This window comes from Bradyrhizobium pachyrhizi (genome assembly GCF_001189245.1).
GTDB lineage: Bacteria > Pseudomonadota > Alphaproteobacteria > Rhizobiales > Xanthobacteraceae > Bradyrhizobium > Bradyrhizobium pachyrhizi.
Genome location: NZ_LFIQ01000083.1, coordinates 51,596 through 107,167 on the forward strand (window position 1 = coordinate 51,596; position 55,572 = coordinate 107,167).

Here is a 55,572-nt window from a genome sequence, read left to right on the forward strand (position 1 = left end):
AAGCTGCTTGCCGGCAAAGACGTAGCCCTGCACTTCCGCCAGCGCGATATTGCCCTCGGCGAGCGTTCCGTCGGCGTGGAAGATGGCGTCGAACGAATCCTTCCAGCCTTGATTGCGAAGCCCCTCCTCGGTGGCGCGCTGATATTCGACGAAGCCGTCACGGTCGGGATCGCCCGGGCCGTCGATCCATTGCAAGCCGGCCTCGACCGCGGGCCACAGCTCGCGCAGCGTGTCCAGATCGCCGGTGCGCTCCAGATAGAGCCCGGCGAGCAGCACGAACAGCGGAGTCGAATCGACGCTGCCGTAATAATGCGCGAACGGCACCTCGCGAAGCGCAGCCATCTCGCCGCCGCGCATCTCGTGCAGAATCTTGCCTGGCGCGGCATCGGCCAGCGGATCGACCGTCTTGGCCTGGAACAGCGCGAGCCGCTTCAGCACGCCTTTGGCGATCCGCGGATCGACCCACAGCATCTGCAGCGCAGTGATCAGCCCGTCGCGGCCGAACGTCGTCGAATACCAGGGGATGCCGGCATAGGGGTAGCGGCCCTGCGGCGTCTCGGTCATCAGCATGTTGAGGTCGGCCATCGCCTGGCACAGCACCTCGTTGAAGATGTTGTTCGAGGTCTCGATGCTGGCTGCGCCGGCCGACGAGGTCCGCATCTCGCGGCGATGCGCCAGCAGGCCGCGGAAGAACGGCACCGGCTTCTGCATGATCGGCTTGTTGCAGGAGACCGCTACGAACAGCGACGTCACCCGTCCGGGCTCGAGATCGAAATGATAGGTCGCCGCGTTGACCGACAACCGTGTCGGCCGCGGATCGAAATGCAGCGCGGTGATCCGCGATTGCTCGTCGAGCCCGACATATTCCAGCACGACGTCGGTCGGGCCGAGCAGCTTGCTCGAGCCGATGCCACGCCGCGGCCGGCGCTCGCCGCGCACCTCGAACAGATCGGCAAAGTCGTTGTCGAACAGCAGCGTGAGATCGAAGCTCGCGGCATGATCGCCGTGGTTCTGCAGGCCGATGCGCTGATAGGCCGTGCCGCGCCACAGGAAGATCGAACGCACGATGTGCAGCGTGTCCTTCGGCAGGGTCAGACGGTCGTCGCGATAGACGTCGGAATTGGTGAGGTCGACCGTCAGCGCCGAATTGTCGTCGCGCATGTTGGAGCCGAGCAGGAGCGGCTGCACGTCCTCCAGCACCATTTCCAGCCGCGCCAGGTAGCGGGTGTCGGCGTTGAACAGGCCGTCCGGCCCGCCGGCCGAGGCGCCGATGTCGCCATGGCTGTCGAGCACGATGAAAGTGTCGTCATGCTTGAGCGAGCGCCGCGGCCGCGCCGCGGGCCCGGTCATCGGAATGTAGAACGGCGATTCGGCGACGTGCTCCGTGATGCGAGCGGTGATGATCTGCGTAACGACGTCAGCTGCCATCTGAACCTCTGGCGACTTGCTTGGCCCGTATCCTGGTTCGAACGAACGCACCGGAACGCACAAACGCACTTGACGACGCGGGGTCAGGCCGCGCTGGTGGAAAGGCGGCCCATCTCACGCGCGACCAGATCGCGGTAGGGGCCCCTTCCCTTCACGAGGATGTCGGGCGGACCGTCCTCGACGATCCGGCCGCCCTGCAGCACAAGCACGCGGTCGAAGCTGCGCAGCGTCGCGAGGCGGTGCGCGATCGCCACCACGGTACGCCCGCGCATCAGCCGCGACAACGCCTCGCGGATCGCCTCCTCGGAGTCGGCATCGAGCGCCGCGGTGGCCTCATCGAGCAGCAGGATCGGCGCATCCTTCAGGAAGGCGCGCGCGATCGCGATGCGCTGGCGCTGGCCGCCGGAGACCTTGACGCCGCGATCGCCGACGATGGTGTTCATGCCCTCGGGCAAGCTCTCGATGAAGTCGCAGCGCGCCGCGATCGCCGCCCGCAGCACCTCGTCGTCGGTCGCGTCCGGGCGGCCGTAGCGGATGTTCTCCAGGATCGAACGGTGGAACAGCGAGATATCCTGCGGCACGACCGAAATTGCCGCGCGCAGGCTCTGCTGGGTGACGCGCGAGATGTCCTGGCCGTCAACCGTGATGTTGCCCTGCTCGACGTCGTAGAAGCGCTGCAGAAGGGTAAACAGTGTTGACTTGCCGCCGCCGGAGTGGCCGACCAAGCCGACCCGCTGGCCGGGCTGGATGCGCAGGCTGAAGCGCTCGAACACCTGCAGGCCGCCGGGATAGCGGAACGCGACGTTGTTGAAGGCGATCGCGGCGCCGCTCTTCACCAGCGCCTCGGCCTCCGGATGGTCCTTCAGCTCGTGCGGCTGCAGCAGCGTCGCCAGCGCCTCGGTCAGCCGCGCGACATGCTGGGTGACGTCGACCAGCGCGACCGCGAGATCACGGGTGGCGCTGAGGATCGAGATGCCGAGCGTGCAGACCAGCACGACGTCGCCGGTGGTCGCCGCGCCCTGCTGCCAGAGACTGAGCGCCCAGGCCAGCATTGCGATGGTCAGAATCACGGTCACGCCGGCGTGAATGAGACGAAGCTTCTCGAGGTAGCGCAGGGAACGGCCGCGCGCGACGAGTTCCCGATTGACGGTCGCATCGAAGCGTTCGTGCTCATAGCCGAGGCCGCAGAACGCGCGTACCAGCGGCAGGTTGTTGATGACGTCGACCATTTCGCCGTCCACGGCAGCCGCCCTGTTGGCGAAATCGTCATGCAGCGGCCGGCCGGCGGCGGCGATGCGGAACATGGCCACCACCATGGTTCCCGCGATCAGTATCAGCACTGCTGACATTGTCACGCTGACTGTTCCAACCAGGGTGATCGCCGCGAAGGTCGCGATGCAGGGCGGCAACACATTCCATACGAACATGTTCTCGACGGTGAACACGGCATTCGAGGTCGCCGTGATCCGGCTGGTCAGCATGCCCGGCAGCCGATCCGTGAAATAGCTCGGCGCGTGGCCGGTGAGATGGCGGAACATGTCCCGGCGAAGATCGCCGGTGATGCTGACAAAGGTGTAGCTCGCGGTCCAGCTCGCGATCCGCCACAGGAAGTTGTCGGCCGCGATCAATGACATGAGCAGAGCGAATGCCAGCCATACGCCGTTCGCAGCCGACGGCCCCGCCGACAACGCATCGACCAGATTCTTCACGCCGTATTGCGTGCCTACCGAACAGGCAACCGCCGCAACCACGGCTGACAAAATCACAACATGCGACGGCAGACGCCGGCGCAGATAGCGCAACACAAAGGGAAACGGACGATGCGCGTATCCTGACAGATGGTCCATGACGTCCTGCAAAGCTGTTGAAGGTGAACGAGAAAGTTTTAGTCGAAGCTCTCGCGCACGATGACGTGAAGGGCGGCGGTGGGATTCCTTGATGCAGCCATCACTGCGCAACAATTTTGCAACGCTGGCATAGGCAAAAACCTGTTGGAGCGTGATGGCATCAGCAAGACCACAGTGTGATGGAAGAAAGAAGCGACAGATCTCCCACATCTAAGGAACCTCGCACGTGCGAGAACGTTCCCGTCTTTGGCATGTCGGTGCCATCTGAGGGCTGAGGGTAGTTCATTCCACATTACAAACAGGAGACGGAGAGATGCGCATCGCGCAGGTTGCCCCGCTGACGGAGGCTGTTCCCCCCAAGCTCTACGGCGGCACCGAACGGGTCGTGCACTGGCTGACCGAAGAACTTGTAACACTTGGACATGACGTGACGTTGTTCGCCAGCGGCGATTCTCAAACCTCCGCGAAGCTCGATGCGACCTGGCCGAAGGCACTGCGGCTCGACGGCTCGGTCCGCGATCCCAATGCGCTCCACATGGTGATGCTGGAACGCGTGCGGCAGAAGGCCGACGATGAGGAGTTCGACTTCCTGCACTGCCATCTCGACTATTATCCGTGGTCGCTGTTCGCACGGCAGCCGACGCCGTTCGTTACCACATTGCACGGACGGCTCGACCTGCCGGAGCATCAGCCGGTCTTCAACACCTTCTCGAAGATTCCGGTGATCTCGATCTCCAACGCGCAGCGGCGGCCGGTGCCGCAGGCGCATTGGGTGCGCACAATTCATCACGGCCTGCCGGAGAATCTGCTGACACCGCAACCGGCGAAGCCGTCCTACCTCGCGGTGCTCGGGCGCATCGCGCCGGAGAAAGGCGTCGATCGCGCGATCAAGATCGCAACCCGCTGCGGCATTCCGCTGAAGATCGCGGCCAAGGTCGATCGCGCCGACCAGGAATATTACGATGAGTTGATCAAGCCGCTGATCACCAGCAACCCGTTGGTCGAGTTCATCGGCGAGATCAGCGACCGCGAGAAGCCGGATTTTCTCAGCGGCGCGATCGGGCTCCTGGTTCCGATCGACTGGCCGGAGCCGTTCGGCCTCGTGATGATCGAAGCGATGGCCTGCGGCACGCCCGTCATCGCCTATAACCGCGGCTCGGTGCCGGAGATCATCGAGGATGGCCTGACCGGCTTCATCGTCGAGGACGAGATCAGTGCGATCTCCTCCGTCGGCCGCCTTGGAACGCTCAACCGCGACGCGATCCGCAAGCAGTTCGAGACCCGCTTCACCGCGCGGCGCATGGCGCTCGACTATCTCGCCGCCTTCCGCAGCCTGATGGAAGCCGAGCCGCGCTTCAAGCTGGTGGCCAGCGCGGAGTAGCAGTTGCAGCGGCCGATCGAATGATCCGGCGGGCCGGCCGGCACCATCCGTGCCGGTCCGTCGGGTCGTTCGATTGTCAATAATACCGTCGTGTGCGGCGGCAACTCTCACGCAGCAAAACAATCCGCTTGCGCGCGTCGCGCGATTGCTGCGACGCACCAGCGATGACAAGGATTCCCCATAAGTTCGGCTGATATCGCCTTTGCGAACGCCGAATTACGTGCTCTTATGCGCCGCGCTTGAGCAAAAATAATAAGCGAGCGGACGGAGCAACCGTGCCGTGATCGCGCAGGGGGGGAACGCCATGACAGGGGACCGCAAGCCGTCGGCCATTAATAATGCCGCATCGTCCAAAGCCTCACCAAAGAAGCTGAACCGCCGCAAATTCCTCGCCAAGACCGGCGGCGTGCTGGCGGCAGGCGCGTTCGGCGCCGTTCCGCTGCGCGGCTGGGCGGCCGACCCGATCAACATCGGCGCACTCTATCCGACCACCGGCAGCATGGCGCAGATCGGCGTCGGCTGCGTGGCTGCGGCCAAGCTCGCGGTCGACATGGTCAACGAGGCCGGCGGCATCAAGTCGCTCGGCGGCGCCAAGCTCAACCTCATCGTCTCGGACGTGCAGAGCGACACCACGGTGACGCGCACCGAGACCGACCGCCTGATCACGGGCAACAAGCTGTCGGCGATCCACGGCTGCTATGCCAGCGCGCTGACCTTGATCGCGAGCGAAGTCTGCGAACGGGCGAAGGTCCCGATCATCACCGGATCGAGCTCCGACCAGCTCAACAAGGGGCGCACCTACACCTTCACGCCGTTCGCGCGCGCCTCGCAGTTTGCCAAGGCGCAGCTGCAGATGGCCAAGCTGGTCAGCGAGCAGGCCAAGGTCGCCGTCATTTTCGAGAACACCGCGTTCGGCACCTCGACCTCGAACGGGCTGAAGGAGCTGGCGCCGGGCGAAGGCGTCGAGATCGTGATGTTCGAGCCCTACTCGGCCGGCTTCACCGACGCGAGCCCGCTGATCAACAAGGTCAAGGCCTCCGGCGCCAACACGCTGTTCTCACTGTCCTATCTCAATGACCTCATCCTGATCGTGCGCACCGTGAAGCAGGTCGGGCTCAACATCGCGATCAACGGCGGCTCCGGCGGCTTCGTGATGCCGGACTTCTACAAGAATGTCGGCAATGCCGCCGAGGGCCTGCAGGGCGTCGCGCACTGGAACCACGACGTCAGCGACGACGCGCAGAAGGTGAATGTCGAATTCAAGAAGCGCACCGGCGAGTTCGCGTTCGAATATGCCGGCGGCCTGGTCGCGCAGACCTTCATGCTGGCCGACGCGCTGGAGCGCGCCGCCTCCGCCGACCCCAAGAAGGTGCGCGAGGCGCTCTCGACGCTGGATGTCTCCTCGGGCTTTGCTGCGATGGCGCCGGGCGGCAAGGTGAAGTTCGGGCCGGACGGCAAGAACGTCTACGGCCGCCCGGTCGGCGTGCAGTGGCAGAACACCGATCTCGTCAGCGTCTTCCCGAAGGAAGACGCCCGCGCCCCGCTGATGAAGACCTGAACCGCGGTCGCATCGCATGTGGGAGACACTGGCCCAGGCCGTGATCAACGGCCTGCTCATCGGCGGCATCTACGCGCTTGTCAGCATCGGCGTCACGCTGATCTTCGGCGTGGTCAAGATCGTCAACTTCGCCCAGGGCGAGTTCGTGATGATCGGGATGTATATCTCGTTCTTCCTCGCCACCCAGTTCGGCATCGATCCGCTGGTTTCGCTCGTGGTCTCGATGCCGGTACTGTTCCTCGCCGGCGTCCTGATCCAGCATTTCCTAATCCGCAGGGTGCTGGGGCCGAACGACATGCCGCAGATCTTCCTGACCTTCGCGCTGTCGCTGTTGCTGCTCAATCTCTCGCTGATGTTGTTCAGCGCCAACTACCGCACCGTCCACACGTCTTATTCGGATGCGGCGTGGCACATCGGCGGGCTGTACATACCGGTAGCGAAACTGATCGCCTTCGCGGTCGCAATGGCGCTGAGCGGGCTGCTGTGGGTGTTCCTGCACACCACCGATCTCGGCCGCGCCATGCGCGCCGCATCGCAGAACCGCGACGTCGCGATGCTGATGGGGATCAATCCGAACCGCGTGTTCGCGGTGGCGTTCGGCACCGCGCTGGCGCTCGCGGGCGCCGCCGGCTCGCTGCTGATGCCGTTCTATTCAGCCTATCCATTCGTCGGCCAGGTGTTCGTGCTGATGGCGTTCGTCGCCGTCGTGATGGGCACGCTCGGCAACGTGATGGGCGCGCTGATCGCAAGCCTGATGATGGGCGTCGCGGAATCGCTCGGCATCCAGTTCGTCGGCGCCGATTCCGGCCTGATCGTGGTGTTCGCGCTGCTGCTGCTGACGCTCGCGTTCAGGCCGAGCGGGCTCGGCGCCAGGAGGGGCCGGTGATGCAGACGTCCAGCAACATGAAATGGCTGTGGCTCGCGATCGGGGCCGTCGTCATGCTCGCCATGCCCCAGCTCGTCACCTCATCATTCGCGATCGACATCTTCATCCGCATCCTGCTGTTCTCCTTCATCGGCGTCGCCTGGAACCTGATGGGCGGTTACGCCAAGCAGCTGTCGCTCGGCCACGCCGCCTATTTCGGGCTCGGCGCCTACACCTCGACCATCATGCAGGTGAACTACGGCATCTCGCCCTGGATCGGGATGATCGCGGGCGGCGTGGTCGCGATGCTCGCAAGCCTGCCGATCGGCTGGCTCTGCTTCCGCCTGCGCGGCCCCTATTTCACCATCGCCACCATCGCGACCGCCCAGGTGCTGATGCTGATCTTCCTCAAGTTCCGCGACTTCGCCTGGGGCGCCGAAGGCACCACGATCCCGAACCTCGGCAGCGCGCCGCTGATGATGCAGTTCGAGGAGAAGTCGTCTTACTATTACGTCGTGCTCGGCCTGCTCGTGGTCGGGCTGTGGATCACCCACAGAATCGAGAAATCCTGGATCGGCTACTATCTCGTCGCGATCGGCGAGGATGAGGACGCGGCCGAGGCGATCGGCGTCAACGCGCCGAAGGTCAAGCGCGACATCTACATGATCAGCGCGTTCCTGACCGCGCTCGCCGGCACCTTCTACACGCAATACATCTACTTCATCGATCCTGCGACCGCGTTCAGCTTCAACGTCTCGATCGAGGCGGCGCTGGTGTCGATCGTCGGCGGCATCGGCACGCTGTGGGGTCCGGTGATCGGCACCGTGCTGCTGGAGACCACCTCTGCGCTGCTGCAGAGCTGGCTCGGCAGCTCGGTCGGCGGCATCCAGCTCACGGTCTACAGCCTGATCCTGATGGCTGTCATCCTGTGGCGGCCGACCGGACTGATCGGGTTCGCGACCGACATCTATCACCGCACCGCCCGGCGCAAGCCGGCGCGCGCCTGAGGTCGTCGCGATGGCAGAAGCACTGGTCATCAAGGGTCTCAGCAAGCGCTTCGGCGGCCTGCGCGCCGTGCAGGACGTCAGCTTCACGGTGCAGGAGAACGAGACGGTCGCGCTGATCGGGCCGAACGGCGCCGGCAAGACCACGAGCTTTCATTTGATCACGGGATTTCACCGGCCGGATTCCGGCTCGGTGCTCGCCTTCGGTCACGAGGTCGTGGGGCTCAAGCCGCATGATGTCTGCGCGCTGGGCCTTGCCCGCACCTTCCAGGTGGCAAAGCCGTTCGGCGCGATGACCGTGCTCGCCAATGTGATGACCGGCGCGTTCCTGCGCGACCGGCATATCGCGGCCGCGCGCAACAAGGCGCTCGAGGCGATCGAGTTCGTCGGCCTCTCCGCCAAGGAGCAGACCCCGGCCAAGGACCTCACCACCATCGACCAGCGCCGGCTGGAGATGGCCCGCGCGCTGGCAACGCAGCCCAAGATCCTGCTGCTCGACGAGGTGATGGCCGGACTCAACCCGGCCGAGATCGACCAGGCGGTGGCGCTGGTGAAGAAGCTCTCTGCCAGCGGCCTCACAATCGTGATCGTCGAGCATGTGATGCGCGCGATCATGGCGGTGGCCCGCCACATCGTGGTGCTCGACCACGGCCAGAAGATCGCCGAGGGCGCGCCGAAGGAGATCGTGGAGAATCCGGAAGTGATCCGCGCCTATCTTGGCTCCTATGTGCATCCGCCGGCGCAGGGAGACGCCCATGCTTGAGCTCTCCCGCATCAGCGCCAGCTACGGCTCGGTCCCTGCCATCACCGATGTCAGCATCTCCATTGGCGAAGGCGAAGCCGTCGGCCTGTTAGGCGCCAACGGCGCCGGCAAGAGCACGACGCTGCGCGCCGTCTCCGGTCTCGTCAAGCTGTTCGGCGGCAAGGTCACGTTCGACGGCGTCGACCTCGCCACGCTGCCACCCTACCGAATTCCCGAGCTCGGCATCGCGCATGTCCCGGAAGGCCGCCAGGTGTTTCCGGAAATGACGGTGCAGGAGAATCTCGAGATCGGCGCCTACACGCCGAAGGCCAAGGCGGATCGCGGGCGCACGATGGAGCTCGTTTACAGCATCTTCCCGCGGCTCGCCGACCGCAGAAAACAGCTCGCCGGCACCATGAGCGGCGGCGAGCAGCAGATGGTCGCGGTCGGCCGCGGGCTGATGCTGAAGCCCCGCCTGCTGATGCTGGACGAGCCCTCGCTCGGCTTAGCTCCCGTGATGACCGACGTGACCTTCGAGAAGATCGGCGAGATCCACAAGATGGGCACCTCGATCCTCTTGGTCGAACAGAACGTCAGCCGCGCGCTGTCGCTGGTGCAGCGCGCCTATGTGCTGGAAAGCGGCAACGTGATCTTGCAGGGCACCAGCGCCGAGCTCGCCAACAATAAGCAAGTGCAGGCGGCGTATCTCGGGATTTGAGACCGCGCCCGAGGGCGCCCCCTCCTGTCATTGCGAGCGAAGCGAAGCAATCTGCTTCGTCGTTCCGCTTCCTCGCAATGACGCAAGCACATCTGGCCATCCCGTCATCCCGAGGTGCGAGCGCGCCTCGAAGGATGCACGGCCACCAGCCGGGCGGTCGACCCTTCGAGACGCGCGCAAGAGCGCGCTCCTCAGGGTGACGGGTGTCGTTCTGAGTATTTGTCCGTTACGTCACCGCCGTCCGCTTCGGCTCGACGATCTCGAACATCCGCGGGAATTCGTCCATCAGTGCCATCAACTCGCCGAGCCGCAGCGGCTCGCCGGCTACCATGATCTCGCCGGCGCCGACGGCGTCCGCGAACGTGGTCAGCTTGGCGATGACCTCATCCAGCACGCTGCGCGCCAGCGTGAAGCTTGCCTGCGCATCGGCCGCCTGCGCACCCCTAACGTAGGTCAGGGCTGAATTCTCGAGATTGAGCACGAAGGTCTCGCCGGTATCGGTAAAGCTCCAGTTCAGCACGATGCGCTTGCCCTCGGCCTTGGGGCCGTTGAGGCGGATGCCGAGCACGTCCCAAAGCTGCTCGGTGCGCAGCGCGGCCAGCGTCTCGCGCGGCATCGGCGAGCGCGGCGGCGTCTTCGGCATGCCCTGCCGCAATTCCTGCGCGCCGAACAGATAGGCGTTGCGCCAGGTCGAGCTTTCCGCGGCATAGCCGAGCTGCTCGAACGTGTCGGCGAGGAGCGAACGCGCGGCCTGATTATCAGGCTCGGCGAACACGAGATGGCTGACGGCCTGCGCCACGAAGCGGAACTCGCCCTTGGCAAAATCCGCCGCGGCGCGTTTCAGGATCGCGTCGGCGCCGCCCATATACTCGACATACTTCCTGCCGGCCTCGACCGGGGGCAAGGAATCGAGATTGGCCGGATTGGCGTCGTACCAGCCGAGATATTTCTGGTAGATCGCCTTCACATTGTGCCTGATGTGGCCGTAATAGCCGCGGCCGTGCCAGGCGCCCTCCAGGCTCTGCGGCAGGCGGATCGTCTCGGCGATCTCGGCTGCGTTGAGCCCGTGGTTCATCAGACGGATGGTCTGGTCATGCGCGTATTTGTAGAGGTCGCGCTGCTCGCGGATCATGGTGTCGATCCGCGCCTGCCCCCACACCGGCCAGTGATGCTGGCCGCACATCGCTTCCGCCTTGCCGCCCCACATCTGCAGCGCCTCGCCGAGGTATTTCGACCAGGCCAGCGCGTCGCGCACGTCGGCGCCGCGGAACGGCAGCAGATTGTGGAAATTGTGCGTGCAGTTCTCCGCGAGGTTCAGCAGCTTGTAGCGCGGGATGAAGAAATGCATCTCCGCCGGCGCCTCGCTGTTCGGCGCCATCTGGAATTCGAACTCGACGCCGTCGATCACGCGCTTGTCGCCGGTCGCGATGATCAAATCGGTCGGCCGCAGCAGCGCCACGCCGCCTGCCGCCATGGTCTTGCCGAGGCCGCAGTCGACATGGCCGCGCACGCCCTTGGCGAGGAACGGCCCGAACTGGTATTGCGCACGGCGCAGCATCGCCGGCCCCGCGATGATGTTCTCGGAGACCGCGTGCTCCATGAAGAAGTTCGGCGCGATGATCGGCACGCCCGCCGCCAGCATGGCGTCGTCGAGCACGCCGCGCGCGCCGCCCCAATGGTCGGTGTGGGTGTGCGTGAAGATGACGGCGGCGACCGGCCGCTTGCCGCGGTGCTGGAAGTACAGTTCCATCGCGGCGCGCGCGCCCTCGATCGAGGTCAGCGTGTCGACCACGATGACGCCCTTGTCGCCCTCGATCAGGGTCATGTTGGCGATGTCGAGGCCGCGCACCTGGTAGACGCCCGGCACCACCTCGAACAGGCCGTGATGCATGTTGAGCCGCGACTGCCGCCACAGGCTCGGATCAACGGTCGCGGGCGCTTTCTCCTCGGACAGGAATCCGTAAGGCTCGAGACTCCAGACCACCCTGCCCTGGGCCGAAGTGACGCGTGCGTTCTCGAGGGTGCCGAGAAAGCCGCGCGCGGCGTCGTCGAAGTCCCTGGTGTCGGCGAACGGCAGCGCCTTCAGCGTCGCCGCGTGCTGCGCGATGACCGGCGCGGATGCCGCCTTCGGACCTTCGTGCGACGTTTCGCTTGCGGTTGTCTGGGCCATACTCAAGCACTCCCTCGATTGGCGGAAATCGGTTCCGATCGCGCTTCCCTCAGCGGAATTGCACGCCCTCGAACTGGCCGCTGCGGCGCCAGCCGTCGATATATTTGAAGTAGGCCAGCGCGCCCGAGGGATGGCCGACATTGAGCTTGGCCGCGGGACCGGGCTCACGGCCCTCATTGTTGTAGTAGCCGGGCGTGCAATCCGGCCCGCCGATCATCCGGCCGACGCCGGTCAGCAGCAGCTCGACCCAGCGATCCTCGGCTTCCCTGCTGACCTCGATTTCCTTGAAGCCGTTGTCCTGCGCGTGGCCGACCATCAGCGCGATGGTGCGCGCCGCTTCGGTCAGATTGTGCGGCACGTTGGAGATCAGATTGGCACCTTGCGTCGGCTGCACGAAGAATACGTTGGGGAAACCGTGCACGTGGATGCCGTGCTTGGTGCGCATGCCCTCGGCCCAATGCTCCGACAGCTTGACGCCATCGCGGCCGTTCAGATCGAAGCCCGCGCGACGCTTGTACTCGGTACCGACCTCGAAGCCGGACGCATAGATGATGCAGTCGAGCGCGTATTCCTTGCCGGCGACGACGATCCCGTTCTCGGTGATCTCCTCGACGCCCTTGCCGTCGGTATCGACCAGATGGGTGCCCGCCGTGTTGAACGCCTGCAGATAGGCGTCGTGGAAGCAAGGGCGCTTGCAGAGCTGGCCGTACCAGGCCTTGAGATTCCTGGCGGTGTCGACGTCGCGGACGATGGTGTCGACCCGGTTGCGGATTTCCTCCATCTTTTCGAAGTCGGAATCCTCAAACGCGGCCCGCATGTTTTCCACGCTGCGCTGCTCGCGCGGCAGCAGCATGATCTTGGCGCGAATCCGCTTCGACAGGTCGGTCCAGCCGTCCTGCACCAGATCTTCCTCGGCCGATCCGCCGGCCTGGTTGGCGGTGAAATTCTCCAGCCAGCGCTGTTGCCAGCCCGGCGTCGCGATCTCGGCAAACCAGTCGGGATCGATCGGCCCGTTGCCGCGCACATCGACCGACGATGGCGTGCGCTGGTATACGTAGAGCTCCTTGCAGGCGCGCGCGAGGTGCGGAATGCACTGCACCGAGGTCGCGCCGGTGCCGATGATGCCGACGCGCTTGTCGGCCAGCTTCTCCATCAGCGCGCCTTTGGGATCGCCGCCGGTGTAGTCGTAATCCCAGCGGCTGGTGTGGAACGAGTGGCCCTTGAAGCGCTCGATACCGGGAATGCCGGGCAGTTTCGGCACGTGCAGCGGGCCGGTACCGATGCCGACATATTGCGCCGTGAACGCGTCGCCCCGCGTGGTGCGGATGATCCAGCGCGATTGCGCGGCGTCCCAATCGAGGCTCGTCACTTCGGTATGGAATAGCGCGTTGTCGTAGAGATTGAATTGCCGGCCGATCCGCTGGCAGTGCGCGAGGATCTCGGGCGCATGCGCGTATTTCTCGGACGGCATGTGGCCGGTCTCTTCGAGCAGCGGCATGTAGACCATCGACGCCGTGTCGCATTGCGCGCCGGGATACCGGTTCCAGTACCAGGTGCCGCCGAAATCGCCGCCCTTCTCGACAATGCGGACGTCCTTGATCCCGGCCTCGGTCAGCCGCGCCGCGGTGGCGAGCCCGGCAAAGCCGCCGCCGATGAAGGCGAAGGTGACGTGATCGGTCTTCGGCGCGCGCTCTGTGACCGGCGTGTAGGGATCATCGAGATAATGCGCGAGCTGGCCCTTGATCTGGAGATACTGGTCGTTGCCGTCGGGACGCAGCCGCTTGTTGCGCTCCTCCTGATACTTCAGGCGCAGCCGCTCCTTGTCGATCGCGGCGGGCTTCGCGTCTCGGGCTTGCTCGGTCATCGTCATCGGAAGGCGCCTCGCTCCAGCGGTTCCTTGTCCTATTCCCGGCAGATAAACCGATATCAACACGATTTGCAAATTCATTCCGATATATTGACAAATATGGCAGTCTGAGACCAATATTCCGTATGACAGCATCTTCCCATGCCGAGGCTCAGGCGGACCCGTCCTTTGCGACCACCCTGGCGCATGGCCTCGACGTGCTGGCGGCGTTTCGCCGTCATCCCGGCTCATTGTCGAACGCCGAACTCGCGTTGCATACCGGCCTGTCGCGGCCGACGGTGTCGCGGCTGACCTACACGCTCGAGCAACTCGGCTATCTCAGGCGCGACAGCAAGGGCCGCTTCGTGCTCGGGCTGGGCGCGCTCGCCGCCGCCTATCCTGTGTTGTCGGCGCTGAAGGTGCGTCAGCTGGCACGTCCGCTGATGCGCGACTTCGCGACCTATGCCGGCGGCACGGTGTCGATCGCGATGCCGTTCGGGATCGACTTCATCTATGTCGAGACGTTGCGCACGACGGATACAGCGCCGCACGTGCCCGACGTCGGCTTTGTCAGCACGCTGGCGCCGACCGCGGTCGGGCGTGCACTGCTGTCGCTGTTCACCGAGGACGAGCTCGGCGCCTATGTCGCGCGCGTCAAGGCCGAGCGCCCCGACGAGTTCGACTACGTGCAGAAGCGCACCTTGCCCGACATCGAATTGTGCCGCGAGCGCGGCTTTGCCGTCTCGCTCGGCGAATGGCGGCGCGAGATATTCGGCGTCGCCGCCCCGCTCTATCGCACGCCGACCGGAGAATGCCTGTCGGTCAATTGCGGCGTTCCCTCCTTCCGCTTCAGCGCCGAGCAGATCGAGCGCGAATGCGGGCCGCGCATCCTCGGACTCGCCCGCAGCATCCGCGCGCTGGTGGAGGAAGGTTAGGCGGCGCGCTGGCGGCACGGGCCGCCTCGCATCATTGCGAACCGACGACGGCCGCGGTCACGCTAATCATGCGATGCCGGCCCGCTGTCGCGATAGGCCCACAGGCATTCGCGCGGCAGCGCGACCTGTGCCTCGACGCCGACCTGATGGCGCGCGGCGGTGCCGAGCTCGATCGCCTCCAGCCGTTTGCCGAACAGCTCGATGCCGTAGGCGGTCTGGGTGCCCTGATATCTGCGGTCGAGCACCTTGGCCGAGAACGTGTTGGCGCCGTCGGGGCGGCCGATCGCGATGTTCTCGGGCCGCAGCGCGATCCGCACTTTCTCGTCGGGCTTGAGCGTCTGGCACAGCGCGACTTCCCCCTGCCGGCCGTTACCGAAGTCGACCACGCCATAGCGGCCGTTGCATGTGACGAGCGTGCCTGCGAGCTCGTTGGTGGCGCCGGTGAAATTGGCGACGAACAGATCGGCCGGACGATTGTAGATCACGTCGGGCGTGTCCATCTGCAACAGCTTGCCGTCGCGCATCACCCCGATCCGGTCGCCGAGCACGACCGCCTCGGCCTGGTCATGGGTGACGTAGAGCGCGGTCATCCCGGTCTGCTTGAGGATGACGCGAAGGTCGTCGCGCAGCCGCAGGCGCAATTTGGCATCGAGGTTCGACAGCGGCTCGTCGAGCAGCAACAGTTGCGGCCGGTACACCATGCTGCGCGCCAGCGCGACGCGCTGCATCTGGCCGCCCGACAACGCCACCACCGGCCGGTCGGCATAGTCGGACAGTCCGACCAGCGCCAGCGCCTCCTCGACCATGCGGGCGGCATCGGTGCGCCCGATCTTGCGGTGCTTCAGCGGATAGATCACGTTCTGCCGCACCGTCATATGCGGCCACACCGCGTAGGACTGGAACACCATGCCGAGATCGCGCGAACGCGGCGGCACGAGGATGCCGCTTGCCGGCGACGAGACCACGCGCCCGGAAATGCTGATCTCGCCGCCGGTCGGATGCTCGAGCCCGGCGACGCAGCGCAGCGTCGTGGTCTTGCCGCAGCCCGACGGCCCCAGCAGCACCACGATCTCCCCGGCCGGCACGCCAAAGCTGACGCCGTCGATGGCCGGGAGGCCGATCGAGAACTGCTTCCTGAGATCGGTGACTTCGAGCGTCGCCGTCATCGCTGCACCATCAGCCTATTGCCGGTAGCCAAACGTCTTGTCCCAGTCCGCGACCCACGCCGCATGCAGCTTCACATACTCGTCGAACTTCGGATACCAGAGCTTGACCACCTTTGGATCGAACCCCTCCGGATATGCCGGCGGCGTCTTCAGGGATGTGAGATTGCCGAGCTCCTTGATCATGAAGGTCTGCCCTTCCTTCGACAGACACCAGTTCAGGAACAGCTTTGCTGCATTGGGATGAGCCGCCGTCTTCGGAATGCCGGTCGCGTAGGGATTGACCGGAGCGCCTTCAGGCGGAAAGAAGATCTCGATCGGCGCGCCGTCCTTCTTCTTTTGGTAGATCACATTGTAGAGCAGCGGCGCGATCGCGATCTCGCCGCGCACCAGCGCATCGGCCGTCGGCGCGCCGGAGGGATACAGCACCGGATGGGTCGCGGCCTGCTTGGCCCAGTAGTCTTCGCCGAGCACCTGGCGCTCGAACATGATCCGCGTCCAGGTGGTGCCGCCGGACTGCGCGAACACCTGCCCGATCAGCTTGTCATATTGCGGCTTGGTCAGGTCCATCCAGGATTTCGGCGGGTCCTTCACCAGCTCGGTATTGTAGGCGATCGACCAGGCGATCGTCGCGCGCGGCCAGTATTTCGGCGAGATCAGCGCGTGCGGATCGTAATCGGCCGCGTTCGGCGGCGCGTAATCCTGGAACAGGTCTTCCAGCGGCTGCATCAGCGCGCGGTCGGAATGGTCGACGACGTCGGCGATCAGCTTGCCGGCCGCGGCCTCCGTCTTGACGCGGGTGATCAGCTGGCCGCCGGGCGCGCGAACCATCTCGACCTTGATCTCGGGGAAGCGCTTGTTGAAGGCCTTGATGACCTGCTGCTCGATCTCGGCGAAGTTCGCGGTGTAGTAAACGAGCTTGCCTTCGGACTTGGCCGCCGCGATCAACTCCGCCGAGCCGAACTCCTGCGCCTGTGCCGCAGGCGCCAATGCAAGCGTCGCCACGCTTGCCAAGGCCAATGTGGTGAAGGTTCGTCTATCCATCGCAATCCTCCCCTTATTCGTTGTTATCCGGTCCGCGCCACGTTGCCCTGCGCTGATCCGCGCGACAGCCAGTTGGCGCCGCCGATCAGGACACCGAGCAGCACCGTCTGCACCAGGCTGAAGGCCGCGGTCTTGCCGATATTGCCGCCTTCGTAATAGTCGAGCAGCAGCACCGACATCACCATGGTGTTGCTGGTGTAGAGGAACAGCGACGAGCCGAGCTCGCGGATCGCCAGCACGAACAGCAGCGTCATCGACGCCAGCACGCCCGGCCGCGCCAGCGGCAAAACGATCGTCCTGATGGTGCCGAGCATGCCCTTGCCGCAGACCCAGGCCGCCTCCTCGAGCTCGCGGTGGATTTGCAGGAACGAGGTCGACAGCGCCTTCACGGTGTCCGGCATGAAGCGCGCAATGAAGGCCAGCGCGAGAATCCAGATCGTGCCGTAGAGCCCGCCCGGCACGCCGATCCAGGCCCAGAGATAGGCGACGCCGACCACCAGCCCGGGAATCGCGACCGGCAGCGTCGAGATCAGGTCGATGGCACCGCGGCCGCTGACGCGGGTGCGATGGATGGTGTAGCCGATCGCAAAGGCAAGCGCGCCGCCGACAACAGCCGTGATCACGCCGACCTCGACCGCATTGTAGATCGACCGCATCGTCAACGGATTGTCGAAGATGCTCTCGAAATGCGTCAGCGAATATTGCCGCATGTCGAACAGGCTCGCGACATCGCGGATGAACATGAACTTGCGGAACGCCGCGACGATCAGCGCCAGCGACGGCAGCACCACGACGATGAGGAGGTAGACGATCCCGATCGCGAAAGTGAGCCAGCGCCATGGACCGAGATCGAGGCTGCGCGGCCGGAACGCCTTGCCCGCGACGGTGGTATAGCTGCGTCCGCTCAGCAATTTCTGCTGCAGATAGACCAAGAGCCCCGTGACCACCATCAGAATGATCGCGACCGCCGCTGCGGTGTTGTAGAGCGGCGGCGACCAGTTGGTGAGCTTGAAGATGTAGGTGGTGAGCACGTTCAGGTTGGTCGGCGCGCCGAGCACGGCCGGGATGCCGTAGATGCCGAGCATCACGATGAACGACAGCAGCATGCCCGAGACAATCGCCGGCATGATCAGCGGGAACGTCACCGTGAACAGGGTCGCGACCGGGCTCGCGCCGGAGATTTCCGCGGCCTCCTCCAGGCTCGGGTCCATGTTGCGCAGCGCCGACGAGGTGAACATGTAGACATAGGGCGCGTAGTAGATGCCGAACACGAACACCAGGCCCCACATCGAATAGAGATCGACGCGCAGGTCGGAGCCCATCCACTTGAACATCGTGTTGATCAAGCCGGTCTTCGGCGAGCCGAGAATGGCCCAGGCCACGCCCGCGACCAGCGGCGGCGCGAACAGCGGCAGGATGCTGGCCGCCGCGATGAAGCCCTTGAATGGCGTGTTGGTGCGCACCACGATCCAGGAGAACAGGAGCCCGATCGCGACCGCGATCACCGTGCCGCCGCCGCAGGCGATCAGCGTGTTGAGCAGCGCTTCGGCGACGTTCGGATTGGCCAGCACGGCGAGGAAATTGGCGATCGACAAATGGCTCAGGCTGAGACGGATACCGTCGACCACCGGATTGGTGTCGGTGAGCGCGCCGAGCAGCAGCATGAAGACGGGATAGATGACCAGGAAGGTCAGGATCGCCAGCAATGCCGCGACCCAGAGGCCGGTGAACGCGCGGCGGCGAGTTCCCTCGCTGGCGCTTCGCATGGCTTCGCTGCGCCGGTCGGCCTGTCCGTGCAATGCGCGTTCCCTCTTGCGGCCCGATCTGACGCCGGGCCTGCTTGTATACCAAGGGTAGTCGATCGGGACTGTGACGCAAGCTATCCGAAAGTCGCTTCCGTGCGATTGTGTGACACACCACGGGAACACGAATTCGGACTGATCGCGCTCGCACGCTGCATCCACCGCCGTCGTCCCGGCGAAGGCCGGGACCCATAGTCCGCGGCGGATGTCTTGAACGGGACTCGTCGTTCCAGCATTGCCCGACAAACAGCATCGGTGATTATGGGTCCGGCCTGCGCCGGGACGACGATGCGGGTGGGCGCAATTCGAGATGCCAAAACAGCCACTCGGTGTCATCACCGCGAAAGCGAAAGCGGGTGATCCAGCATTCCAGAGACGCCAGTGCTTGAGCCGATGGGCCGCGGCGTACTGGATCGCCCGGTCGAGCCGGACGATGACAGATGTGGATGGGAACGCAGTTGCGTCGCCACAGGCTGCCGGAACGCCGGCCCTGAACGATCCGGGCCGGCGTCGGCATCCTAGGCAAGGTAATTGCCTTCGAGTGCCGGCATGATGTCGAGCACTTCGAAATAGTGGTCCCAGAACCTCGTCTCGCGCAGGTGGTCGCAGAACCACGCCCAGGCCGAGAGGTCATCGGTCTCGCAGATCATGACGTCGGTCGCCCTGGTCGAGAAGGCCTCCGGCTCGAACCAGCGCACCTTCAGCTCCGGACGGCGCCGGAGCAAAGGAATGACCTCCTCGTGCAGGAAGGCGAGGCGCTGCTCGGTCTTCAGATCGAGCCAGTGCCGCGTGGTCTTGACCATGACGAAGATATGAAACCTGTGCGGATCGTCCTCGTGCTCGGGAAGCACGGGAGACGAGGTCGTTTGCAGTGTCACCATTGATCGGTTCTCCTTTCACGGCCATAATGTGAGTAATTGCTCATATTCCACAACTCGCGTTTTGGGAGATGCCCGCCATGCCGCCGAAGCGGCGCACAAAGGCCCGCAAACAGCCGCTTCAGCAGCGTTCGCGGGAAACCGTGGCGGTGATTCTGGAAGCGGCGGCTCGCGTTTTGGAAGCGCGCGGGCTCGAGGGATACAACACCAACGCGGTCGCCGAGCGCGGCGGGATCAGCGTCGGCTCGGTGTACCAGTACTTCCCGAACAAGGACGCCCTGACGCTGGCTTTGATCACGAGGTTCGAGGACGCGCTGCTGGCGAAAGTACGAGATGCGGTTGCGGCATCCGAGGGCAAGAGCCTGACGGCGTCGCTCAACCTGATCGTTCGGGCGCAGCTCGAGGCGCATGCCGAGCGGGCCGGGCTCAATCGCATTCTGGAGGCCGAGGAGGATCGCCTGCGCCCGGCGTCATCGGGCACGTCAGCGGCCGGCGAATTGAAGGAACTGGTCGCCGACCTGCTGGCGCGGCATCGTCGTGAGATCGCAAGGCCAGTCGACGACGACGCCGTCGAGGATCTGATCGTGATCAGCCGCGCCATGGTCGACCACGCGCTTCAAAACGACCTCTCGCAGGCTGCGGCCACCCGGCGGGTGCTGCGCGCCATCGAGGGATATCTGTTCGGTCCGCGGCCGGACTCTTGACGCTTCCGGCAAGGCCGCTTCGCATACGCATCATGCAATGCCGCGGCTGGGGAACGGGATGCCGGCGTAGTACATGGCGGTCCCGGAGACATTTTCAGGCATGCTCGAGAAGACCCCGACCACCGCGGCAGCGACGCCGATCACCGATGGACTGCCGGATGGATTGCCTTGGGAACGCCGCCGCTGGGCGGTGGCCGCGATCTTCACGGCGCTGGCGATGGCCTCGCTCGATACCGCGATCGCCAATATCGCGCTGCCGGCGATCGCGAGCGATCTGCATGTCAGCCCTGCGGAAGTGGTCTGGGTGGTCAACGTCTATCAGATCGCGCTGGTAGCGACGCTGCTGCCGCTCGGCGCGCTCGGTGAAATCGTCGGCCATCAGCGGATCTATCTCGGCGGCCTGCTGCTGTTCACATTGGCGTCACTCGGCTGCGCGCTGGCATGGTCGCTGCCGAGCCTCTTGGTCGCACGCACCTTGCAGGGGCTCGGCGCCAGCGGCCTGATGAGCGTCAACACCGCGCTGGTGCGCTTCGTCTATCCAAGCCGGATGCACGGCCGCGGCTTCGGCCACAATGCGCTCGTGGTCGCGACCGCCTTCACGCTGGGGCCGACCATCGCCTCCGGAATCCTCGCGCTCGGCCCATGGCCCTGGCTGTTCGCCGTCAACATTCCCTTTGGCGTCGTCGCGTTGCTGATCGGCATGAAGACGCTGCCGACGACGCCGCGCGCCACCCACGCTTTCGATTTCACCGGCGCGGCGCTGGCCTGCGCGTGCCTCGGCCTCTTCATCATCGGCATCGGCAGCGCCGCGCACAAGGCCGCGCCGGTGCTTGTCATCGCCGAGCTTGTCGGCGCGCTGGTGATCGGCTGGATACTGACCCGGCGGCATGCCGATCATCCGGCGCCGATGCTGCCGATCGACCTGTTCCGGCGGCCGATCTTCGCGCTGTCCGCCGCGACCGCCGTCTGCTCATTCGCTGTGCAGGGCCTCGCCTTCGTATCGCTGCCGTTCTACTTCGAGGACATATTGCACCGCTCGCAGGTCGAGACCGGCTTCTTCATGACGCCCTGGCCGCTGGTGGTCGCCTTCATGGCGCCGATCGGCGGCCGGCTGTCGGACCGCTATCCAGCCGGCATCCTCGGCGGCATCGGCATGCTGCTGCTGGGACTTGGTATGGTGCTGCTCGCGACCCTGCCGGCCGAGCCCAGCGTCACCAACATCGTCTGGCGCACGATGATCTGCGGCATCGGCTTCGGCTTCTTCCAGACCCCGAACATGAAGGCGATCATGTCGAGCGCGCCGTCGCATCGCAGCGGCAGCGCCAGCGGCATCGTCGCGACCGCGCGGTTGACCGGGCAGACCACCGGCGCCGCCCTCGCCGCGCTCTGCTTCGCGCTGGCCGATCGTGAGGGCGCCACTGTAGCGCTGGCGCTGGGTGCCGGATTTGCCGCGGTCGGCAGCGTCATGAGCTTCCTGCGTTTGGCGGTCGCTTCGCCGCAAAAGTCATGACAGGTATGCAGCGCGCACAGTCCGCGGCCAAACACCACAGCATCAACTTTCTTTCGCGCTGCGAGCGCATTTTCTTGATTTGAACCGTTCCAGTTTCAAGGCCAACATCGTGCTGCAGTCCGGTCGGAGGATCGGACCATTCAGGGGATCGCGATGGCAAACCTCAAGATTAACGGCAAGACAATCACTGTAGACGTCGAGGACGACACGCCACTGTTGTGGGCTATCAGAGAGAACGTCGGACTGACGGGGACCAAATACGGCTGCGGCATTGCCCAATGCGGCGCCTGCACCGTGCATATCGACGGGGTCGCGATGCGCTCCTGTGGCGTGACGGTGAGCGAAGCGGCCGGCAAGGAGATCACCACGATCGAGGGTCTCGCGGCGGGCGGCGTGATGCACAAGGTGCAGCTCGCCTGGATCGCCAGCGACGTGCCGCAATGCGGCTACTGCCAGAGCGGCATGATCATGGCCGTCGCGGCGCTCTTGAAGGACAATCCGAAGCCGACCGACGACGACATCAACGACGCCATCACCAATATCTGCCGCTGCGGCACCTTCCAGCAGGTGCGCGAGGCGATCCATGCTGCCGCGAACGCATAAGGACGCAGCGATGAACCAGCACGTCATGCCAAAGCTCAATCGCCGCGCCTTCGTGATCGGCACCGCAACCGCCAGCGCCGGCCTCGCGCTCGGCCTCGATCTGCCGTTCGGCGGCCCCGCCGTGGTGCGCGCGGCCGACGGCGCGCCCGAGGTCAACGCCTGGGTCGTGATCCGGCCCGACGACACCGTGGTGATCCGCATCGCCCGCTCCGAAATGGGCCAGGGCACGCTCACCGGCCTCGCCCAGCTCGTCGCCGAGGAGCTGGAATGCGACTGGTCGAAGGTCACGACCGAATATCCGACGCCGGGCCAGAGCGTCGCCCGCAAGCGCGCCTGGGGCGATTTCTCGACCGGCGGCAGCCGCGGCATCCGCACCTCGCAGGACTATGTCCGCAAGGGCGGCGCCACTGCGCGCTTGATGCTGATCCAGGCGGCAGCCAACGAGTGGAAGGTGCCGGCCTCGGAGTGCAAGGCCGCCAACAGCGTCATCACCCACACACCCTCGGGCAAGACGACGACCTACGGCAAGGTCGCGGAAGCCGCGGCCAAGCTCGAGCCGCCGGCCGACGTCAAGCTGAAGGACCCGAAGGACTGGACCATCGCCGGCAAGGGCCTGAAGCGGCTCGACACCGTCGACAAGACCACCGGCAAGATGGTCTACGGCATCGACGTCAAGCTGCCGGGCATGCTGAACGCCGCGATCAAGGATTGCCCGGTGTTCGGCGGCAAGGTGAAGAGCTTTGACGAAGCCAAGATCGCCGGCATGAAGGGCGTCAAGAAGGTGGTGCAGGTCGGCGAAAGCGCCGTTGCCGTCGTCGCCGACACCTGGTGGCACGCCAAGACCGCGCTGGACGCGCTGCCGATCGTCTGGGACGAAGGCCCTAACGCCAAGGTCTCCAGCGAGACGATCGCGACATGGCTCGCCGAAGGTCTCGACAATGCGCAGCCGGCCTATGTCGGCAACCAGAATGGCGACGCCAAGGCGGCGATCGCCAGCGCTGCCAAGAAGGTCGAGGCGGTCTACAGCTATCCCTACCAGAACCACGCCACGATGGAGCCGATGAACGCCACCGTGCTCTACACGCCCGACAAATGCGAGGTGTGGTGCGGCACGCAGAATGGCGAGGCGGCATTCGCGGCGGCGCTCGAGGCCTCCGGCCTGCCGGCGGAGAAGGTCGACGTGCACAAGCTGATGCTCGGCGGCGGCTTCGGCCGGCGCGGCATGACCGACTATGTGCGGCAGGCGGTGGCGATCGCCAAGCAGATGCCGGGCACGCCGATCAAGCTGCTGTGGTCGCGCGAAGAGGACATGCAGCACGGCAAGTATCACCCGATCACGCAATGCAAGCTGACCGGTGCGTTCGATGCCGACAACAATCTGGTCGCGTTGCACTACCGGCTGTCGGGTCAATCCATCCTGTTCTCGGTGCGCCCGGAAGCGCTGCAGAACGGCATGGACCCCGCCGCGTTCCAGGGCGTCGCGCAAGCCGGCGAGGCCGCGATCGGCTATTCGGTGCCGAACCTGCTGGTCGAGCATTCGATGCGCAACCCGCACGTCCCGCCGGGCTTCTGGCGCGGCGTCAACGTCAATCACAACGCGATCTACATGGAATGCTTCATGGACGAGTTGGCGCTGGCAGTCGGCCAGGACCCGCTCGAATTCCGCCGCAAGCTGATGGGCAAGCACCCCAAGCATCTCGCCGTGCTCAACGCCGTGGCCGAGAGGATCGGCTGGGGCACGCCGGCGCCGCAGGGCGTCTATCGCGGTATCGCGCAGGTGATGGGCTATGGCAGCTATGTTGCCGGCGCCGCCGAGATCTCGGTGACCGACGGCAGCAAGATCAAGGTGCATCGCATCGTCGCCTCCACCGACCCCGGCTATGTCGTCAACCCGGCGCAGGTCGAGCGGCAGATCGCGGGCTCCTTCGTCTACGGCCTCAGCGCGCTGTTCTACGGCGGCTGCACCGTGAAGGACGGCCGCATCGAGCAGACCAATTTCGACACCTACAACTCGATGCGCATCAACGAAATGCCGAAGGTGGAATCGGTGATGGTGCCGAGCGGCGGGTTCTGGGGCGGCGTCGGCGAGCCGACCATCGGCGTCGCGGCGCCGGCGGTGCTCAACGCCTATTTCGCCGCGACGGGAAAGCGCATCCGCAGCTTCCCGCTGCGCAACCAGAACATCAGCTTCGCCTGATCAAACCGGAAGCGGCGGCCCGACCGGCCGCCGCTTCCCTTTACGGATTCTCGTGCATGGCCGTCACGCGTCATCGGACGCGCAGGGATGTGATCCGTGGCGCCGCTGCCGTCGCAGCGGCTGCCTTGGCGCGTCCGGCGTTGGCGCAGGCGGCGCCGCGCATCGCGGTGATCGGCGGCGGCTTCGGCGGCGCGGCCTGCGCGCGGGCGCTGCGGCGGCTCGACACAAAGCTTCAGGTCACGCTGATCGAGCCGAACAGGACTTTCACCGCCTGCCCGTTCAGCAACGAGGTGATCGCAGGTCTGCGCGAGCTTCCCGCACAGCAATTCAGCTATGACAAGGTTGCTGCCGACGGCATCACGGTCGCCGCACAGGCGGCCACTAAGGTCGATGCCCAGGCGCGCAGCATCGCGCTCGCTGACGGCACGACGCTGTCCTATGACCGGCTGGTGCTGGCCCCCGGCATCGACATGCGCTTCGACGCCCTCTCCGGCTATGACGAGGCAGCGGCCGAGAAGATGCCGCACGCCTGGAAGGCCGGCGAGCAAACCCTGCTGCTGCGCAGGCAGCTTGAAGCCATGGACGATGGCGGCCTCGTCGTGATCGCGGTGCCGGCTGCGCCGCTGCGCTGTCCGCCCGCGCCTTACGAGCGCGCCAGCCTGATCGCGCATTATCTGAAGGCGAACAAGCCGAAGTCGAAGATCCTGGTGCTCGACGCCAAGGACAATTACTCGCAGCAGAAGCTGTTCGAGAAAGCCTGGGCGGAGCTCTATCCCGGCATGATCGAACGGATCGCGCTGTCGCAAGGCGGACGGGTGACGTCGGTCGATCCGGCGACCAATGAGATCGTCACCGACTTCGGCAACTACACCGCCGCGGTCGCCAATGTGATCCCGCCGCAAAGGGCCGGCCGCATCGCTGACATCGCCGGAGCCGCCGACCACACCGGCTGGTGCCCGATCGATCCCGTCACCTTTGCTTCAAAGCTCGTGCCCAACATCCACGTCATCGGTGATGCCGCGATCGCCGGCGGCATCCCGAAATCCGCCTCCGCGGCGGCGGCGCAAGGCCGCGCCTGCGCGGCGGCGATCGTGAGCGCGCTGGCCGGCAAGGCGCCGGAGACGCCGCGGCTCGATGGTGCCTGTTACAACACGGTCGCGCCGGGCTACGCCTTCTCGTTGAGGGGCATCTATCAGCCCAAGGAAGATCAGTACGCCGAGGCGGAGGTGACCACGAGCCCGGTCGACGCGCCGCGCGAGGTGCGCCAGCAAGAAGCTCACCAAGCGCTCGACTGGTTCAAGAGGATCACGGGAGATGCCTTTGGCTAGGCTCGCCCTCACAATGCTTCTCGCCGCGGGACTGTTCGCGGCGTGCTGGCCCGCCGACGCCGAGGAGCTACGGCCCTACACCGTCGTGGGCGATGCGATTCCAGCCTCGCTGACGGGAACCAAGGGCGATGTCGCGCGCGGCCGCGCGCTGATCGTCGAGCGTTCCTCCACTTGCATCCTCTGTCACAGCGGCCCATTTCCCGAGCAGGCGTTCCAGGGCGACCTCGCGCCGAACCTCGCCGGCAGCGGCAGCCGCTGGTCGGAAGGACAGTTGCGGCTCCGTCTGGTCGATGCGTCGCATCTCAACGCGGCGACGATCATGCCGTCCTACTATCACGTCGAAGGGCTCGTGCGGGTCGGCACCTCCTGGCGCGGCAGGCCGATCCTGTCGGCGGAGCAGATCGAGGATATCGTGGCTTACTTGACGACACTGCGGAACTAGGACCAAGCGATGGCGAATTCGGACCACACCACACGCCGGACGTTTCTGAGCCTGACTAGCGGCGCCGCCGCGCTGGTGATCGTGCGCCCCGTGGACGCAACGCCGGCGATGCTGTCGGCCGCGGTCCGCAATGTCGTCGGCGAGGCCGATGTGCACACCGGCAAGGTCAAGCTCGACATTCCGCCGCTGGTCGAGAACGGCAATACGGTGCCAATGACGATCAGCGTCACCAGCCCGATGACGGCGGACGAGTATGTGAAGAGCATCCATGTCTTCAACGAGAAGAATCCGCAGCCGAACATCGGCAATTTTTATCTCGGGCCGCGCGCCGGACGCGCGCAGGTGTCGACCCGCATCCGCCTCGCCGACAGCCAGAAGGTCACCGCCATCGCGCGGCTGTCCGACGACACGTTCTGGTCGGCAACCGCCGACGTCGTGGTGACGCTCGCCGCCTGCACCGAGGAGGCGATCTGATGCCGTCGGCCCTGATCAATGTTCCGGCCAAGGCCAAGCGCGGCAGCGTCATCGAGATCAAGACGCTGATGTCGCACATCATGGAAACCGGCTACCGCCACACGGCCTCAGGCAGCGTTGTGCCGCGCGACATCATCACGAGCTTCATTTGCCGCTTCAATGGCAAGGAAGTGTTCCGCGCCGATCTTTATCCCGCGATCGCGGCCAATCCGTTCATCACCTTCTTCACGACGGTAACCGAGAGCGGCAAGTTCGAATTCGAATGGATCGGCGACAAGGGATTTTCGGAGACCACGCAGGCTTCGATCACGGTCGAATGAAGATTGCCGTCTGCATCGCGCTGCTGACGGCGATGGCGGGCGCCGCGCTCGCGACCGAGATCCCGCGATCCGAACGCCGCTCCGGCTACAGCTTCATGAGCGCGGACAGCAAGGCAATGCAGGACGAGGACACCGCCAATCCCGGCATGCTGTCCGTGCTCGACGGCGAGACGCTGTGGATGCGCAAGGCCGGCGCCGCCAACAAGGCCTGCGCCGACTGCCACAACGACGCCCGCGTCAGCATGAAGGGCGTCGCGGCGCACTATCCGGCCTTCGACAAGGCGCTGGGCAAGCCGGTCGACCTCGAGGGACGGATCAACCTCTGCCGGACCAACCACCAGCAGGCCACGCCCTTCGCCTATGAAAGCCGTGAGCTGCTGGCGCTGACCGCCTATGTCGCACGGCAATCGCGCGGCATGCCGATTACGGCCGGCGGCGATCCGGAGCTCGCGCCCTTCGTCGAACAGGGCCACGCGCTGTTCATGCAACGGCAGGGCCAGCTCAATCTCGGCTGCACCAGTTGCCACGATGATAACTGGGACAAGAAGCTCGCGGGCAGCGCGATCACGCAAGCGCAGCCGACCGGCTATCCGCTGTACCGGCTGGAATGGCAGGCGCTCGGATCGTTGCAGCGGCGGCTGCGCGCCTGCATCACCGGTATCCGCGCGCAGGCTTATGATTACGGCTCGCCCGAACTGGTCGAGCTCGAGCTCTATCTGATGACGCGAGCGCGCGGCATGCCGGTCGAGACGCCGGCGGTCAGGCCCTAGCGCCAACCCTCAGGGTGAGGAGCGCGAAAGCGCGTCTCGAACCATGAGGCCCCAGTCGGGCCTCGCCCTTCGAGACGCTTGCTGCGCAAGCTCCTCAGGGTGAGGAGATGGAGTTACTGCGTAGCGGTCAGCGCTCGGCGAACGCCTTCTCGACCACAAACTGCGCGGGCTCGCCGTGATTGCCCTCGACGAAGCCGCGGCCATTCAGCAGCGTGCGGGTGTCGGCGACCAGCGCCGGCGAGCCGCAGATCATGACGCGGTCATGCGCGGCATCGAGCGCCGGCAGGCCGATGTCGGTGAACAGCTTGCCCGAGGTGATGAGGTCGGTGATGCGGCCGCGGTTATGGAACGGATCGCGCGTCACGGTCGGGTAGTAGATCAGCTGGTCGCGCACCAATTCGCCGATCAGTTCGTCCTGCGGCAGCTTCTCGGTGATCATCTCGCCATAGGCGAGCTCCTTGACGCGGCGGCAGCCGTGCAGCAGCACGATCTTCTCGAACCGGTCATAAGTCTCGGGATCCTTGATCACGCTGAGGAACGGCGCGAGGCCGGTGCCGGTGCCGACCAGATAGAGGTTGCGACCGTCCTCGAGGTTGTCGATGACCAGCGTGCCGGTGGCCTTGCGGCTGACGATGATCTCGTCGCCTTCCTTGAGGTGCTGGAGGCGCGAGGTCAGCGGGCCGTCCGGAACCTTGATCGAGAAGAACTCCAGCGTGTCCTCGTAATTCGCGCTGGCGACGCTGTAGGCCCGCAGCAGCGGCTTCTCGCCGACCTTGAGCCCGATCATGGTGAACTCGCCGTTGCGAAAGCGGAACGACGGATTGCGCGTGGTTTTGAAGGAGAACAGCGTGTCGGTCCAGTGGTGAACGCTGAGGACGCTTTCCTGGTTGAAATTGCTCATCGTCAGTTTCCTTGACGCGCGGGCCAGATTGGCAGCAAAATCATTTGTACACGATCATTCGTATACAAATGAATAATCCAGCTTGATCCGGCCGTCAAGCCACGGGCACAATGGCCGGCGAAGGCGTTGAACCAAAAGGAAAAACCATGGCGCACGATGCACCTCAGGCGACCGGTCCGAGCAAGCTGGTGATCCGCAATATCGGGCTGTTGCTGTCGGGGGCCCTGGAAAAGCCGATCCTGGGTGCCGATACCATCGTCGCCGAGAACGGCAAGATCACTGCGATCGGCCGCCTCAAGGATGTCGACACCGAAGGCGCCACCACCATCGTCGACGCCAATGGCACGACGGTCGCGCCCGGCCTGATCGACAGCCACGTCCACCCTGTCGCCGGCGACTGGACGCCGCGGCAGAACCAGATCAACTGGATCGACAGCTATCTGCATGGCGGCGTCACCACCATGATCTCCGCCGGCGAGGTGCACATGCCCGGGCGGCCGCGCGACGTCGTCGGGTTGAAGGCGATGGCGATCTTCGCGCAACGCGCGTTCTGGACGCTGCGACCGGGCGGCGTGAAGGTGCATGCCGGCGCGCCCGTGATCGAATGCGGGATGGTGGAGGACGACTTCAAGGAAATGGCTGCCGCCGGCGTCAAGCTGCTCGGCGAGGTCGGGCTCGGCGGCGTCAAGGACGGACCGACCGCGCGCAAGATGGTCGGCTGGGCGCGCAAATACGGCATTCAGAGCACGATCCACACCGGCGGCCCGTCGATCCCGGGCTCCGGCCTGATCGACAAGGACGTGGTGCTGGAGGCCGACACCGACGTGGTCGGCCACATCAACGGCGGCCACACCGCCCTGCCCGACGACCAGATCCGCTGCATCTGCGAGGGCTGCAAGCGCGGGCTCGAGCTGGTGCATAACGGCAATGAGCGCTCGGCGCTGTTCACGCTGCGGACCGCGCGCGAGATGGGCGATCTGCATCGCGTCATCCTCGGCACCGACGCGCCGGCCGGCTCCGGCGTGCAGCCGCTCGGCATCTTGCGGATGGTTTCGCTATTATCCTCGCTCGGCGAACTCCCGGCCGAGCTGGCGTTCTGCCTGGCAACCGGCAATACCGCGCGGATGCGCGAGCTCGATTGCGGCCTGATCGAGATCGGCCGCTCGGCCGATTTCGTGCTGATGGACAAGGCGCAGCATTCGCCGGGCAAGAACATCCTGGAGAGCGTTCAGCTCGGCGATCTTCCGGGCATCGGAATGACCATCATCGACGGCATCGTCCGCACCCAGCGCAGCCGCAACACGCCGCCCGCCGGCAAGGTGCCGGAGGTGGTGGCGAAGTGAGGTGCGCCAAGCCGTTGCGCGCGGGTGACGGGATGAACAGCGGTGCAACATATCCGGTGTCGTCCCGGCGAAAGCCGGGACGACACTGAGTGTTTGGTGCCGCTCGTGGGTCATACGTTCACTTGCTCTCAGGGCGATAAGATAACTGGATCGGTGCTTGCTCAACCCCTTGAGCGGGCTGCCAGATCGCGCGCCCGGCGCCGCGCGGCTTTGCCGCGCCGGCGCCGTCACCGAACCTTGTTTTCAGCTGTCACCGTTGAGGTGTAGTCTGCCCGCAAGCGAACCTTAGCCGGCAGCACTCGCAAGAGGCATTTTTCGATCCGGATTTAAGTTCTTGCTGCTGTATGCCGCCGTGCCGTGTCGATCCACATCACACAATCTGGAGGCAGCCGATGACGATGAGGCCAGATCCTACGTTCCACGCGTCGCCGAAGCTCGCGATGGAAGCGCCGGCCGAGAGCTTTGCCTACACCGTGCTGCTCAGTCCGGATTTTTCAAAGCCGGACGCGCTCGCGGTGATCGACGTCAAGGCCGGCTCTCCGACCTACAGCAAGATCGTCCACACTGTGACGATGCCCAACAAGGGCGACGAGTTCCACCATTTCGGCTGGAACGCCTGCTCGTCGGCGCTGTCCCCGCTGGCCGGACACGCCTTCCTCGAGCGTCGCTATCTCATCATTCCCGGCATGCGATCCTCCCGGATCTATATCGTCGACACCAAGCCGGACCCGACGCAAGCGAAGATCCACAAGATCATCGAGCCCGAGGAAATCTTCAAGAAGACCGGCTACTCGCGACCGCATACCATCCACTGCGGGCCGGAAGGCATCTATGTCAGCACGCTCGGCGGGAGCGGCAAGGACGGTACCGACGGGCCGCCCGGCATCTTCATCATGGACTGCGAGACATTCGAGGTGCTCGGCCGGTGGGAGATCGATCGTGGCCCGCAGACCAAGCATTATGATTTCTGGTGGAACCTGCCGCGCGACTACATGGTGAGCAGCGAGTGGGCCCTGCCGCCGCAGTTCGAGAACGGCATCGTGCCGGAAGACCTGCTGTCGAACAAATACGGCCACCGGCTGCATTTCTGGGACCTGCGCGCCCGACGCAACGTCCAGACCATCGACCTCGGCGCCAATCATCAGATGGCGCTGGAGGTGCGTCCGGCGCACGATCCGGTTCGCGAACACGGCTTCGTTGGCGTCGTGGTCGATACCACGAACCTCGAGGGTTCGATCTGGACCTGGTGGCGCGAGGGCGGCAAGTTTCACATCGAGAAGACGGTGACGATCCCGCCCGAGCCTGCATCGAAAGACCAACTGCCGCCGCTGTTGCAGGGTTTCGGCGCCGTACCTCCGCTGGTGACCGATATCGACTTGTCGATGGATGACAAGTTTCTCTACGTCGCCTGCTGGGGCACCGGCGAGATGCGCCAATACGATGTCAGCGATCCGCGCAAGCCGAAGCTCGCCGGATCGGTCCGCATCGGCGGCATCGTTCGTCGCGCGCCTCACCCGAACGGACAGGCCTTTGCCGGCGGGCCGCAGATGGTCGAGATCAGCCGTGACGGCAAGCGGGTGTACTGGACCAATTCGCTCTATTCGACCTGGGACGACCAGTTCTATCCGCAAGGCATTCCCGGCGCCGAGGTGATGGCGAATGCAAGCCCGGGCGGTGGGCTCGAACTGGCGAAGGACTACTGGGTCAGCTTCCCCGACGGCTACCGGGCGCACCAGATCCGGCTCGATGGCGGCGACTGCTCCACCGACTCGTTCTGCTATCCGTCGGTCTAGAGCGTTTTCAAGCGAAGTAGGTACCGGTTCGCGTGAAGAATACGCGTCAAAACAAGAATCCAGAGCCCGTTCCGATTCGATCGGAACGGAAAAGGCCCTGACGTGGGCCCGGCCGACTGGACTCCGGCCTGGCTGTGGCTGGCGGTCATCGCGAGCGGCCTCTACCACGGGATCAACCCGGGCATGGGCTGGCCGCTCGCCGTTTCTGCGGGATTGATGCAGAGGAGTTCGCGCGCACTGGTGACCGCGCTTGGCCCGCTCGCGATCGGTCATTTGCTGGCGATGCTGCTGGTGATCCTTCCGTTCGCGCTGCTGATCACCCTCGTCGAATGGCAGCGCACGATCCGGATCGGCGCCAGCCTGCTCGTCATCCTGTTTGGCATCTATCGGCTGATCGACCGGCGCCATCCGCGGGCCCTGGCCCGAATACCGCCGACGCAACTTGTCCTGTGGTCATTCGCGGTGGCGATCGCCCATGGCGCGGCGCTGATGCTGGTGCCGATCTATCTGGGGCTGTGCCGCGAGGCTGAAGCCGACCAAGGCCATGCGGCTGCCAACAGCCTGATCGATACCAGCCTCACCATGGCCGTGCTGGTCTCGATCGTCCATGCCGGCGCGATGATCGCCGCCGGCGGATGCCTGGCATGGCTGGTCTACCGCTACCTCGGCCTGAAATTCGTATCCCGGAGCTGGTTCAACCTCGACACGGTTTGGGCGCTCAGCCTGGTGCTGGTGGGCGCCGTCGCGCTGGCGCTTGGCCTGGAATCGTAGGGTGGGTAGAGCGAAGCGAAACCCACCATCTCGATCCGCGGAACGAAAGCCGATGCGTTTCGCTGCGCTCTACCCCATCCGACAATCTGCCTGCGTAACGCTGATAGATTGCTTCACCGCAACTTGCCGAGCAGCGCGATCAGCGTCTCGCGCTCCTTGGCGTCGAGCGGCGCCAGCGTCTCCCTGGAGATCACCAGCGCATTGGGCGCGGCCTTGTCGGCCATCTGCTGGCCGGCGCGTGTCAGGCTCACCAGCAGGCGGCGGCCGTCGTCGGGATCGGGCGAGGTCTCGGTCAGGCCGCGCGCGGTCAGGCGATCGATCACGCCCTTGATGGTCGCAACGTCCATCGACGTCAGCCGTCCGAGCTGGTTCTGGGAGCAGGCGCCGACCTCCGACAGCTTCGACAGCGCCGCCCACTGCGTCGGCGTCAGATTGATGCCGATCTCTCGGGCGAAGATCACGGCGTGGCGCTGCGACACCTGGCGCAGGATGAAGCCGATCTGCTCGTCCAGCACGTATCCCGGCTTGGTCGCCTTCCCGTTTCGCTTCGGTGCCGCACTCCTCGCCATTGTCCACCCCGCCCTTACAGCGACAGATGCGCGTCACGGATATCCGGACGCGCATCGAGCTCCGCCATGGTGCCGCCGAAGCAGATCCGGCCGCGCTCGATGATATAGGCGCGATCCGAAATCAGCCGGGCGAAATGCAGATTCTGCTCGGAGACGACGATGCTCACGCCCTCTTTCTTCATCGCCAGGATCGCATCGACCATCTGCTCGACGATCTTCGGCGACAGACCTTCGGAGGGCTCATCGAGCAGCACCAGCGACGGATTGCCCATCAGCGTGCGCGCGATCGTCAGCATCTGCTGCTCGCCGCCGCTCATGCGCCCGCCGGGCCGGCCGCGCATCTCGCCGAGATTGGGAAACAGCTTGAACAGCTTTTCGCGATCCCATTGCGGCGCGGCTGCCCGCTTCGGCTGCCGGCCGACCTCGAGATTCTCCTCGACCGTCAAATCCGTGAAGATGCGCCGCTCCTCCGGGACGTAGCCGAGCCCGCCGCGCACGATCGCATGCGTCGGCAGATCAGAGACGTCCCGGCCCTCGAACATCACGCGGCCGGAGCGGTTCTGGACCAGGCCGACGATGGAGCGGAACGTGGTCGATTTGCCCGCGCCGTTGCGCCCGAGCAAGGCGACCACTTCGCCCTCGCCGACCTCGAGCGCGATGTCGAACAGAATATGCGCCGGGCCGTAGAAGCTGTTGAGGTCCTTTACCGTCAGCTTCATGCCGATGCTCCCTCGCGGTGCCGGGCGTCATAGACGAGACCCTCGCCGAGATAGATCGCGCGCACCTGGGCATTGCCGCGGACTTCTTCGGGCGAGCCTTCGGCGATCAGGCTGCCGCGGTTGAGTACCAGGATGCGGTCGGCATGCTCGAACACCACGTCCATGTCGTGCTCGGTGAACAGCACGCCGATCGATTGCTCGCGCGCGATCCGCGCCGTCAGCCGCATCAGCTCGACGCGCTCGCGCGGCGCCATGCCGGCGGTCGGTTCGTCCATCAAGAGCAGCTTCGGCTGGTTGGCGAGAGCGATCGCAAGCTCGAGCCGCTTGACGTCGCCATAGGCGAGCTCGCCGCAGGGCCGCTCCGCATAGGCGCCCATGCCGACCAGATCGAGCAGCCGCCCGGCCTCGTCTCGAGCGTGGCGGGCGGTCGAGGCCCACAGATTGAACAACTGCCCGCCATGCGAGACCAGCGCGACCTGCACGTTCTCGCGTACCGTCATGGTTGGGAACGTCGCCGCGATCTGAAAGGTGCGGCCGACGCCCATGCGCCAGATCACGCGCGGCTTCTTGCCGGTGGTCTCCGCGCCCAGCACGCGGATGCGGCCGCTGTCGGGAATGTTCTGGCCGTTGAGCATGTCGAAGCAGGTGCTTTTTCCCGCGCCGTTCGGCCCGATCAGCGCCAAAATCTCGCCCGCGCGCAGTTCGAAGGAGACGCCGCGCACGGCATGCACGCCGCCATAGGATTTGGTCAGCCCCTCGACCGACAGCAATGTGGGAACCATGCTCATTCGGCGCTCTCGATGCGGGAGGTCAGCAAGGGCGATACCGACGACGAGGATTTGCGCCGGCGATGCATCAAGGCTTCGAGCGTGCCGACGATGCCCTTGGGGAACGCGACCACGATCAGCACCACGAACGCGCCGAGCACGAGTTTTGACCAATCGGTCTGGCTGACCAGCCAGATGTTGAGCGCCTTGTAGACGATGGCGCCGACCACCGCGCCCGACACCGTCTCGACACCGCCGAGCAGCACCATGACCAGCGCATCGACCGACAGCGAGATGCCCATATTGTCGGGGAACACGCTGCCCTTGAGATAGGCGAACAGCGCACCGGCAAGGCCGGCGACCGTGCCCGCGATCACGAAGGCGGTCCACTGGATCCGCTTGCCGTCGATACCGATGGCTTCGCTGCGCAGCGGCGAATCGCGCGTCGCGCGCAGCGCGAAGCCGAACGGCGAGAACACGATGATGCGGAGAATCACCACCGCAAGCGCGGCGATGCCGAGCGACAGCCAATAGAAATGCGACGGGCTCGCAGCCCATTTTTCCGGCCAGACCCCGAGGATGCCGTTGTCGCCGCCGGTGACCGACACCCACTGGAACGCGATCGACCAGACGATCTGGGCAAAGGCCAGGGTCAGCATCGCGAAATAGACCCCGGAGAGCTGCACCGCGAAGAAGCCGAACACGGCCGCGCCCATTAGCCCGAGCAGCGGGCCGAGCAGCAGGCAGGCGATCATCGGCAAACCGGCCATCTTGGCGAGCAGCGCCACGCCATAGGCGCCGAGGCCGAAATAGGCCGCGTGGCCGAACGAGGCGAGCCCGCCGACCGACATCAGGAAGTGCAGACTGACCGCAAAGATCACGAAGATCGCGATCTCCGAGCCGACCGTGAGCAAATAATTGCCGGCGACGAAGGGCAGCGCAGCGGCGAGGACGAGCACGGCAATCGCGGCGAACCGTTCGTTCATCGTCAGCGGCCGCCACGGATTGACGGTCAGCCCCGGCGTGCGCCGTGCCGGCGCCTCGGGCTTGCCGAACAGTCCCCACGGCCGGACGATGAGCACCACCGCCATCACCAGGAACACCAGGATGATGGAGATCTTCGGAAAGATCAGGATGCCGAAGGCGTTGAGCTCCGACACCAGCACCGCCGCGACGAAGGCGCCGATGATGCTGCCGAGGCCGCCGATCACCACCACGACGAAGACCTCGACGATGACGCGCAGATCCATCGCGTGGTTGACCGCGTCGCGCGGAATCTGCAGCGCGCCGCCGAGTGCGGCGAGGAAGACGCCGAGCGCGAACACGCTGGTGAACAGCCATTTCTGATTGACGCCGAGCGCCGCGACCATGTCGCGGTCCTGCGTCGCCGCACGCACCAGCACGCCCCAGCGGGTGCGCTGGAACAACAGCCAGAGGACGCCGAGCACGACCGGCCCGAGCACGATCAGGAACAGATCGTAGCTCGGAATATTCTGGCCGAAGAAATCGATCGCGCCCTTGAAGCCGGGCGCGCGGCGGCCGACCAGATCGTCCGGGCCCCAGATCAGAACCGCGAGATCCTCGACCATCAGCGTCAGGCCGAAGGTGGCGAGCAACTGGAACAGCTCCGGCGAATGATAGATCCGGCGCAGCAGCACCATCTCGACCAGCACGCCGATCACAGCAACCGCCAGCGCGGCAACGACGATGCCGCCCCAGAAGCCGAGCGCACCGGAGAAGCGCTCGGTCAGCGTGAAGGCGACATAGGCGCCGAGCATGTAGAACGCGCCATGCGCGAAATTCACGATCCGCGTCACGCCGAAGATGATCGACAGACCCGAAGCGACCAGGAACAGCGACGCCGCGCTGGCAAGACCGGTCAGGAACTGGACGACGTAGAAAGCCATGGGCGGTCCGCGTTGGAGTTTCTGTTCACCTCGCCCCGCCTGCGGGGAGAGGTCGAAACTCAAGCACCAGCTTGAGTTTCGGGTGAGGGGGGACTCTCCGCAAGCACGCTTGTGGAGACAGCCCCTCACCCCGCCCCTCTAAGAGCGAGCTTCGCTCGTCTCGACCCCGCAAGAGCGGGGCGAGGGAGAAGAAAAATCAATCCTTCGGCCGCAGCTTCTCGATCTCGGCATCGCTGGGCAGATAGTCCGAGCCCTTGCGATAGGCGGTGTCGACCATGATGCCCTTGCCGTCCTTCAGCGCGGTCTTGCCGGTGAAGGCGCCCAGCGTCGACTGGTGATCGATCTTGCGGAAGGTGATCTCGCCGAACGGCGACGGCATCGAGATGCCTTCGGCCGCCGCGATCAGCTTCTCCGGATCGCTCGAACCTGCCTTGGCAAGGATCGCCGCCGCCGCCTTGATGGTCTGATAGCCGACGATCGAGCCGAGCCGCGGATAGTCGTTGTACTTGGCCTGATAGGCCTTCAGGAACGCGTCATGCTCCGGCGTCTTGATCGCGTACCAGGGATAGCCGGTGACGATCCAGCCCTCCGGCGTCTCGTCCTTCAGCGGATCGAGGTATTCCGGCTCGCCGGTCAGGAAGCTCACCACGGTGCGGCCCTTGAACAGGCCCCGGGTGTTGCCTTCGCGCACGAGCTTGACGAGGTCGGCGCCGAAGGTGACGTTGAGGATCGCTTCCGGGTTCGCCGCCGCAACCGCCTGCACCACCGGGCCGGCGTCGATCTTGCCCTGCGGCGGCCACTGCTCGTCGACCCACTGGATGTCGGGCCGCTTCGCCGACATCAGCTTCTTGAACACCGCGACCGCCGACTGGCCGTATTCATAGTTCGGCGCGATCGTCGCCCAGCGTTTTGCAGGCAGTTTTGCGGCTTCTTCCACCAGCATTGCCGCCTGCATGTAGTTCGACGGACGCAGGCGGAACGTGTAGCGGTTGCCTTTCGACCACGTGATCGCGTCGGTCAAAGGCTCAGCCGCAAGGAAAAACACCTTCTTCTGGTTGGCGAAGTCGGAAACGGCAAGGCCGATGTTGGAGAGGAACGTGCCGGTGAGCATCGCGACGTTCTCGCTCGACACCAGCTCGTTGGCCGCGGTCTGCGCGTCCGCCGGCTTGCCGCCGTCGTCCTTGGAAACGACAACGAGCTTCTTGCCGCCAATACCGCCGGCGGCATTGATCTCCTCCACCGCCAGTTGCCAGCCCTTGCGATAGGGCTCGGTGAACGCCGGCAGCAAGGAATAAGAGTTGATCTCGCCGATCTTGATTTCGCTCTGCGCCATGGCCTGCGTCGTCATGGCGCTCGTTGCCATGGTCGCGACCGCGATCGCCAATCCCGCCCCTACGAAATAACCACGCATCCCGTCCTCCAGTTTTTCTTCAAAGAGATTATCGCAATCCGTCTTCGCCCTTGATCTCGCCGACCGTCAGCCCGCCGACGCGCGGCAGCGGCCGGCCACTGTCGGTCACCGCAACCGCGACCATGATCTCGTTGGCCCGCGGCGCGTCGTTGATCTGCACTTCCATGCCGTCGAAATGGCTGCGCACGAAAGCCGCGTCCTTGTGCCCGAGCGGAATATCCAGCGTGGTGCCGGGCCCCGAGCGCTTCTTCGACGACGGGATCAGCGCTGCGCCCTTCGACAGCACCTTGCGCACCGGCGCGCCCATCTTGGGATGCAGGATCGCCGCCGCATGCTCGAGCTCGCCATTCTCGCCGACCGCGGCGGCCTTGCCGTAGCTGTGCGCCTTGGCGCCGTCGATCCCGAGCGCGGCGACGGCCCGCTTCGAGAGCAGTTCGCCGAGTTCCTCGCCGATCACGATCAGCGGCGACAGGTCCTCGACATAGCGGCCGGCAAAGGGGTTTTCGATCACGGCGATCGCGGCAGCACGCCTTGTCGGCGGTGCGATGGTCTTGCCCATCTCCAGATGGGTCTCCTCGACCACGGTGACGATCTTGCGAATGACGGCGCTCATCTTGCCTTGCTCCCGGTCATGCCCGCAGCATGTGTTCTGTCGTTCTTCTCTGTAGCGCGTGCGACGCCGGCGCTCCGTTCCCAATTGCACCGACAAGCCGCGTTTCGCCCAGTAGACGCAATGCCGCGCCCTCGATCAATCCCGACATCAGGAGGTCGCGCGCCCGCGCCGCCCCCGCCTCGAGCGCCTGTTCGACCTCGTGTTCCGCCAGCCGCCCGACATCGCGGGTCACCAGCCGCGCGCCGAGGTCGCTGTCGGGCTGCAGCTCGCTCGCCTGAACGCGCAGGATCGCGGGATGATTGGGCAGATCGACCGCATTGGCGATCACCGTCGCCGCGGCATCCGCCTGCGACGCCGTCCGCGCCAGCACGGTGACGGCATCGGCAATGCCGAGCGAGAAGCTGCGGCCGTGGCGGCCACTGGTCGCGATGCCGCGGACCGGCGTGTCGGCATCGACCGTCATGGTGCGCATCACGCCATGGCGGTCCGGCCGGTCCATCAAACCGACGGTGAATTGTTCGCCGTCGCCGAGATGCAGGGCAATGTCGCCGCCGTTGTTGACATAGGCACTGTCGAGCGTTGCGGCCTCAAGCATCGCGCCCAAAATTTCCTCGGCGACCGAGCCCGCAACCGCTGCCATCGGCGTGATGAAGCAATCGGCGGCAAACGGCGCGACCGCCGCATGCATGCGCTGTGCGACCACACCTTTCAGCGTGCACCCGCCCGGAGCGGCTGCGCTGCGCAGTTCGGCCAGTTCCGCGCAGAGTTCGTCGAGCAAGCCGGTGAAGCGCTCGACCGCGGCCTGATACGCGGTACGAATGTCAGCATCGCCGCCCTTGGCCTCGATAACCAGATCAATCGGACCGTCCTGCAAATGCAGCCGCTTGCCGTCAGGAAGAAGCGCGATTTGCGGGAGCCTGGAGCGTCTTCCGTTCCGATGGAATCGGAACGGGGCTCCAGATTCCTGTTTTGACGCGTTTTCTTTGCGCGAACCGGTATCCACTTCGCTGGAAAACGCTCTGGTCATGCGCGCCGCCCGGGGAGATACGGCATCGGCCGGACCTCGGCGCTGTCCCGCAGCGACGACAGCGGCCGGACATAGTCCATGTGGCCGCCGAGTGCCGCGTAATCCGACAGCTTCATCGTGAATTCGATCGGCGCCACCAGCGCCGGGGTCGGCACATAGCCGAAGGCGCCGGCCGGCATCTGCGTGACATCGACCATGAAGGTGATGCCGCCGCCGGGCCAGACATAGACCGGTGCGCCGCCGCTGGTCACCCGCGTCAGCGCGTCCTTCACCGAGCGCGTCAGCCGCACCGGATTGTCGGTGACGCCGGCGCGCAGCGATCCGCCCGCGCCGCCCATGAACAGCACGGTGCACAGCGCCGGCTCGCAATTCTCCTGAATGCGCTCGACCGAAAATTTGAGGTCCGCCGGCATCTCGGTCTCGATCGGCTTCAGCACCTCGTCGAGCACATAATAAGAAGCATGCTCGCCGGTGGTCGAGACCATCAGCATGGTGAGCCCGGGCCGCGCCTCCTTCGCATTGAAGGGGCCGAGGATCGACAGCGGATCGGAGATATTGGTGCCGCCCCATCCGGTGCCGGGATCGGCGACCTGGAAATAGCGGCCCGGCGTCGAGCGGCGGCCCTTCATCTTGATGCCGGTGTCGGCGATGTCGAGCAGCTTGCCGGCCTGGTGCTCGCTGAGCACGCCGGTGATGTGGTCGTCGACCACCACGACCTCGTCGACCTTGCCGTGCCATTGCTTGGCGAACATGCCGATGGTCGCCGAGCCGCAGCCGACCCGCATGCGCTCTTCTGCCACACCATTGACGATCGGCGGCCTGCCGGCCTGCACCACGACGGTGGCGCCGCCGTCGATCGTCAGCTCTACCGCCTTGCAGTTGGAGAGATCCATCAGCGTGTCGCAGGTGACGCGGCCCTCCTTCTTGGAGCCGCCGGTCAGATGATGCACCCCGCCGAGCGAGAGCATCTGTGAGCCATATTCGCTGGTCGTGACATGGCCGACCGCCTCGCCGTCCGCGCGCACGATCGCGGTTTCCGGGCCGAGATAGCGGTCGGTGTCGATCTTCACCTTGACCCCGCAATACGAGAAAATGCCTTCGGTCACCACGGTGACCATGTCGACGCCGTCGACTTCCGACGACACGATGAAGGGCGCGGGCTTGTAGTCCGGATAGGTGGTTCCGGCGCCGATCGCGGTGACGAACAGTTCGGGTTGGCGGACGATCTTGCCGTCCCAGTCGCCGCTCACCTGGAACGGAACCAGCTTGCCGCCGTGCGACACGGTGCGCTCCAGCACGACATGCGGATCGACGCGCACCAGCGTGCCGTCATGATTGGCATAGCGGTCGCAGGCGCCGGCCGCGCCCGGCTTGATGTAGCACATCACCGGACAGGCATCGCAGCGGATCTTGTCGCCGGCGGCGACGGTCATTGTGTCAGCCATCGTGACCAAGCCTGGACTTGTTGCGGCGGTCGATCATACTGCCCTCCGCCTCCCATGCATATCGTTCGTATACGAATGATCCTGCGCGCGAGCCCGGGAGCTGTCAAGCGGCCTTTGCAATCAAACCCTGCCCTTCGCTTGCGCACCCTGTTCATAAAGCGGGCACGCGCTGCAGCGCGGCATGCCGCCGCTTGCACGTTTGTATACAAACGTTATCCTCGTCAGCGATCCGACGCTGACGTTGCAGCGCAAAACATCAGGGGAGAACCGGGGCAATGCGCCTGACCGTGAACGGCAGGAATCATGATGTCGACGCCGCTCCCGACACCGCATTGCTTTACGTGCTGCGCAACGACCTCGAATTGAACGGACCGAAATATGGCTGCGGGCTCGGCGAATGCGGCGCTTGCGCGGTGCTGATCGACGGCGTCGCCGCGCGCGCCTGCGTGATTCCGATCGAAGGCTGCGCGGGGCGCAGCATCGTCACGCTCGAAGGCCTCGGCAGCCGCGAGCATCCCGATCCCGTGCAGGATGCCTTCATCCGCGAACAGGCCGCGCAGTGCGGCTATTGCCTCAACGGCATGATCATCACCACCAAGGCCTTGCTGGCGCGCAATCCAACTCCGTCCGAGCATGAGGTACTGGAGGCGCTGCGCTACAACCTCTGCCGCTGCGGCGCGCATATCGAGATCGTCCGCGCGGCGATGCGCGCGGCCGGTCACGCGCTCGAGGCGCGCGATTGATGGTCGACGCACGGGCTCCCGAGCAACGCCGGCGCGGCTCGCTGTCGGTCGTCCGCCCTGCGGTGCTGGGCGCGGAAGGCGCGTTCGAGACCTTCATCACCATCACGGCCGACGGCACGATCAATGCCTATAATGGCCATGTCGACCTCGGCACCGGCATCCGCACCGCGCTCGGACAGATCGTTGCCGAAGAGCTCGACGTCTCCTTTGCCCGCGTCGTCGTGATCCTCGGCAACACCGCCGTGGTGCCGAACCAGGGCGCGACGATCGCGAGCGAGACCATCCAGATCACCGCCGTTCCCCTGCGCAAGGCCGCCGCGCAAGCGCGACACTTCTTGCTCGCACGCGCGGCCGAGCGGCTTGAGCTGCCGGCGAGTAACCTCACGATCGAGGACGGCCTGATCCGCGGCCACGACAACCGCAGCATCACCTATGGCGAGCTGATCGCGGACGAGACCATCCGGCTCGAGCTCGCGGAAAACGTTCCGGTCAAGGCCGTGAGCGCCTATTCGGTCGTCGGCAAGTCGGTGCCGCGCGTCGACGTGCCGGCGAAGGCCACCGGCGAGCTCGTCTATGTCCACGATGTGCGCGTGCCCGGCATGCTGCACGGCCGCGTGGTCCGCCCGCCTTACGCCGGCGTCGATACCGGTCCGTTCGTCGGCACCAGCCTGATCGCGGTCGATGAAGCTTCGGTGCGCGATATTCCGGGCCTCGTCGCGGTGGTGCGGATCGGCGATTTCGTCGGCGTCGTCGCCGAGCGCGAGGAGAATGCGATCAAGGCGGCCGCGCAGCTCAAGGTGAGCTGGAAGCCGGGGCCGGCGCTGACCGATCTTGCCGACGTGGAGCGAGCGCTGCGCGCCAATCCCTCGACGCCGCGCCAGCTGATCGACAAGGGCGACGTCGACGCCGCGATCAAGGCGGCCGACAAGCCGATGCAGCGGACTTATCTCTGGCCCTACCAGATGCACGGCTCGATCGGCCCGTCCTGCGCGGTTGCCGATTACACCGAGGGCGCGATCCGGGTCTGGTCCGGCACCCAGAACCCGCACATCCTGCGCGGCGACCTCGCGCTGCTGATCCAGCGGCCGGAATCCGAGATCGACGTGATCCGGATGGAGGCCGCCGGCTGCTACGGCCGCAACTGCGCCGACGATGTCTCCGCCGATGCATTGCTGCTGTCGCGCGCGGTCGGCCGCCCGGTGCGCGTCCAGCTCACCCGCGAGCAGGAACATGCCTGGGAGCCGAAGGGCACCGCGCAGCTGATGGACGTCAATGGCGGGCTCAACGCCGACGGCAGCGTTGCGGGTTACGATTTTTCGACGCGCTATCCCTCGAACGGCGCGCCGACACTGGCGCTGCTGCTCACCGGGCGGATCGCGCCCGAAGCGGCGGTGTTCGAGATGGGCGACCGCACCGCGATCCCGCCTTACGATTTCGAGAACATGCGCGTGGTCGCCAACGACATGCCGCCGATCGTGCGCGCGTCATGGTTTCGCGGCGTCTCGGCGCTGCCGAACACCTTTGCGCATGAATCCTACATCGACGAGCTTGCGGCGGAGGCCGAGGTCGATCCGATCGAGTACCGGCTGCGCTATCTCAGGGATAAGCGCGCGATTGATCTCGTCAACGCGGTCGCCGAGCGCGCCGGCTGGACACCGCGCCCGGTGTGGAAAGAGCCTGAGGCGGACGGCGATATCGTGCGCGGCCGCGGCTTTGCCTATGCGCTCTACGTGCACAGCAAGTTTCCCGGTTACGGCGCGGCATGGTCGGCATGGATCGCCGATGTCGCCGTCAACAAGGCGACCGGCGATGTCAGCGTGACCCGCGTCGTCGCCGGCCAGGATTCCGGATTGATGATCAATCCGGAGGGCGTACGGCACCAGATCGAAGGCAACGTGATCCAGTCGACCAGCCGCGCGCTGATGGAGGAAGTGTCCTTCGAGCGCGGCGCGGTGACGGCGCGGGAATGGGGTGCCTACCCCATCATCAAGTTTCCTGAGCTGCCCAAGATCGACGTGCTGATGCTGCCGCGGCAGGACCAGCCGCCGCTCGGCGTCGGCGAGTCCGCCTCGGTGCCGAGCGCCGCCGCGATCGCCAACGCGATCTATGACGCGACCGGCGTGCGCTTCCGCGAATTGCCGTTCACGCCAGAGCTCATTTTGAAGGGATTGCGCGGCGAGCAACCGGTCGCGCCCGCCCCGCTCTCGCCGCCTGCGCAAACCGCTGACCGCAACAGATGGCAGAATCCGTTTGCAAAGCGCGGCGGCGTGCTCGCCGGCATTGCCGCACTCTGCGCAGCGGCGATCGGCATCGGCGCGGCCGTGCTGCCGTGGCGCGCGATCGCACCGATCGCCCGGCCCGACGCCTCGGTCTATTCCGCTGCGACGATCGCCCGTGGCAAGGAGCTTGCAGCGCTCGGCGCCTGCGCCGTCTGCCACACCTCGGAGCACGGTGTCCTGAACGTCGGCGGTCGGCCGCTGGAGACGCCGTTCGGCACCATCTTCACCACCAACATCACACCCGATGTCGACACCGGCATCGGCGCCTGGTCCTATCCCGCGTTCGAGCGCGCGATGCGCGAGGGCATCCATCGCGACGGACACCACCTCTATCCGGCGTTTCCGTACACGCACTTCGCCAGGACCAGTGATGCCGACCTGCAGGCGCTCTATGCCTATCTGATGGCGCAGGCGCCGCGGCGCGCCGAGACGCCGGCGAATACGCTTGCCTTCCCGTTCAATTTTCGGCCGCTGCTCGCCGGCTGGAATGCGCTGTTCCATCAGAGGCAGGCATTCCAGCCCGATCCATCGAAGTCAGCGATCTGGAATCGCGGCGCCTATCTGATCGAAGGTCTCGGCCATTGCAGCACCTGCCACTCGCCGCGCAATGCGCTCGGCGCCGAGCGGCAAAGCGCCTATCTCGCCGGCGGCTTCGCCGAGGGCTGGGAGGCACCGGCACTGACGTCGCTGTCGAAAGCGCCGATCCCCTGGAGCGAGGACGAGCTCTACGCCTATTTGCGCACCGGCGAGTCCCGCCTGCACGGCGTCGCCGCGGGCCCGATGGCGCCGGTCGTGCAGGAGCTCGCCGCGCTGCCCGACCAGGACATCCGCGCGATGGCGGTCTACCTCGCCTCGTTCAACGAGACCACCGATCGGCCGGCCCACGATGCCATTGCCGCGAAGCTCGAAGCCGGCACCGTCGTCACCACCGCGGCCTCGGCGGGGGCGCGGATCTATCAAGGCGCCTGCGCGGTCTGCCATGAGGTCGGCGGCCCGCCGCTGTTCGGCAGCCGGCCGTCGCTGGCGCTGAACAGCAATCTGCACAGCAACGTGCCTGATAACCTGATCCAGGTGATCCTGCACGGCATCGCCAAGCCGGCCGTGACCGATCTGGGCTACATGCCGGCATTCAAGGACAGCATGAGCGACCGCCAGGTCGCCGAGCTCGTCACCTTCCTCCGGCGGCAATTTGCGCCTGATAAGCCGGCCTGGGCCGATGTCACCGCCACCGTCGGCCGTATACGGCAGACCATAGCGCGCTGACCTGCCATGTTCCGCCCGATACCCACTGGGCGGGCGGCGCCCGGCAGGCTAAGGTTCCCGCATGACCGTGACAGATATCGCGACCCGGACCTACAACCACGGCTGGCGGCTCGACCCGATCGTGCGCAGCCTGCTGGACACCGATTTCTACAAGCTGTTGATGCAGCAGATGATCCGGGAATGCTATCCGGACACCCGCACGACCTTTTCGGTGATCAACCGCTCGACCCATATCCGGCTTGCCGAGGTCATCGACGAGGCCGAGCTGCGTGCCCAGCTCGACCACGCCCGCACCATCCGCTTCACCAAGAAGGAGCTGATCTGGCTCGCCGGTAACACGTTCTACGGCAAGACCCAGATGTTCTCGCCCGACTTCATCAACTGGCTCTCGACCTTCCGGCTGCCCGAATACGAGCTGCACAAGGTCGACGGCCAGTACGAGCTGCATTTCCACGGGCCGTGGACCCACACCACGATGTGGGAGATCCCGGCGCTCGCGATCCTCAACGAGCTGCGCTCGCGCGCGGCGACCAAGACCTACGGCCGCTTCGCGCTCGACGTGCTCTATGCGCGCGCCAAGGCCAAGCTGTGGGCCAAGGTCGAGCGGCTGCGCAAGCTGGACGGCTTGCGGCTGTCCGATTTCGGCACACGCCGCCGCCATGGCTTCCTCTGGCAGCGCTGGTGCGTCGAGGCGGTGAAGGAAGGTCTCGGCCCCTCCTTCACGGGAACGTCGAACGTGCTGCTCGCGATGGACAACGACCTCGAGGCGATCGGCACCAACGCGCATGAACTGCCGATGGTCGCCGCCGCGCTCGCCAATGACGACGAGGCGCTGCGCTGGGCGCCCTATCGCATCCTCGATCAGTGGCGCCACACCTATGGCGGCAACCTGCTGATCGCGCTGCCCGATGCCTTCGGGACAAAACCGTTCCTGCGCGACGCGCCCGATTGGGTCGCCGACTGGACCGGCTTTCGTCCCGACAGCGCGCCGCCGATCACGGCCGGCGAAGAGATCATCAAATGGTGGAAGCAGAAGGGCCGCGATCCCAAGGAGAAGCTGCTGGTGTTCTCCGACGCGATGGATGTCGGCTCGATCGAGGAGACGTTCCATCATTTCAAGGGACGCGTGCGCGTCAGCTTCGGCTGGGGCACCAACCTCACCAACGATTTCGTCGGCTGCGCGCCCGACGGCACCGCCGAACTCGACCCGATCTCGATCGTCTGCAAGGTGACGTCGGTCGACGGACGCCCGGCCGTGAAACTCTCCGACAATCCGGAGAAGGCGACCGGCATCCCGTCCGAGGTCGAGCGCTATTTGCGCGTGTTCGGCAATGTCGGCCGTGTTCGCACCGCAGTTCACGTCTAAACCGGCACAGATATCACTCCATCGACTGACCTGACGAGTTTCGCATGCCCGCACCCAAGCCGCCAGCCTTCGAAACCCTGAGCCTGCACGCCGGCCAGCGCCCCGATCCCGCGACCGGCGCGCGCGCGGTTCCGATCTATCAGACCACGTCCTACGTGTTCCAGGATGCCGATCATGCCGCGGCGCTGTTCAACCTGGAGCGTGCCGGCCACATCTACACTCGCATCTCGAATCCAACGACGGCCGTGCTGGAAGAGCGCATCGCCGCGCTCGAATGCGGCGTCGGCGCGATCTGCACCGCCAGCGGCATGGCCGCGATGCATCTTGCGATCGCGACGCTGCTCAATGCCGGCGACCACATCGTCGCCTCCGCCTCGCTCTATGGCGGCACCATCAACCTGCTGGCGCACACGCTGCCGCGGTTCGGCATCACCACGACCTTCGTGAAGCCGCGTGCGCTCGACGACTTCCGCGCCGCGATCAAGCCGAACACCCGCCTCGTGATCGGTGAGACCATCGGCAATCCCGGCCTCGAGGTGCTCGATATCCCCGCGGTGGCACAGATCGCGCACGATGCGAAGATTCCGCTCTTGATAGACAACACCTTCGCGACGCCCTATCTCAGCCAGCCGATCGAGCTCGGCGCCGACATCGCGATGAACTCGGCGACCAAGTGGATGGGCGGCCACGGCATCGCGATCGGCGGCGTCATCGTCGACGGCGGGCGGTTCGACTGGCGCGCCTCCGGCAAATTCCCGCAGCTCACCGAGCCCTATGCCGGTTATCACGGCATCGTCTTCGACGAGCAGTTCGGCAAGGCCGCCTTCATCATGCGCGCCCGCACCGAGGGCCTGCGCGATTTCGGCGCCTGCCTGTCGCCGACCAATGCGTTCCAGCTGCTGCAGGGCATCGAGACGCTCGGCGTCCGCATGGACCGTCACGTCAGCAACACCCATGCGGTGCTGGACGCCCTCGCCGCGAACAAGGCGGTCGACTGGGTGCTGCATCCGTCGCTTGAGACGCATCCGGACTACGCGCTGGCCAAGAAACTGCTGCCGCGCGGCGCCGGCTCGATCGTCAGCTTCGGCATCAAGGGCGGCCGCGCCGCCGGCAAGAAGTTCATCGAGTCCCTGAAGCTGATCAGCCATCTCGCCAATGTCGGCGACGCCAAGACGCTGGTGATCCATCCCGCCAGCACCACGCATCAGCAGATGGACGCCGAGCAGCTCAAGGCCGCCGGCATCGGCGAGGAGCTGGTGCGGCTGTCGGTCGGCATCGAAACCGCGCAGGACATCATCGACGATCTCGGCCAGGCGCTACGCGCCTCGCAAAGGACTTAGGGCCATGCAGCTTTCCGTGAACGGATCAGACACCTTCATCGCGACCGGCGGCAAGCCGTTCGATCCGTCGCTGCCGGCGGTGGTGATGATCCACGGCGCCGGCTTCGATTCCTCGACCTGGGCGCTGCACAGCCGCTGGTTCGCCCATCACGGCTTTTCCGTGCTGGCGCCGGACCTGCCGGGCCATGGCCGCTCCGCCGGCAAGCCGCTGCCGACCATCGCGGAGATGGCTGACTGGATCGCCGCGTTGATCACGGCCGCCGGCGCATCGAAGGCCCGGCTGATCGGCCACTCGATGGGCTCGCTGATCGCGATCGAAACCTCGGCGCGGCATCCCGACAAAGTTTCAGGCATCGCGCTGATCGGCACCGCCGCGACCATGACGGTCGGCCCCGATCTCCTGAAGGCCGCCGAGGCCAATGACGTCGCCGCGATCGACATGGTCTCGATCTGGGGCCTCGGCTTCAAGGCCGAGCTCGGCGGCAGCCTCGCGCCGGGCCTGTGGATGCATCAGGGCGCGCAGCGGGTACTGCAGGAGGCGAAGCCGGGCGTGCTGTACAACGACCTCAACGCCTGCAACGCCTACCAGAACGCACTCACGGCTGCTGCCGCGGTCAAGGTGCCCGCGACCTTCGTCCTCGGCGAACGCGACATGATGACGCCGGCCAAGGCCGGCAAGACACTCGCTGCCGCGACGCCGAACGCCCGCACCGTCGTGCTGCCGGGTGCCGGCCACATGATGATGGTCGAGCAGCCCGACGAACTGCTGGCGGCGTTGCGGTAATATCCTCGCGCTCAACGCTCACCCCTCATCCTGAGGAGCGCGGAACGCGCGTCTCGAAGGATGAGGCCACAGTCAGGGCCTCGTGGTTCGAGACGCCGCGGAGCCTGTCATCGGGCCGCGCTTTGCGCGGACCCGTTGGCGGCTCCTCACCATGAGGGTCTGATATCAAGGCGCACCCCTCAGCCGGCTCCGATGCTCTCGCATTCGAAGTGCCCTTTGCTGCCATCACCCCAAAATATCGAAAACAACCCCATGCAAAGGAGCAGGGCGGCCGCCGGCACCCGGACAAGCAACTTGACGTGTCGGGCAAATCAGCGATATCTTCTATTATTCCGAATTTCTGCGAGCGTCCCGCTGCCTGCGCAACAGTGTACGCGTCCGTCGCGATCGCGGCCGAAAATTCTCACCCACCATGCCACTGCAAGGCGACTTGGCGGATAAGCACGCGAACCGTATCAATGACCAATGGCGGGCCGCGTTCCGGTGAATCGACGCGGGTCCGGAGGACGTGGAGATGATCGACAATCACGAGCCAGGGCGTGTACTCATAAATCGAAGCGGCTCGGATCACACGCGTTGGGTGTCTGCTATGGCCCTGACAGGAGCGCGAAAGCGGACATTGTCGAAAGTCCGAGAGGGGCCATGAGCAGAACTGCAAGTAGCTGCCGTTACGCTCACCACGTGTAGCGCACGACGCCCTTGCCGGCGTAGGAGCGCGTGACGTTGGAGAACTCACCCTCGAAGGTCGCCGCCGCCGACCAGCCGTTCAGCCATTTCTTCTCGACCGCGGCGGTCACCAGTGCGGAGTCGGACGCCATCGCTGCGCCGTTCACGACAAAGCTGGCGCCCGGCAGCGTCTGGAATGTCGCGGCGATGCTCCGATCCGGATTGAAGCCGTGTGCCCAGGCGGCGCGGCCGCGCAAGGTGAGGATGCCGTCCGGCATGGCGAAGGATTTGTCGGCGCGCAGGCCGAGCTCGCTGCGCGTATCGGTGACGCTCTTCGAATTATAGGCCAGCGCAAAGGTGTTGCTGCCGACGATCGCCTGCTCGGAGTAGGTCGGCAGGTCGAAGGTGGTGAACTGCCCGGCCGCATATGGCGTGATGCCAAAACCCTGCGCGACGAAGCGATAGCCGCTCTCGACACGCCCCGACCAGGCATTGGCATTGAACTGCGCGCGCAACTGATCGACGCCGGCCACCGTGACGAAACGATCGGTGGTGATGTCCTGCCAGCCATAGGCAAGCGCGCCGGTGATATAGGCCGGCCCGACATTGTGCCGGATGAAGCCGCCGGCCTGGAACAGGTCGGAGCGGCCGCTGCCGAGATTGTTGACGCTGAAATTGGTGCCGCCGCCGGCCAGCGCGAACCCCGCGATGGTGTTCGGCGAGAAGCGGTAGTCGGCGCCGACGGCCACGCCATAGACGCTGCTCCGGGTATCGTTGGAGCCGACGACCGTATTGCCGTCGGTCCGCTGCGATCCGCCAAAACCGGCCGCCCACACGCTCCAGCGCTGCTCGAAGGAAGGCTGCAGCGGTGGCGCCTTGGTGTAGAGCGCAGCGTAAGCGTCGCGCTCGCTCCTGGCGCGGCCACTGCCCTTGGCGGCATAGGCCATGCTCTCGTCGGCATAGGCATTCGGACTTCCGCCCCCACTGATGGGATCGCCGCGCCCGGTGATGAAAGGATCGCTGATCACGCCCATGAACTGGTTCATGGCGTTGAACGTCGTCTGCTGCGCGCCGGTGCCGATCTCGCCGGACAGCTGCGTCAGGCCTGCCGGCGTTAATGCGCCAAACACCAGCGGAATGCCGCCGGTGGTATTGAAGAAATTGATCAGCGCGTTGCCGACGTTCCGCTGGTTGACGTTCAAGCCGCTGCCGAAGTCCGGCGGCGTTGGACCGTTCGGCGGCGTAAAATTGAGCGCAAGATCGAGATAGGCGTTGTTGCCGTCGTAGCTCAGGCTCGGGGTAAAGCCCGACGGAAGGTTGGTGTTCACCAGCGAACTGAATGTGCCGATCACGCCGCCGGTGGCATTGACGATCGTGTATTGTTTGGCGACGTAGGTGCCAGCCGCAAACGTCGCGCGCACGGTGGCGCCACCGAGCGTCGCCGTGCCTGCCACATTGGTGCGGTCGGCGCTCGCCGGCGAGACCTCGACCAGGTAGCTCGCAGCCGACGTGAACACCAGATTGCCCTGCACGGTCAGCGTGCCGATCGAGTTGCCGGGCGCCAGCGTGCCGCCATTGATCGTGGTATTGCCCACCGTGCCGCTGCCGCCGAGCGTAGCACCGGCGTTCACCGTCAGGGCCGAACTGGCGATCGAGCCGTCCACGATCAAGGTGCCGCCGTCGACGGCGGTCGCACCGGTATAGGTGTTGACGCCCGCGAGCGTCAGTGTGCCCGTCCCGGTCTTGGTGAGCGAGCCGCCGCTGCCGCCGCCGAAACCTCCATCCTGCAGAACGCCGGAGAATGTGGTCGCCAGGTTGTTGCCGCCCGCCTGCAGGTTCTTCGAGCCGAGGCTGATGGTGCCCGCACCCTCGATCGAGCCCGCCGTGATGCCGGCACTGGTGAGCAACGACAGATCGATGCTCCCGCCCGCGCCGTTGATGAGCCGCGCCGTGCCGCCCGTGCTCGTATTGACGAACCGAAGGCTGCCATTGTTGGTGATGGTGGCGTTGCCGGCCGTGCTGGTGTCGAAAAAGCGGAGGAAGGAGTTGCTGGTGATGGTGGCGTTGTCCGCCGTGCTTGTGTCGGAGAAGAGCACGACGAAGCTGCTGGTGATGGCGGCGCTGCCCGCCGTGCTGCTGTTGGAGAATGTCAGGCTGCCGTAGCTGGTGACGGTGGCCTTGCCGGCGCCGCTGGTGTTGAGGAAATTGACCATGGCGCCGGCGTTGTTGGTGATGGCGGCGTTGCCGGCAGTGCTGGTGCCGTTAAAATTGAGGCGGCCGTTATTGGTGATGCTGCCGCTACCTGCCGTGCTGGTGTTGAAGAACTGGGTGAGGTTATTGTTGGTGACGGTGGCGTTGTCGGCCGTGCTGGTGTCGCGGAATCCCAGGGTACCGCTGTTGGTGATGGTGGCGCCGCCGGCCGTACTGCTGTTCCTGAAATTCAGGAGGGAGCCGTTGGTGATGGTGGCGCTGCCCGCCGTGCTGCCGTTGCGGAATTCCACAATTCCCAGGGTGTTGGCGATCGTGGCGCTGCCCGCCGTGCTGGTGTCGGCGAAAAACAGGACGCCGCTGTTGGTGATGGTGTTGGCGATGGAGGCGCTGCCCGCCGTGCTGGTGTTGAAGAAACCAACGGTGCCCTGGTTGGTGATGGTGGCATTTCCGGCGCTGCCGGTGCTGGCGAAATTGACCGTTGCGCCGGTGTCGTTGATGATGGTGGCGCTGCCGGCCGAGCTGGCGCCGGCGAAACCGACGCTGCCGGTAACTGTGTTGGTGATGGCGGCGCTGCCGGCAGTGCTGGCGCCGTTGAAGTTGAGGCTGCCGTTGTTGGTGATGCCGGCGCTGCCTGCCGTGCTGGTGTCGAAAAACTGCGTAAGGGCGTTGTTGGTGAGAGTGGCGTTGCCAACGGTGCTGGTGCCGTGGAAGTTGAGTACGCCCGCGCCGTTGTTGGTGATGACCGCGGTGCCGGCCGTGCTGCTGTCGTTGAACTCGATACCGAAGTTGTTGGTGATGGTGGCACTGCCGGCCGAGCTGTTGTTGAAGAAGGACAGGTTGGCGAGGGAGTTATTGATGGTGGCGGTGCCGGCCGTGCTGGTGCCGAAGAACTGGATGATGCTGTTGTTGGTGATGCCGGCGTTACCAGCAGTGCTGGTGCCGTTGAAGTTGAGGGTGCCACCGCCGTTGTTGATGATGGTGGCGTTGCCGGCGCTGCTCGAGCCGTTGAAGTTGAGAATGGTGTTGTTGGTGATGCTGGCGCTGCCGGCCGTGCTCGTGTTTGCAAACGAAAGGCCGCCGGCGTTGTTGGTGATCGTGGCGTTGCCGGCGGTGCTCGTATCGGCGAATCGAAAATTGTAGTTGTTGATGATGGTGGCGTTGCCAGCGCTGCTCGAGTTGAAGAAGTCGAGGTTGCTGTTGTTGGTGATGGTGGCGTTGCCGCCCGTGCTCGTGTTGAAGAATTGAAGTTGGGCGCCGCTGTTGATGTTGATGGCGGCGTTGCCGGCGGTGCTCGTATCGAGGAACCGAACGGTGCCGTTGTCGGTGATAGTGGCGTTGCCGGCGGTGCTCGTGCCGGAGAAAAGAAAGATGGCGTTGTTGGTGAAGCTCGGTGCAGATGCGGAATTGTTGACGATGCCGGTGCCGGTGACGGTCAACGTAGTACCATTCCCCTGAAGGATAAAACTGTAGGCCGGCACGCCTGCGCCGAACTGGATCGTGTTGATCGATGTACTGGCGCTGATGGTCACCGAGGTGGGGGCGCCATTGTTGGCGAAGGTCGCGCTGCCGTCAGGAACGGTCGGCGTGGAGCTCCAGTTGACGCCCGTGGTCCACTCACCCCCGGGGCCGTTCCAGGTGCCGTCGACGGCTTGCGCGGCGTCCGGGGCAAACATCGCGATGACGCCGAGGCACGTCGATGCGAGCAGCGCAGCGCGCAATGCACGCCTGCACGCCCGGCGCTCCGATCGCAGCATCCTGCCGTGGTCGGCCACCGGCAGATCCTGAGCTGACGCCCGCCCCCTGAAAACGACAACCCTTGAGGAGACCACGATGGAAATGAACGCGGACAATTGACGCTCAAGCATTCTCGCTTCCCCGAGCAAACTTTTGAAAAACCAGCCAACGCGGGAAATATAGGCAAGGCGACAGACTCGGGATGTAGCCGGGTTGCAACAGCAACCGATGACACCATTTGCTGAGCGACGCTTGCTCCCAGCGCGGACCGCGAAACGACCTGAACAAATCTCCAATTCCCCCAGCCAATCCGCGACTTGCAATCTTTGGCGCGACCGCACTGAGGTCTGCGGCCGGAGAGGTTGAGCCGCGGGAATGAGACACTGGATCAACAGAATGAGACGCCTTGCAAACCGAGAGCTCGCGCGGCACGCTGAGCACAGAAATCAAATGGAGAGTTCCTTGAAGCGGTCGGCGACTCGGATGCGTGGCAGGATGCCGTCTCAATTCCGCTTGGACCTGTCAGTCGCGCCGGGCAACGCGCGCGAATTCGATCTCTGGCGCGGCGGCATGTCTCCTCTATTCGCGCTGGACGCCGCGGATGCTGAGGCGCGCTCCTCCTTCGCGGTCCAAATGACCAGCTATCAGTTTGCGGACGTCGCCATCGTCTCCGGCCGTTCGTCGGCCGCCACGTTTGAACGGACGGCGCCGTTGATCGCGCGTAGCGGCGTCGACAACATCTCGCTCGTTGTCTACGCGGAAGGCGGATGTGCGTTCGACGCCGAGGGACGCGCCGCCGAGGTTCGCGCCGGAGACGTTTGTTTTCTCGACCTGTCGCGCCCCAGTTCCCTGCGCTCTCCCAACTACGAGAGCCTCACACTCATACTGCCGCGCGATGCGCTTCAACCGTACCTCGCCGACCTCGACGGCCTTCACGGACGGGTGCTGCAAAAGAAGAATCCGCTGAACGCGATGCTGGTCGGTCATCTTCAGACGTTGTTCGCGGAAGCCTCGGCGCTGAGTCTGGCGGATGGCCGCGCGGCGGTGAACGGAACCGCGGCGCTCATTGCCGCGTTCGCGGGACCGTCGGCCAACGGTCGGGACGTGATCGCGCGGTCCGAATCCGCCGCATCGATGGTTAGCTTCCGGCGATTTATCGAGGCGAACCTGCATGACCCGGAACTGGGACCGGAGTTCATATGCCGCAAGCTTGGCGTATCGCGCGCGAAACTTTATCGAACGTTCGAACCGATGGGCGGCGTTAGCTCTTATATCCAACAGCGTCGATTGGGGCGCGCGCATCAATTGATCACAGATCCGGCGCACGCCCACCAGCGCATCGGCGTCATCGCTGCTCGGTGCGGTTTCGGCAGCATCTCGGTGTTCAGCCGCGCTTTTCGCCAGGCCTTTGGCCTGCCTCCCACGGAAATGCGCGAAGCACTTGAACGCGCCGAATTTGCCGATGTCGTGTTTTCCGGCGAGGCCGGTTTCGGGACCATGAGCCGCTGGCTTCTCGGCCTCGACACAGGTGGGCGCTGAACCGCCCTCGCTTTCCGCTTCCAGCGGCGCGGTTGCCAGCCCGAAAAGTTCGGCGTCCGCTCCAGGGTCACAAGCGGTAAAGCTCAGGACGACCACAAGATTTCCGCTTCGCCCCCCAAGACCCGACATTTTGCGCGTTTATGGGCACACGCCCGGCCTGGTCGGTCCACACGGATCGTGCAGCCAAAAGCGCTTACGCGCACGGCCACGCAGGCGATCGGAAAGAATTTCCAAACGGCTGCTTGCGGCACGCGTCGGACGGCGAAGGCGCTGTTTGGCGGAAGATGCCGCGACGCCGAACGCCCGCACCGTGGTGCTCGCTGGTGTCGGCCACATGATGACGGACGAGCAGCCCGACGAGCTGCTGGCGGCGCTGCGGTAATATCCTCGCGCTCAACGCTCACCCCTCATCTTGAGGAGCGCGTAGCGCGTCTCGAAGGATGAGGCCACAGTCGGGGCCTCGTGGTTCGAGACGCCGCGGAGCCTGTCATCGGGCCGCGCTTTGCGCGGACCCGTTGGCGGCTCCTCACCATGAGGGTCTGATATCATTCGAAGTGCCCTCGGCCGCCACGGCCGCTGGGACGTCGGAGACCTTCCTTGGAAGGTGAGCGCCCCCAAAATGTCGAAAACAACCCCATGCAAAGGAGCAGGG

43 protein-coding genes are annotated in these 55,572 nt (G+C 65.3%); 25 read left to right on the forward strand and 18 right to left on the reverse strand.

Annotation, left to right across the window (positions count from 1 at the left end):
- Together AKL29_RS18505 and AKL29_RS18510 are read right to left on the reverse strand one after the other, a co-directional pair.
- A partial coding sequence (locus AKL29_RS18505) for an amylo-alpha-1,6-glucosidase (RefSeq protein ID WP_283809407.1) occupies nt 1-1,428 on the reverse strand: 1,428 nt, incomplete at its 3' end.
- Between the two features lie 83 nt (nt 1,429-1,511).
- Entirely contained in the window at nt 1,512-3,275 is a 1,764-nt protein-coding gene (locus tag AKL29_RS18510) for an ABC transporter ATP-binding protein (RefSeq protein ID WP_050385119.1), read from the reverse strand.
- 313 nt (nt 3,276-3,588) lie between these two features.
- Between AKL29_RS18510 and AKL29_RS18515 the strand changes: the two genes are divergently transcribed.
- The 6 genes from AKL29_RS18515 to AKL29_RS18540 all read left to right on the forward strand — a co-directional run bounded on the left by AKL29_RS18515 (nt 3,589) and on the right by AKL29_RS18540 (nt 9,543).
- Nucleotides 3,589-4,656, forward strand: a complete 1,068-nt coding sequence (locus AKL29_RS18515; RefSeq protein ID WP_028334341.1) for a glycosyltransferase family 4 protein — start codon at nt 3,589-3,591, stop codon at nt 4,654-4,656.
- Between the two features lie 304 nt (nt 4,657-4,960).
- Complete coding sequence (locus AKL29_RS18520; RefSeq protein WP_050385120.1) at nt 4,961-6,214, forward strand: ABC transporter substrate-binding protein; 1,254 nt, start codon at nt 4,961-4,963, stop codon at nt 6,212-6,214.
- A gap of 16 nt (nt 6,215-6,230) precedes the next feature.
- Nucleotides 6,231-7,100, forward strand: a complete 870-nt coding sequence (locus AKL29_RS18525; RefSeq protein WP_028334343.1) for a branched-chain amino acid ABC transporter permease — start codon at nt 6,231-6,233, stop codon at nt 7,098-7,100.
- Nucleotides 7,100-8,086, forward strand: coding sequence for a branched-chain amino acid ABC transporter permease (locus AKL29_RS18530; RefSeq protein WP_050385121.1), 987 nt, complete (start codon nt 7,100-7,102; stop codon nt 8,084-8,086). Before AKL29_RS18525 ends, AKL29_RS18530 begins: the two co-directional genes overlap by 1 nt.
- 10 nt (nt 8,087-8,096) lie before the next feature.
- The gene (locus tag AKL29_RS18535) at nt 8,097-8,846 is read left to right on the forward strand and encodes an ABC transporter ATP-binding protein (RefSeq protein ID WP_050385122.1); all 750 of its coding nucleotides are present in this window, start codon (nt 8,097-8,099) and stop codon (nt 8,844-8,846) included.
- On the forward strand, nt 8,839-9,543 hold the full coding sequence (locus AKL29_RS18540) for an ABC transporter ATP-binding protein (RefSeq protein WP_050385123.1): 705 nt from the start codon (nt 8,839-8,841) through the stop codon (nt 9,541-9,543). Before AKL29_RS18535 ends, AKL29_RS18540 begins: the two co-directional genes overlap by 8 nt.
- A gap of 226 nt (nt 9,544-9,769) precedes the next feature.
- Here the strand turns inward: AKL29_RS18540 and AKL29_RS18545 are convergent, their stop codons facing one another.
- Nucleotides 9,770-11,713: an alkyl/aryl-sulfatase gene (locus AKL29_RS18545; protein ID WP_050385124.1), complete on the reverse strand. Its 1,944-nt coding sequence runs from the start codon at nt 11,711-11,713 to the stop codon at nt 9,770-9,772.
- Between the two features lie 49 nt (nt 11,714-11,762).
- A complete protein-coding gene (locus tag AKL29_RS18550; protein WP_082190623.1) occupies nt 11,763-13,583 on the reverse strand; it encodes a flavin-containing monooxygenase in 1,821 nt (606 codons plus the stop codon).
- 122 nt (nt 13,584-13,705) lie between these two features.
- Between AKL29_RS18550 and AKL29_RS18555 the strand changes: the two genes are divergently transcribed.
- Nucleotides 13,706-14,494 (forward strand): IclR family transcriptional regulator, encoded by a 789-nt coding sequence (locus AKL29_RS18555; RefSeq protein WP_050385125.1) that lies wholly within the window; start codon nt 13,706-13,708, stop codon nt 14,492-14,494.
- 62 nt (nt 14,495-14,556) lie between these two features.
- Here the strand turns inward: AKL29_RS18555 and AKL29_RS18560 are convergent, their stop codons facing one another.
- The 4 genes from AKL29_RS18560 to AKL29_RS18575 all read right to left on the reverse strand — a co-directional run bounded on the left by AKL29_RS18560 (nt 14,557) and on the right by AKL29_RS18575 (nt 19,384).
- Complete coding sequence (locus AKL29_RS18560) at nt 14,557-15,660, reverse strand: ABC transporter ATP-binding protein (RefSeq protein WP_050385126.1); 1,104 nt, start codon at nt 15,658-15,660, stop codon at nt 14,557-14,559.
- Between the two features lie 15 nt (nt 15,661-15,675).
- Nucleotides 15,676-16,701 carry an ABC transporter substrate-binding protein gene (locus AKL29_RS18565; RefSeq protein ID WP_244482154.1) on the reverse strand — a complete coding sequence of 342 codons (1,026 nt, stop codon included), beginning with the start codon at nt 16,699-16,701 and terminating at the stop codon, nt 15,676-15,678.
- 23 nt (nt 16,702-16,724) lie between these two features.
- Nucleotides 16,725-18,467, reverse strand: coding sequence for an ABC transporter permease (locus tag AKL29_RS18570; protein ID WP_050385128.1), 1,743 nt, complete (start codon nt 18,465-18,467; stop codon nt 16,725-16,727).
- Nucleotides 18,468-19,021: 554 nt separating this feature from the next.
- Complete coding sequence (locus AKL29_RS18575) at nt 19,022-19,384, reverse strand: darcynin family protein (RefSeq protein ID WP_016846500.1); 363 nt, start codon at nt 19,382-19,384, stop codon at nt 19,022-19,024.
- 140 nt (nt 19,385-19,524) lie between these two features.
- Between AKL29_RS18575 and AKL29_RS18580 the strand changes: the two genes are divergently transcribed.
- From AKL29_RS18580 to soxA, 9 genes are all read left to right on the forward strand, one after another.
- Entirely contained in the window at nt 19,525-20,085 is a 561-nt protein-coding gene (locus AKL29_RS18580) for a TetR/AcrR family transcriptional regulator (protein WP_160321760.1), read from the forward strand.
- Nucleotides 20,086-20,185: 100 nt separating this feature from the next.
- Nucleotides 20,186-21,595, forward strand: a complete 1,410-nt coding sequence (locus tag AKL29_RS18585; RefSeq protein WP_050385130.1) for an MFS transporter — start codon at nt 20,186-20,188, stop codon at nt 21,593-21,595.
- Nucleotides 21,596-21,748: 153 nt separating this feature from the next.
- Nucleotides 21,749-22,198 (forward strand): (2Fe-2S)-binding protein, encoded by a 450-nt coding sequence (locus AKL29_RS18590; protein ID WP_016846497.1) that lies wholly within the window; start codon nt 21,749-21,751, stop codon nt 22,196-22,198.
- Nucleotides 22,199-22,208: 10 nt separating this feature from the next.
- Complete coding sequence (locus AKL29_RS18595) at nt 22,209-24,395, forward strand: xanthine dehydrogenase family protein molybdopterin-binding subunit (RefSeq protein ID WP_050385131.1); 2,187 nt, start codon at nt 22,209-22,211, stop codon at nt 24,393-24,395.
- A 56-nt stretch (nt 24,396-24,451) separates the two neighbouring features.
- On the forward strand, nt 24,452-25,723 hold the full coding sequence (locus AKL29_RS18600; protein ID WP_050385132.1) for an NAD(P)/FAD-dependent oxidoreductase: 1,272 nt from the start codon (nt 24,452-24,454) through the stop codon (nt 25,721-25,723).
- Between the two features lie 13 nt (nt 25,724-25,736).
- Nucleotides 25,737-26,165, forward strand: a complete 429-nt coding sequence (gene soxX, locus AKL29_RS18605) for a sulfur oxidation c-type cytochrome SoxX (protein WP_050385133.1) — start codon at nt 25,737-25,739, stop codon at nt 26,163-26,165.
- Nucleotides 26,166-26,174: 9 nt separating this feature from the next.
- Nucleotides 26,175-26,639: a SoxY-related AACIE arm protein gene (locus AKL29_RS18610; protein ID WP_050385134.1), complete on the forward strand. Its 465-nt coding sequence runs from the start codon at nt 26,175-26,177 to the stop codon at nt 26,637-26,639.
- Nucleotides 26,639-26,959 (forward strand): thiosulfate oxidation carrier complex protein SoxZ, encoded by a 321-nt coding sequence (soxZ, locus tag AKL29_RS18615; protein WP_028334359.1) that lies wholly within the window; start codon nt 26,639-26,641, stop codon nt 26,957-26,959. Before AKL29_RS18610 ends, soxZ begins: the two co-directional genes overlap by 1 nt.
- The gene (gene soxA / locus AKL29_RS18620) at nt 26,956-27,729 is read left to right on the forward strand and encodes a sulfur oxidation c-type cytochrome SoxA (protein WP_050385135.1); all 774 of its coding nucleotides are present in this window, start codon (nt 26,956-26,958) and stop codon (nt 27,727-27,729) included. The genes soxZ and soxA overlap by 4 nt, the downstream gene beginning before the upstream one ends.
- A gap of 127 nt (nt 27,730-27,856) precedes the next feature.
- Here the strand turns inward: soxA and AKL29_RS18625 are convergent, their stop codons facing one another.
- Nucleotides 27,857-28,630, reverse strand: a complete 774-nt coding sequence (locus AKL29_RS18625; RefSeq protein WP_050385136.1) for a ferredoxin--NADP reductase — start codon at nt 28,628-28,630, stop codon at nt 27,857-27,859.
- 146 nt (nt 28,631-28,776) lie between these two features.
- On the opposite strand from AKL29_RS18625, the gene AKL29_RS18630 reads away from it, so the two are divergent.
- The 3 genes from AKL29_RS18630 to AKL29_RS18640 all read left to right on the forward strand — a co-directional run bounded on the left by AKL29_RS18630 (nt 28,777) and on the right by AKL29_RS18640 (nt 32,537).
- The gene (locus AKL29_RS18630) at nt 28,777-29,973 is read left to right on the forward strand and encodes an amidohydrolase family protein (protein ID WP_050385137.1); all 1,197 of its coding nucleotides are present in this window, start codon (nt 28,777-28,779) and stop codon (nt 29,971-29,973) included.
- 392 nt (nt 29,974-30,365) lie between these two features.
- Nucleotides 30,366-31,766 carry a selenium-binding protein SBP56-related protein gene (locus AKL29_RS18635; RefSeq protein ID WP_050385138.1) on the forward strand — a complete coding sequence of 467 codons (1,401 nt, stop codon included), beginning with the start codon at nt 30,366-30,368 and terminating at the stop codon, nt 31,764-31,766.
- A gap of 102 nt (nt 31,767-31,868) precedes the next feature.
- Entirely contained in the window at nt 31,869-32,537 is a 669-nt protein-coding gene (locus AKL29_RS18640; protein ID WP_050385139.1) for a hypothetical protein, read from the forward strand.
- Nucleotides 32,538-32,650: 113 nt separating this feature from the next.
- Here AKL29_RS18640 and AKL29_RS18645 read toward each other — a convergent pair whose 3' ends face one another.
- The 8 genes from AKL29_RS18645 to AKL29_RS18680 form a co-directional block, all read right to left on the reverse strand.
- A complete protein-coding gene (locus tag AKL29_RS18645) occupies nt 32,651-33,106 on the reverse strand; it encodes a MarR family winged helix-turn-helix transcriptional regulator (protein WP_050385140.1) in 456 nt (151 codons plus the stop codon).
- 14 nt (nt 33,107-33,120) lie between these two features.
- A complete protein-coding gene (locus AKL29_RS18650) occupies nt 33,121-33,825 on the reverse strand; it encodes an ABC transporter ATP-binding protein (protein ID WP_050385141.1) in 705 nt (234 codons plus the stop codon).
- Complete coding sequence (locus AKL29_RS18655; RefSeq protein ID WP_016842451.1) at nt 33,822-34,613, reverse strand: ABC transporter ATP-binding protein; 792 nt, start codon at nt 34,611-34,613, stop codon at nt 33,822-33,824. The genes AKL29_RS18650 and AKL29_RS18655 overlap by 4 nt, the downstream gene beginning before the upstream one ends.
- Nucleotides 34,610-36,499 carry an ABC transporter permease gene (locus AKL29_RS18660; RefSeq protein WP_050385142.1) on the reverse strand — a complete coding sequence of 630 codons (1,890 nt, stop codon included), beginning with the start codon at nt 36,497-36,499 and terminating at the stop codon, nt 34,610-34,612. The genes AKL29_RS18655 and AKL29_RS18660 overlap by 4 nt, the downstream gene beginning before the upstream one ends.
- A 196-nt stretch (nt 36,500-36,695) precedes the next feature.
- The gene (locus AKL29_RS18665) at nt 36,696-37,910 is read right to left on the reverse strand and encodes an ABC transporter substrate-binding protein (protein WP_028334370.1); all 1,215 of its coding nucleotides are present in this window, start codon (nt 37,908-37,910) and stop codon (nt 36,696-36,698) included.
- A gap of 28 nt (nt 37,911-37,938) precedes the next feature.
- A complete protein-coding gene (locus tag AKL29_RS18670; RefSeq protein WP_050385143.1) occupies nt 37,939-38,523 on the reverse strand; it encodes an amino acid synthesis family protein in 585 nt (194 codons plus the stop codon).
- Between the two features lie 16 nt (nt 38,524-38,539).
- Nucleotides 38,540-39,550: a UPF0280 family protein gene (locus AKL29_RS18675; RefSeq protein WP_050385144.1), complete on the reverse strand. Its 1,011-nt coding sequence runs from the start codon at nt 39,548-39,550 to the stop codon at nt 38,540-38,542.
- The gene (locus AKL29_RS18680) at nt 39,547-40,995 is read right to left on the reverse strand and encodes a hypothetical protein (protein ID WP_050385145.1); all 1,449 of its coding nucleotides are present in this window, start codon (nt 40,993-40,995) and stop codon (nt 39,547-39,549) included. Before AKL29_RS18680 ends, AKL29_RS18675 begins: the two co-directional genes overlap by 4 nt.
- Nucleotides 40,996-41,270: 275 nt before the next feature.
- On the opposite strand from AKL29_RS18680, the gene AKL29_RS18685 reads away from it, so the two are divergent.
- From AKL29_RS18685 to AKL29_RS18705, 5 genes are all read left to right on the forward strand, one after another.
- Nucleotides 41,271-41,738, forward strand: coding sequence for a (2Fe-2S)-binding protein (locus AKL29_RS18685; protein WP_050385146.1), 468 nt, complete (start codon nt 41,271-41,273; stop codon nt 41,736-41,738).
- Entirely contained in the window at nt 41,738-45,280 is a 3,543-nt protein-coding gene (locus tag AKL29_RS18690; protein ID WP_050385147.1) for a molybdopterin cofactor-binding domain-containing protein, read from the forward strand. Before AKL29_RS18685 ends, AKL29_RS18690 begins: the two co-directional genes overlap by 1 nt.
- Nucleotides 45,281-45,341: 61 nt before the next feature.
- Nucleotides 45,342-46,646, forward strand: a complete 1,305-nt coding sequence (gene pncB / locus AKL29_RS18695) for a nicotinate phosphoribosyltransferase (RefSeq protein ID WP_028334374.1) — start codon at nt 45,342-45,344, stop codon at nt 46,644-46,646.
- A gap of 44 nt (nt 46,647-46,690) precedes the next feature.
- Entirely contained in the window at nt 46,691-47,986 is a 1,296-nt protein-coding gene (locus AKL29_RS18700) for an O-acetylhomoserine aminocarboxypropyltransferase (RefSeq protein WP_028334375.1), read from the forward strand.
- A 4-nt stretch (nt 47,987-47,990) separates the two neighbouring features.
- Entirely contained in the window at nt 47,991-48,770 is a 780-nt protein-coding gene (locus tag AKL29_RS18705) for an alpha/beta fold hydrolase (protein WP_050385148.1), read from the forward strand.
- Nucleotides 48,771-49,444: 674 nt separating this feature from the next.
- Here the strand turns inward: AKL29_RS18705 and AKL29_RS45055 are convergent.
- Nucleotides 49,445-53,419 carry an autotransporter outer membrane beta-barrel domain-containing protein gene (locus AKL29_RS45055; RefSeq protein ID WP_244482156.1) on the reverse strand — a complete coding sequence of 1,325 codons (3,975 nt, stop codon included), beginning with the start codon at nt 53,417-53,419 and terminating at the stop codon, nt 49,445-49,447.
- 457 nt (nt 53,420-53,876) lie between these two features.
- On the opposite strand from AKL29_RS45055, the gene AKL29_RS18715 reads away from it, so the two are divergent.
- Nucleotides 53,877-54,920 carry a helix-turn-helix domain-containing protein gene (locus AKL29_RS18715; protein WP_160321761.1) on the forward strand — a complete coding sequence of 348 codons (1,044 nt, stop codon included), beginning with the start codon at nt 53,877-53,879 and terminating at the stop codon, nt 54,918-54,920.
- The last annotated feature ends 652 nt before the right edge of the window (nt 54,921-55,572 follow it).

What these genes read in the sequence shown, in the direction of transcription:
- AKL29_RS18510 (WP_050385119.1), bottom strand. Translation starts at nt 3,275, where the DNA reads ATGGACCATCTGTCAGGATACGCGCATCGTCCGTTTCCCTTTGTGTTG.
- AKL29_RS18515 (WP_028334341.1), top strand. Translation starts at nt 3,589, where the DNA reads ATGCGCATCGCGCAGGTTGCCCCGCTGACGGAGGCTGTTCCCCCCAAG.
- AKL29_RS18520 (WP_050385120.1), top strand. Translation starts at nt 4,961, where the DNA reads ATGACAGGGGACCGCAAGCCGTCGGCCATTAATAATGCCGCATCGTCC.
- AKL29_RS18525 (WP_028334343.1), top strand. Translation starts at nt 6,231, where the DNA reads ATGTGGGAGACACTGGCCCAGGCCGTGATCAACGGCCTGCTCATCGGC.
- AKL29_RS18530 (WP_050385121.1), top strand. Translation starts at nt 7,100, where the DNA reads ATGCAGACGTCCAGCAACATGAAATGGCTGTGGCTCGCGATCGGGGCC.
- AKL29_RS18535 (WP_050385122.1), top strand. Translation starts at nt 8,097, where the DNA reads ATGGCAGAAGCACTGGTCATCAAGGGTCTCAGCAAGCGCTTCGGCGGC.
- AKL29_RS18540 (WP_050385123.1), top strand. Translation starts at nt 8,839, where the DNA reads ATGCTTGAGCTCTCCCGCATCAGCGCCAGCTACGGCTCGGTCCCTGCC.
- AKL29_RS18545 (WP_050385124.1), bottom strand. Translation starts at nt 11,713, where the DNA reads ATGGCCCAGACAACCGCAAGCGAAACGTCGCACGAAGGTCCGAAGGCG.
- AKL29_RS18550 (WP_082190623.1), bottom strand. Translation starts at nt 13,583, where the DNA reads ATGACGATGACCGAGCAAGCCCGAGACGCGAAGCCCGCCGCGATCGAC.
- AKL29_RS18555 (WP_050385125.1), top strand. Translation starts at nt 13,706, where the DNA reads ATGACAGCATCTTCCCATGCCGAGGCTCAGGCGGACCCGTCCTTTGCG.
- AKL29_RS18560 (WP_050385126.1), bottom strand. Translation starts at nt 15,660, where the DNA reads ATGACGGCGACGCTCGAAGTCACCGATCTCAGGAAGCAGTTCTCGATC.
- AKL29_RS18565 (WP_244482154.1), bottom strand. Translation starts at nt 16,701, where the DNA reads ATGGATAGACGAACCTTCACCACATTGGCCTTGGCAAGCGTGGCGACG.
- AKL29_RS18570 (WP_050385128.1), bottom strand. Translation starts at nt 18,467, where the DNA reads ATGCGAAGCGCCAGCGAGGGAACTCGCCGCCGCGCGTTCACCGGCCTC.
- AKL29_RS18575 (WP_016846500.1), bottom strand. Translation starts at nt 19,384, where the DNA reads ATGGTGACACTGCAAACGACCTCGTCTCCCGTGCTTCCCGAGCACGAG.
- AKL29_RS18585 (WP_050385130.1), top strand. Translation starts at nt 20,186, where the DNA reads ATGCTCGAGAAGACCCCGACCACCGCGGCAGCGACGCCGATCACCGAT.
- AKL29_RS18590 (WP_016846497.1), top strand. Translation starts at nt 21,749, where the DNA reads ATGGCAAACCTCAAGATTAACGGCAAGACAATCACTGTAGACGTCGAG.
- AKL29_RS18595 (WP_050385131.1), top strand. Translation starts at nt 22,209, where the DNA reads ATGAACCAGCACGTCATGCCAAAGCTCAATCGCCGCGCCTTCGTGATC.
- AKL29_RS18600 (WP_050385132.1), top strand. Translation starts at nt 24,452, where the DNA reads ATGGCCGTCACGCGTCATCGGACGCGCAGGGATGTGATCCGTGGCGCC.
- soxX (WP_050385133.1), top strand. Translation starts at nt 25,737, where the DNA reads ATGCTTCTCGCCGCGGGACTGTTCGCGGCGTGCTGGCCCGCCGACGCC.
- AKL29_RS18610 (WP_050385134.1), top strand. Translation starts at nt 26,175, where the DNA reads ATGGCGAATTCGGACCACACCACACGCCGGACGTTTCTGAGCCTGACT.
- soxZ (WP_028334359.1), top strand. Translation starts at nt 26,639, where the DNA reads ATGCCGTCGGCCCTGATCAATGTTCCGGCCAAGGCCAAGCGCGGCAGC.
- soxA (WP_050385135.1), top strand. Translation starts at nt 26,956, where the DNA reads ATGAAGATTGCCGTCTGCATCGCGCTGCTGACGGCGATGGCGGGCGCC.
- AKL29_RS18625 (WP_050385136.1), bottom strand. Translation starts at nt 28,630, where the DNA reads ATGAGCAATTTCAACCAGGAAAGCGTCCTCAGCGTTCACCACTGGACC.
- AKL29_RS18630 (WP_050385137.1), top strand. Translation starts at nt 28,777, where the DNA reads ATGGCGCACGATGCACCTCAGGCGACCGGTCCGAGCAAGCTGGTGATC.
- AKL29_RS18635 (WP_050385138.1), top strand. Translation starts at nt 30,366, where the DNA reads ATGACGATGAGGCCAGATCCTACGTTCCACGCGTCGCCGAAGCTCGCG.
- AKL29_RS18645 (WP_050385140.1), bottom strand. Translation starts at nt 33,106, where the DNA reads ATGGCGAGGAGTGCGGCACCGAAGCGAAACGGGAAGGCGACCAAGCCG.
- AKL29_RS18650 (WP_050385141.1), bottom strand. Translation starts at nt 33,825, where the DNA reads ATGAAGCTGACGGTAAAGGACCTCAACAGCTTCTACGGCCCGGCGCAT.
- AKL29_RS18655 (WP_016842451.1), bottom strand. Translation starts at nt 34,613, where the DNA reads ATGAGCATGGTTCCCACATTGCTGTCGGTCGAGGGGCTGACCAAATCC.
- AKL29_RS18660 (WP_050385142.1), bottom strand. Translation starts at nt 36,499, where the DNA reads ATGGCTTTCTACGTCGTCCAGTTCCTGACCGGTCTTGCCAGCGCGGCG.
- AKL29_RS18665 (WP_028334370.1), bottom strand. Translation starts at nt 37,910, where the DNA reads ATGCGTGGTTATTTCGTAGGGGCGGGATTGGCGATCGCGGTCGCGACC.
- AKL29_RS18670 (WP_050385143.1), bottom strand. Translation starts at nt 38,523, where the DNA reads ATGAGCGCCGTCATTCGCAAGATCGTCACCGTGGTCGAGGAGACCCAT.
- AKL29_RS18675 (WP_050385144.1), bottom strand. Translation starts at nt 39,550, where the DNA reads ATGACCAGAGCGTTTTCCAGCGAAGTGGATACCGGTTCGCGCAAAGAA.
- AKL29_RS18680 (WP_050385145.1), bottom strand. Translation starts at nt 40,995, where the DNA reads ATGGCTGACACAATGACCGTCGCCGCCGGCGACAAGATCCGCTGCGAT.
- AKL29_RS18685 (WP_050385146.1), top strand. Translation starts at nt 41,271, where the DNA reads ATGCGCCTGACCGTGAACGGCAGGAATCATGATGTCGACGCCGCTCCC.
- AKL29_RS18690 (WP_050385147.1), top strand. Translation starts at nt 41,738, where the DNA reads ATGGTCGACGCACGGGCTCCCGAGCAACGCCGGCGCGGCTCGCTGTCG.
- pncB (WP_028334374.1), top strand. Translation starts at nt 45,342, where the DNA reads ATGACCGTGACAGATATCGCGACCCGGACCTACAACCACGGCTGGCGG.
- AKL29_RS18700 (WP_028334375.1), top strand. Translation starts at nt 46,691, where the DNA reads ATGCCCGCACCCAAGCCGCCAGCCTTCGAAACCCTGAGCCTGCACGCC.
- AKL29_RS18705 (WP_050385148.1), top strand. Translation starts at nt 47,991, where the DNA reads ATGCAGCTTTCCGTGAACGGATCAGACACCTTCATCGCGACCGGCGGC.
- AKL29_RS18715 (WP_160321761.1), top strand. Translation starts at nt 53,877, where the DNA reads ATGCCGTCTCAATTCCGCTTGGACCTGTCAGTCGCGCCGGGCAACGCG.